Source organism: Actinomadura sp. 1N219, from assembly GCF_044326405.1.
Taxonomy (GTDB): Bacteria; Actinomycetota; Actinomycetes; order Streptosporangiales; family Streptosporangiaceae; genus Spirillospora.
The window spans coordinates 225,911-282,565 of sequence record NZ_JBIRAY010000004.1 but is presented as its reverse complement, the minus strand read 5'-3'; the positions used below and the strand labels follow the sequence as shown (position 1 = coordinate 282,565).

Here is a 56,655-nt window from a genome sequence, read left to right as displayed (position 1 = left end):
CAGAACCGCCCGTACGGCGCGCTGTACGCCCTGTTCTCCGGACACAAGGTCGGGCACACCGAGTTGGAGCTGCTGGAACTCCTCGCCGGGCACGCGGGCGTCGCGGTCGGCAACGCCGTCGCGTACGCGGAGGTCGTCCGGCAGCGGGCGCACGAGCGCGCCGTGATCGACTCCAGCGCGGACGGGATCGCCGTGCTCGACCAGGATCTCGTCGTCCGGCAGTGGAACCCCGCCGCGCACGCGCTCACCGGCGTCCCGCCGGAGGACGCGATCGGGCGGCCGCTGCCGTTCGGCATGCCCGCGCTCGGCGAGATGCTGACGTTCCGGCTGGAGTCCGGGACGTGGCTGAACGTGCTCGCCGCCGAGATCGAGGAGACCGGCGAGCTGGTCGTCGACTTCCGCGACGTGTCGGAGGCGAAGGCCCTCGAAGAGGCCAAGGACCTGTTCCTCGCCACCACCAGCCACGAGCTGCGCACCCCGATCACGGTCGTGCAGGGGTTCGCGTCCACGCTGGTCAACCGGTGGGACGAGCTGTCGGACGGCGACCGCCGCGCCGCCGTCGCCACCATCGCCGAACGCGCCCAGTCGCTCGGCCGGCTCGTCGAGCACCTGCTGCTCGGCTCCCGCGCGGGCGCCGACGAGCTGACCGTGACGATCGAGTCGTTCGACCTGACGCGGGTGCTGGAGGGCGTCGTCGCCGGGTTCCGGTCGCTGTCGCCGCTGCACCGGGTCGAGCTGGAGATCGAGCCCGGCCTGCCGTCCTGCCGCGGGGACGCGATGGCGACCGACATCATCCTCGGGCAGCTCCTGGAGAACGCGTTCAAGTACTCCCCGGACGGCGGGACGGTCAGCGTCCGGGCCGTCCGCGAGGGCACCGGCATCGTGGTGACCGTGGAGGACGAGGGCGTCGGCATCCGCGCCGGCGACCACGAGCGGATCTTCGAGCGGTTCGTCCAGGGGGACGCCGGGGACAGGCGGCGGTTCGGCGGCATCGGGCTCGGCCTGTACATCGTCAAACGCCTCACGGAGGAACAGGGCGGAACGATCTCCGCACATCCGGCCCGGCACCGTAAAAGTGAGGGATCTCACACAGGCCCGGCGCGGCGGGACGAGCCCCTCCGATCGGACGGTTCGGTACACCGTCCGAACGTTCTTCTGCACGACACAGAGGGCCACGGACCCGCAGGTGGCGCGCATGCCGGTGACGGAACGTGCATGCGGCTCGTCCTCCGGACCGCGCCCTGACCGCCCGCATCGCCCTGGCGTCAACGTCTCCCGTCAGTGACCGGACGGGCCGTCCTGTGACTACTCAGCGTAACCAAACCCGAACCGTCCCGCCACGATAAGACGGCCGTGACCAGGGCATTCATGTGGTCTCGACGGTCGTCGCGGCCGCTCCCCTGCGGGAAAGTGCGGCGTCCGCCGGGTGTGACGGACGAAACGAGCGCCGGAGGAGTAAATCCGCCGTTGGCTGGATAGATCCTTGGATGGTTGCCGTTCGTGACGGGATACCGATGCGGGGGTGATCACCGTGACCGGATGGCCGGTGACTCGTTGTGCAGGTGGCGAATGAACCGTTCGTGTTTCCGGTCCCGGCCATCAGGGCATTTCGGTCGTACTGGAAGAGCGGTGACGGGACTCATCCGAGCTCACGAAACCACGGGGAGGTGAGGGCGTCGAGCGTCGTACTGCTCCCACACGCACCGTCCAGCGTCGCGGTCGCCCGGAGGCGCCTCAGCTCGGAGCTGGTCGACTCGGGCGTCTACGAGTCCGTCGTGGACGACGCCAGCGTCATCGTCAGCGAGCTGCTCAGCAACGCCCTCCGCCACGCGCGCCCGCTGCCGTCCGGCCAGGTGCGGGTCTGCTGGCTGCGCCGCGGCGACGTCCTCGAACTGGAGGTCAGCGACGGCGGCGCCATGACCGAGCCGCGCCGCGGCCCCGGCACCCTGTCCTCGCTCGGCGGGCGCGGGCTCGGCATCGTCGAGGCCCTCTCCGAGGGCTGGGGCGTCCGCCACGAGGACGGCTCCACCACGGTCTGGGCCGTCCTGCGGGCCCCCAGGTCGCCCAGCGGGAAGAACGGGCAGGCCGCCCCCGCCGGAGCGCACACCGTCGTCCCCGACCTCGCCGACTTCCCCGACCTCACGGACGAACCGGACGATCTGCGTGACGGAACCCGAAACGGGACCGCCGCGAGCAGGGCATACCCGGCTTGACCGGGCCCCACCTAGAGAATCTCCCGCCGACCTTGTAGTGTCCTCCCCAAGCTCGGGCGTTGTCGTGCCCCCGTCGACACCGCCCGAGCTGTATTTTTTTGCCTTTTTCTCCTCCTTCGGGCCTGGCGGCCCTCCATCGTCGAAAAACGCGCGCGATCGCTGCATCGCTTCGTCTCGCCTTGGCGGCTCGCTGCGCGATCAGGTTTCTCGCAGGCTCGAAACCTGCCTTCGGACGCGATCGCAGGCGTTGAGGTTGTCGCGTGGTTGCGGTGGTGGCTGGGGTCAGTGTGTCCGGCCGGTTGCGCTTGGCGCTTATGTGGCTGGGGGGTCTCTGAGGATTGGGCAGGACATGCAGCGGGGGCCGCCTCGGCCTGTGCCCAGTTCGCTGCCGGTGATTCTTATGACCTCTATGCCGGACGCCTCCAGTTGGGCGTTCGTTTCGATGTTGCGTTCGTAGGCGACGCAGAGGCGTGGGGATACGGCGAGGGTGTTGTTGCCGTCGTCCCACTGTTCGCGTTCTGCGGTTACCGGGTCGAGGCCGGTGTCGATCACCTTCAGGCGGTCCAGGCCCATGGCTTCGGCGGCTGCCTCTAGGAAGGGGCGCGGGCCGCTTACGTGGAGGTCGCTGTTGTGGAGGGTGACCGTGTGGGCGGTGAGGGAGTGGGCGACCGGGGGATACATGACGACGGTGTCCACGTCGACCATCGTGCAGACGGTGTCCAGGTGCATGGTGGCGCGTTCCTGCGCAATGGGGACGGCCAGGACGGTGTGCGCCAGTCCTGCGCCGATGACCTGGCGGGCCAGTCGTTCTACGCCTGCGGGGGTTGTTCGTTCGCCGGTTCCTACGGCGATCACTCCTGGGGTCAGTAGGAGGACGTCGCCGCCTTCTAGGTGTTCCAAGGCCGGGGTGTACACGGGCTGGACGTCCGCGAAGCGCGGGTGGTGGGTGTAGACGAGGCCCGTCAGCGCGGACTCGCGGCGGCGGGCCTCCATCGCGAGGCTCGTCACCGCCACGCGGTCGCCGATCCAGGTGCTGTTGTCGCGGGTGAACAGCAGGCCGGGGAGCGGGTCGACGATGAAGTCCAGGCGGTTCATCAGCCGGTAGACGAGGCCGTGGCCCGCCTTCAGCTCCTCGTGCGCCAGGCCCGCGATCAGCGTGTGGGCGAGGTTCTCGGGGTCGAGGTCGCGCAGGTACTCCTCGACGACGCGGCGGAGCTGGTCGCCGAGGCGGAGGTCGACGATGGCGTCCGCGATGGCCTGCTCGCGGGCGGCCTCGTACTCCAGGGCGTCCTGCAGTAGCTCCGTGACGTAGAGGACCTCCACGCCGCGTGAGCGGAGGGCCTCGGCGAACGCGTCGTGTTCTTCTTGGGCCCGGCCGACCCAGGGGATCGCGTCGAACAGCAGCTTGTCGCTGTTGCGGGGGGTGAGCCGCTTCAGTTCCGCGCCGGGACGATGCAGGAGGACGGTCCGCAGCCGTCCGACCTCGCTGGTGACCCGATGCTCGTGCGCCGTCTTCGCTGCCGTCACACTCTGCAGTTTAGGCGGCAGGATCTTCTGTCCCTCCGCTGTGTCACCATGCGGAGGGTGATCGGCAGATCGGCGGCGCTGCCGCTGCACCTCACGTCGGCGACGCTATTGCGGGTGTCGGCCGAGGGGGTCGCGACGGCGCTGGTCCTGACCGTCCAGGCGCGGACGGGGGACGCCGCCAGTGCCGGGTATCTGCAGACGGCGATGACGCTGCCGTACGTGCTGAGCGGGCCGTTGCTCGGGATCGTCGTGGACAGGGTGGCGCGGCCGCGTGGTGTCGCCGTCGCGCTCGCGGCCGGGTATGCCGTCGCTACGGCGCTGCTGCTCGGGATGGCAGGGCGGTCGCCGCTCGTGCTCGCGCTGATCGTTGCGGCGGTGATCGGGTGCACTGAGCCGGTGGTGGTGGCGCTTACCAGTTTGCTGCCGCGGTTCGTGCCGCCGGGGCGGCTTTCGCGGGCTTACGGGCTTGAGGCGTCCAGTTACAACCTGGCGGGCATTGCGGGGCCGGGGCTGGCCGCCGGGCTCGCTGCCTTGGCGGGTGGGCAGTATGCCGGGGTCGCCATTGTTATCGCTGGTGTTCTGGGGTTGCTGACGCTTCCGCTCTTGCCCTTCACCGGGCCGCCTGCTGATGGGAAGGCGGAGGTGGGCGGGTGGTCCTCGATGGTCACCGGCGGGCTGGTGGTGCTGGCCAAGGGGCGGGTGCTGCGGGCGCTGACGGTGGCGACGACGCTCGCGTGGATGGGGTTCGGCGGGGTCGCGGTGACGGCGGTGCTGCTCGCCGAGCACATCGGCGCGGCTCCGAGCGCGGGCGGACGGCTGCTCGTCGCGATGGCGGTCGGCTCGCTGATCGGGTCGCTGGCGTCCAGCCGCTGGCTGACGCCCAGGCACGCGGAGCCGGTCATGCTCGCCGGGCTGGTCGCGTTCGGGGCCTCGCTCGCCGCCCTCGCCGTCGCGCCGTCGCTGGCGTGGGCGACGGCCGCCTTCGTCGCCGCGGGGATCAGCGAGGGGCCGGTGTTCGCGGCGACGCTGATGCTCCGGCAGCGGGAGGCGCCGCCCGGACGGCTCGGCCAGGTCAACACGACGGCGGGCAGCCTCAAGATCGCCGCCTCGGCGGTCGGGGCCGCGCTGACCGCCGCGTCCGCCGACGCGATCGGGCCGATCGGGCTGGTGCTCGCGATCGCCGCGTTCCAGTTCGCCGGGGCCGCCGCGGGGTTGCTTCTGCTGCGTCTTCCCGCAGGTGGAAAACCTGTCGACGTGGCGAAATCCGGCTCGTAGCCTTCGAACCATGTTCCTCGCAGCCGGCACCTCGACGCTCGCGGCCTTCGGCCTGCTGAGCGCGGTGCCGGCTGCCTTCTCGGCAGCCGTCGACGGCCTGCGACGCTGACCCCTCTCCGTCCCACCTTCCGGAGAACCAGCGGAGGGGGGTGGCCCAAGCGGGTTCTCACCGGATCCACCAGTGAGGACAGGACAATGGCCAAGCAGCTTTACGAGCGCGACAAGCCGCACGTGAACATCGGCACGATCGGGCACGTCGACCACGGCAAGACGACGCTGACCGCGGCGATCACGAAGGTGCTCGCCGAGCGCGGGATGGCGTCCGCCGTGCCGTTCGACCGGATCGACCGGGCCCCGGAGGAGCGCGACCGCGGCATCACCATCAACGTCGCGCACGTCCACTACGCCACCGCGACCAGGCACTACGCCCATGTCGACATGCCAGGGCACGCCGACTACGTGAAGAACATGATCACGGGGGCGGCGCAGGTGGACGGGGCCGTGCTCGTCGTGTCCGCGCAGGACGGGGCGATGCCGCAGACGCGGGAGCACATCGTGCTGGCCCGGCAGGTCGGGGTCCGGCACGTGGTCGTCGCGCTCAACAAGGCCGACCTGGTCGAGGACGCCGAGCTGCTCGACCTCGTCGAGCTGGAGGTCAGGGAGCTGCTGTCGGAGTACGGGTTCCCCGGGGACGAGATCCCCGTCGTCCGGGTGTCCGGGCTGCGGGCGCTGGAGGGCGACCCGTACTGGACGGCCCGGATTGTCGACCTCCTCGCCGCGATCGACGCGTACGTGCCGGTGCCGGAGAGGGTGCTCGACAGGCCGTTCCTGCTGCCGGTCGAGAGCGTCCTCACCATCACCGGGCGCGGCACCGTCGTGACCGGCGTGGTCGCGCAGGGGCTCCTGCGCGTCGGCGACGCCGTCGAGGTCGTCGGGCTCGGGGAGTCGTTCCGCACGGTCGCGACCGGGCTGGAGACGTTCGGCCAGTCGATGGACCACGCCGAGGCCGGCGACAACACCGCCATGCTGCTGCGCGGCGTCCGGCGGGACCAGGTCCGGCGCGGCCAGGTCGTCAGCGCGCCGGGCGCGATCCGGCCGCACCTGCGATTCCGGGCGAAGGTCCGGGTCCTGACGGCCGGCGAGGGCGGACGGAGCAGGCCGTTCTTCCACGGCTACCGGCCCCAGTTCCACTTCCGGACGACCGACGTGGTCGGCGGCGTCGACCTCGGCGGCGACGGCCGCATGGCGATGCCCGGCGACTCGGTCGAGATGGCCGTCGAGCTGGGCAGGCCCGTCGCGATGACCGAGGGCCTCGGGTTCGCCATCCGCGAGGGCAACCGGACGGTCGGCGCGGGCACGGTCACCGGATTGCTCGACTAGCGGGCGCCCAGGGGTCCGGCGAAACTTCTCGCCGGGCCCCTTGGGCGGGAATCGCTGGCGCGATGCGATCTTGTTGTGGTGGGATTCCGGAATCGTCCCCGGCTGACCCCCCACCTGGAGAACGTGTGCGATCCCCCCGCGCCCTGATTCCGCTTCTCTCGATCTGCGCCGCCGCCGCGGTCGTCGCCGCCGCCGCGACCGGCGCGAGCATCGAGGGCCTGCAGGGCGACGGCGCTCCCGCGCCCGCCGCCCATGCCGACGGCGCCGCGCCGCGTCCGGAACCCGTCACGATCAACGCGATGACCTGGAACGTCTGCGGGGGCGCTGAGCCGGGCTGCCCGCTCGGCGCCGATCCGGGAGCGCTGTCCAAGCAGGTCACGCAGCGGATGCGGGCCACCGAGGTCGGCGGACGGACGGTCGCGGCGAACGCCGTCCTGCTGCAGGAGGTCTGCGAAGGGCACGTGCGTGCCTTCAAGAAGGCCGCTTCTGGGTGGGGCTGGGCGTTCGCCGCGCCGTCCAAGGGGGCGTCCTGTGCGCAGGGGCAGGGCCGTCTGGGCGTCGCGATCGGGACTGAGGCTCCGCTTGCGGGGATGGAACGTACCGAACTTCCCTCGCCTGCCGGGCGGGCGCCGGTGGCCTTGTGCGGGGAGGTCCCGTCCTGGACGACCCGGGTCTGCGTGACGCAGCTCGACCCGTCCGGGGACGCCGCGTGGCGACGCAAGCAGGCCAGCGCGCTCGCCGCTCTCGCGGGCACGGGGCGCGTGCTCTTCGGCGGCGATCTCGGCGCCGCGCCGGAGAGCCCGGCGTTCGATCCGCTGTATCGGGCGTACGAGGAATGCGACCAGTCCGGGCCGTCCCGCGCGGGCGCAATGACGCGGCAAGACTGGACGGGCGCCGCAGTGGAGAAAGCCGACTACCTCTTCATCACCAGGTCCGCCGCCGTCTCCTGCAGCGTCCCCGCCGAGCGGGCGAAGGCGTCCGACCACCGCCCCATGTCAGCGGTGATCCGCTTCCCCTAGGCCGGTTTCCCGTAGGCCGGTCAGTGGACCTGGCGGTCCTGGCCCTCCCAGTAGGGGGCGCGGAGTTCGCGTTTGAGGATCTTGCCGGTGGGGTTGCGGGGGATGGCGTCGCGGCGTTCGACCGTCGTCGGGCACTTGAAGTGCGCGAGGCGGTCGCGGCAGTGGCCGATGATGTCCTTGTCGGTGACGTCCTCCGAGGTCAGGACGACGATCGCCTTGGGCGTCTCGCCCCACTTGGCGTCCGGGACGCCGATGACCGCGCAGTCGCTGATGTCGGGATGACCCATCAGGACGTTCTCGACCTCCGCGGGGTAGATGTTCTCGCCCCCGGAGATGATCATGTCCTTGACGCGGTCGTGGATGTAGAGGTAGCCGTCCTCGTCGAGGTAGCCGGCGTCGCCCGTCCGGAACCAGTTGTCCCCGGACAGCGCGGCGGCCGTCGCCTCGGGCATGCCCCAGTAGCCCTTCATGTTCTGCGGCGTCCGGCACAGGATCTCGCCGACCTGGCCCGTGGGCAGGTCCTCCTGCGTCGCCGGGTCGACGATCCTGAGGGTGCAGGTGGGGTTGGGCAGGCCCGCGCTGCGCAGCCGGTGCGCGGCCGGGCCGTCCGGGTCGTGGTCCTCGGCGGGGAGCGTCACGATCGCGCCGGTGACCTCCGTCAGCCCGTACACCTGCATGAAGTCGGTGTCCGGCAGCATCCGCATCGCGCCGCGCAGCACGTCCTCGCTGATCGGCGACGCGCCGTACAGCATGAGCCGGAGGCTGGACATGTCGCAGGCGGTGACGTCCGGGATCAGCGGCATGAACTGCAGCAGGACCGGGACGAGGAAGATGTGCGTGACCCGGTTCCGCTCGATGCCCCGCGCGATCAGCGTCGGGTCGGGCTCGCGGGCGATCACGCCGGGCACGCCGTTGTAGATCGCGGAGATGGTGAGCATGTTGCCCGCCACGTGGTACATCGGCATCGCGACCATGAGGACGGACGTGTCGTCGACGTTCCACGTGTCGTTGGTCGCGGTCAGTGCGGCGAAGTAGTTGTCGTGCGTCAGCATCACGCCCTTGGGCAGGCCCGTGGTGCCCGACGAGTACAGCTGGGCGAAAACGTCCTCGGTGTCGGTGACGTATTCCGATTCCGACGGTGGGGTTTCGGGCGCGCCGTCGATCCAGGCCGCGTAGTCGTCGTAGCGGTCGTCTGAGCCGTCGATGACGAACAGGTGGGTCGTGTGCTGGAGTTTTTCGGCGATCGCGTCCAGGACGGGCACGAAGTCCGCTCCGACGATGAAGACCTTCGCCTGCGCGTCGTTGACGATGTAGGCGACCTCGTCCGGCGCCAGCCGGTAGTTCACCGGGACCTGGACGGCGCCGATCCGCGGCGCGCCGAAGAGCTGCTCGGCGTATTCGAGCGAGTTCTTGTCGAGGATCGCGACCCGGTCGCCGGACCCGACGCCGGCGGCGGCGAGCGCGGCCGCGACGCGGTCGGCGCGCCGGTCGAAGTCGCCGTAGGTGATCTCGGTGTCGCCCGCGATGTAGGCGACACGGCCCGGATGCGAGCGTGCCCGCTCGCGCAGCGTCTCCGTCAGACCCGGCACGGTAGGTCCCTTCGCCGATGACCGCCTGGTTGTCCCGGCATCATGCGGTCACCGGCGTGGCCCCGGCAAGGGCCTGCTAACGACTTTTGGACATCTTGGACACGGCGGTGACGGCGAGCACCACCAGGACCGCGACGAAGCCGATGAAGAAGAAGAACTTCAGCATCGACAGGATCGCGCCGATGGCGGTCATCGCGAGCCATATCGCGAGGATGACGCCGATGACGGTCAGGATCGTCTTACCCATGACCCCAACCGTATGCGGTCGTCCCGCGAAGGTCATCACTCTTGGGGACGACCCTGGACCGCCTCAGCCCCCGCCGTACGGCGGAGCACCACCCTGAGACCCGCCCGGGGGCGCACCCTGACCTGGACCAGGACCAGGGCCGAAACCGGGACCGGGTGGAGCCTGGTACGGCGGCGGAGGCTGCATCGGCTGGCCCTGCATCGGCTGCCCGGGGACGCCAGGCTGGCCGAAGTGCTGTCCTGGCGCCTGGCCGAAGTGCTGTCCTGGCGCCTGGCCGAAGGGCTGGCCGGACGGGTGGCGCGGGGCGAGGCTGCTCGCGACCATCAGCACCCGCAGCCCGCCGATCGCCCCGGCCGCCAGCGGCGCCAGCAGGTCCCAGGCGTCGAAGTGCGGCTTCAGCACCTCGATGACGTAGTCGCCGGGGGCCCCTCCGTGGGTGAACGTGTAGAGGAGCAGACCGACCCGGATGCCGACGAAGAGGGCGACGATCGCGGCGATCGCGGCGGCGATCGGCGCGACCGGGCCGCGCGGGCGGGTGAGCATGAGCCCGACCGCCGTGAAGACGCCGACGATCACGCACTGCAGCGCGTAGTAGGCGGTGGAGTGCCGGAGGTGCGCCAGCACGTCCGTCTGGTAGACGGCGGCGAACGTCATGATCGTGCCGACGGCGGTCGCGACCGCGCCGCCGAGGAGGATCAGGGCGATGACCCCGCCGGCGGGGGTGGCGGTGCGGGTGGGAGCGGCCATCGGGCCATTAAAGCGACGATCCCCCCGTGATGCGACGTAGGCGACGCGTGTCGTGATCAGTTCCTTACAGGGTGATGACGTGCGAACCGGAACGGCCGCGGTGGCCGTAGCGTGAGGACGTGAACTCCGTGTCCCATGCCGGCCGCGTCCTGGTGGTCGACGACGACCCGACGGTGGCCGAGGTCGTCGCCCGCTACCTGGCCCGCGACGGGCACGACGTGGTCTGCGTCGCGGACGGCCCGGCGGCGCTGCGCAGGGCCAGGTCCCTGGACGATCCGCCGGACCTCGTCGTCCTCGACCTGATGCTGCCCGGGATGGACGGCCTGGAGGTGTGCCGGCGGCTCCGCGAGACGTCCACGGTCCCGATCGTGATGCTGACCGCGCTCGGCACGGAGACCGACCGGCTCGTCGGCCTGGAGACCGGCGCGGACGACTACGTGACGAAGCCGTTCAGCCCGCGCGAGCTGGCCCTGCGGGTCCGGTCGGTGCTGCGGCGGGCGCGCGGGTCGCTCGTCCCGGCGGGACCGTCCGGGCTGCTCGGGCCGCTGCGTGACGGCGACCTCATCCTGGACGTCAGCGCGCACGAGGCGGGGCTGGGCAGCGAGCACCTGTCGCTCACGTCCCGCGAGTTCGACCTGCTGGCGTTCCTGCTCCGCCATCCCCGGCAGGCGTTCACCCGCGAGCAGCTGCTCGAACAGGTCTGGGACTGGACGTTCGGGGACTCCTCCACCGTCACCGTGCACGTCCGGAGGCTCCGCGAGAAGATCGAGGACGACCCGACCGCGCCCCGCCGCATCGTCACCGTCTGGGGCGTCGGCTACCGCTACGAGCCCGCGGACCGCACCGAGCCCGCGGACGGCACCGAGCCCGCGGACCGCACCGGGGACGCCGGATGATCCCGTTCGAGGATCTCCTCCTGGTGGTCTTCTACGCGGCCCTCGCCGCGCTCGTCGTCGCGGCCGTCGCGCTCGGCGCCCTGTACGCGCTGCGCGGGCGGTCGGTCGCGACGCAACTGCTGGTGGTGGGCGCGGCGACCGTGCTGGCGACCGTCTCCGGCATCCTCGTGATCTCGTTCCTGATGCTGATCAACGACCATGACCGCTCGGTCGTCCTCGCGGTGGTGATGTCCGCCGGGCTGGTCGCGATGGGCGTGTCGGTCCTGCTCGGACGCCGCCTGGTCGCCGCGAACCGGACGCTGGTGGAGGCCGTCCGCGCCGATCGGTTCCGGCCGCCGCCCGCGCGCCTGCCCGCCGAGCTGGCCGAGCTGTCGCGCGAGCTGGAGGCCGCCTACGACCGTCTCGCCGCGTCCCACGAACGGGAGCAGGCCCTGGAGACCAGCCGCCGCGAGCTGGTCGCCTGGGTGAGCCACGACCTGCGCACGCCGCTCGCCGGGCTGCGCGCGATGGCCGAGGCGCTGGAGGACGAGGTCGTCGCCGACCAGGACACCGTCCAGCGGTACCACGGGCGCATCCGCGTCGAGGTGGAGCGGCTCACCGAGATGGTGGACGACCTGTTCGAGCTGTCCCGCATCCACGCCGGGGCGCTGCGCCTGTCCCGGCAGCGCGTCGGCCTCGCGGACCTGGTCGCCGAGGCGGTCGCGGGCGCGGAGGCGCTGGCCAGGGCGAAGGGCGTCCGGCTGCACGGCGACGTCCGGGAGGGCCTGCCCGTCCAGGTGGACGCGGGCGAGCTCGGCCGCGCGCTCCGCAACCTCGTCGTCAACGCGATCAGGCACACGCCGAGCGACGGCGTCGTCGAGGTCATCGGCGAGGTGCACGGCGACGTGGCCCGGGTGACGGTGGCGGACGCCTGCGGCGGCATCCCGGAGGACGACCTGCCGCGCGTGTTCGACGTCGCGTTCCGCGGCGAGGCGGCCCGGACGCCGGGCGGCGGCGCGGGGCTCGGGCTCGCGATCGCGCGCGGCATCGTCGAGGCCCACGCGGGCGAGATCGGCGTCGCCAACGAAGGGCCCGGCTGCCGCTTCGAGGTCCGCCTTCCCCTCACGGTCTGAGGTCGGCACCGGCTGAGTCAGGCGGCCGGGATCGGGATCTCCACCGCGGGCAGCTTCGGGGCGGGCCCGCGCCATTCGCCCGACAGCAGCACGCTGAGCGTGTACACGTGCCAGATCTGCTTCGACCACCGGCGGCCGGTCGTGTCGGCCAGCACGTCCGCCATCGCCTGCCGGTCGACGAGCTCGAACAGGGTCGCGGGGCCGTCCATGATCTGCTCGGTGAAGATCCGGCGGAACGCCTCGTCGCGGGACAGGCGCCAGTTGAAGGACGCCGTCCGGCCGCGCGGGGGGAGGGCCGCGCGCGTCCGCCAGGCGCGGCGGCCCGCGAGCAGGGGCCGCCGCTCCCGGTCGAAGCGCCACCGCCTGCCCTCCGGCGGGATCTGGACGAGCGCCGGCGCCAGCTCCCGCAGCAGTAAGAAGAACGGCTCCTCGCTGCGCCGCCACGACGCCGGCAGGGCCAGCACGTCCCGGATGACCCTGTTGTCGAAGAACGGGTGGTAGTACGGCGAGTTCATCAGCACCGCGCTGTGCGACCCGACGATCCAGCGTCCCGTCCGGTAGAAGAGGTACAGCTTGTCCAGGACGTCGAAGCCGTCCCGTTCCGCCCGGTCGGTCCAGCGGGCGTGCTCGGCGGCGGCGAGCGCGTTCGCCGCCGGCGTCATGATCGGCTCCGCCGCGCGGAAGATCAGCCGGACGCGGGCGAGCAGCCCGTCGTTGCTGATGTCGTCCTGGTCGTACAGGAAGCCGCCGCGGAACGTCTCCCCGCCCGACCCGGACGCCTGCGGGACGAGGCTGTACCGGCGGTACGAGTTCACCTGCTCGTAGGCCGAGTTCATCCCCTCGCACATCCGGACGACGTGATGCGCCCGCCTCAGCGGATGCTGGACGGCCACGGTGTCGCGGCTCGGCTCCGGGACCGTCAGGCTCACGCGGTGCTCGACGCCGAGCGCCGCCGCGACCCGGCCGCCGAGGAGCACGTCCGGCTCGTCCGCGAACCCGTGGGTGGACGCGCTGAACGGCACCCCCGCCGCCGACAGCGCCGCCGCCATCAGCCTGCTGTCCCGCCCGCCCGACAGCGACAGCGACACCGCCTCGCGATGCCGCGCCAGCGGCTCGGCCGCGGCCGCGAGCGACTCCGCGAGCGGCCGGACGGCCCGCGCGCGGCCCGCCGCCTCGCGGGGCGCCGGCTCCGTCCGCGGCGCCGGCAGCCGGCGGATCACGGTCGGCTCGCCCGGCGCGGCCTCGAACACGGTCGCCGCGGGAAGGGCCGTCACGCCGCGGAACGGGGTGTCGTCGTTGGTGAAGAACCCGTGCCGGACGAGCGGGTGCAGCGCCTCCACCGCGAGGTCGACGGACGGGTCGGCCAGCCCCGTCTCCAGCGCCCGCGCCACCAGATGGACGAGCAGCGCGCGGGACCCGGCGATCCGGACGCCCCGCGTCTCGGCGTGGTAGACGGGGCAGACCCGGGCGATCGCGGTCGCCGCGGTGACGCCCTCGTCGCCGGCCCGGAAGGCCGCGAAGACGCCGCCCAGCTCGGCGGTGACGTCCCCGAGGTCGTCCTTGGCGAGCAGGGCGTCCGCGTCGTGTCCGGGGTCGGTGAGGTAGCCGCAGTACCCGAGGACGCGGCCCGGCCTGCCGGTGAGGATGCCGGGCAGCAGCTCGTGCTCGGGCTCGTTGGACCAGCCGAGGAGCGCCGCGCCGCCGCCGGGCGCGGTCCAGGACGCGGACGTCACCACGTCCGCCGGGACGGGGAAGGCCTCGCCCACGGCGCGGTGCGCGGCCTCGAACAGCAGGGGCGCGAGCCGTTCACGGCCTCGGCGGGCGGACAGAGCGAGATAGACGCGCACGAGCACTCCCCACGCGGGCGGGACCCTACGACATCCGGTCCCCTCACCCGGCGGGACGACATCCGCATGACGGCCGCGCGGCCACTCGGTGAACAGATCCTGATTTCTGCTACACGGAGTGACTGTCGTGTTGCGCTACTGGTCGAGCGTCTCCGCCATCGCGCGGAACGTCGGGCAGGGCCACCGCGCCATGCAGGCGCGGCACCGCCGGATCGGGCTGCCGGGATCGCTGGTGATGCCGCCGGCCTCCTGCGGGCGGTGCAGGTCGAGCAGCCGGACGCCGAGGTCGGCGAACGCGATGACCTCCTCGCGGGCGCCGGACAGGAAGGCGATGTCCTCGCGGGACAGCCGCGTCTTGATGGGGACGAAGCCGCCCTTGTTCACCAGCCGGCTCAGATACTGGGTGGACGAACGCCACGAGCTGGATTTCGCCGAACGCGCCCGGATCGTCTCCAGGCGTTCGCGCAGCCGCGTCTCCCTCGGATCCGCCTTCATGTGCGGCGCACCCCCTCACGCATGTGCCCCTGCCGCTGTTGCACTCGTCCAGCCTCCCCTACTCCCGGGCTCCGCGAGACGGGAACCGCCGAGTTCCCCCAGAGCGGGGCTCCGGCCTGGACTGACGGTGAAATCGCAATATCACGGTGCGTAGTTCTCAAAGCGTACGGGACTGCCCGAGCGGCGACACGCCCGCCCCGCAGGGGACTTGGCGAACTGTCTGGTCCGCGGGCCGTTCCCGAGATAGTGTGCCGGACGTGGAGCTAAACGTCTCGACCGCGTCTCAGGAGGGTCACGCCGTCGTCACGGCGACCGGTGAACTCGACCTCTACACCGCGCCCAGGTTGCAGGCGGCCCTCGCGGGCCTCCTGCGCGAACAGGTCGACCGTATCGTGGTCGACCTGAGCGGCGTCGAGTTCTGCGACTCGACCGGCATGAACGTGCTGCTCGCTGCCATGAAACGGCTCAAGGAGCAGGGCGGCTCGCTCGAGCTCGCCGCCCCGCGCCCGGCCGTCCGGCGCATCTTGCAGGTCACCGGGCTCGACACGGTCTTCACCGTGACCGACGCCGCACCCGCCATGGACGCGGGCTGAAACCGTCCCGCATCCGACACCCCGCCTATCCCGCCTATTCACCCCGCCTACCGCTCGTTCGCCCGGCCTTACCCCCCCGCCCAGTCGTCCGGCGAGCGAGCGCCCGACCGCTGATCGTCCCTCCGGTTAACGCCGGGGGGCGTCCGCTGTGCCTGCCGGTAACGGGTTGAACCGTTCCCCGCCGCGACGCCCGCCGCACCGGCAACCCCGACTACGATCGCCGATATGCAGGACCTAGCGGTGATCATCCCGGCCAAGGACGAAGCCGACCGCATCGCGGCCACCGTCAAGGCCGCGCACGAACTCCCCGGCGCGGGCCTCGTCGTCGTGGTCGACGACGGCTCCTCCGACGGGACGGGCCGCGCCGCCCGCGAGGCCGGGGCGCGGGTCGTCCGGCACAGCCGCAACCGCGGCAAGGGCGCCGCGATGGAGAGCGGCGCCGATGCCGCCCGGCTGCTCGACGAGGGCCGCGACCAGCCCCGCCACCTGCTCTTCCTGGACGCCGACCTCGCCGATACCGCCCGCGAGGCCGCGCCCCTCGCCGAACCCGTCCTGGCCGGCGACGCCGACATGACCATCGCCGTGTTCACCACCACGGTGAAGCTCGGCGGGCACGGGTTCGTCGTCCGGCTGTCCCGCGACGGGATCCGCCGCGCCACCGGCTGGGAGGCCACCGCGCCCCTCAACGGGCAGCGCTGCCTGACCCGCGCCGCGTTCGACGCCGCGCTGCCGCTCGCCGCCGGGTTCGGCGTCGAGACCGCGCTCACCATCGACCTGCTCCGCCAGGGCTTCCGCGTCACCGAGGTCGAGGTCCCGCTCGCGCACCGCGCCACCGGCACCGACTGGCGGGCCCAGCTGCACCGCGCCCGGCAGTTCCGGGACGTGGCCAGGGCGCTCGCCGTCCGCGACCCGGCGGCCGCCACGGTGACCCGGCGGGTGACGCGGCGCCTGGACGGCCTGCGCGGCAGCCGCCCGTGACCCGACTCGGAACGGGCGGGCCGGGCCGAATCGGGCTGGGCCGGATCGGGCTCGGCGGCATCGGGCTCGGCGGCATCGGGCTCAGCCTGGCGTGCTTCCTCACGACCGCCCTGCTGGGCCCGTCGGTGTTCCAGCCCGCGCTGGGCGGCCCGCCCGCCGAGCCGCCCTACTCGCTGGACGTCCACCCGTCGCCGTACCTGGTCATCGGCCTCGTCGTCGCGGGCGTCGTCGCGGGCGCGGCCGGGCTCTCCCTGTGCTTCGTCGCCGTCCGGAGGGGCTGGCGGGTCGGGGCGCGGCCGCTGGTGATCGCCGGGCTGCTCGCCGCCGTCGCGTTCATGGCCATGCCGCCGGTCGGGTCCACCGACCACCTCAACTACGCCTCGTACGGGCGGATGGCGGCGACCGGCCACGACCCGTACGCCACCCGCGCCGTCGACCTGCCGAAGGACCCCGTCGCCGGGGCGCCGGAGGAATGGCGCACGACGCCGTCGGTGTACGGGCCGATCGCCACCGGCGAGCAGGCGTTCGCCGCGTGGGTCGGCAGCGGGTCCGTGCGGCTGACCGTGTTCGTCCTGTCGGTCGTGAACACGCTCGCGTTCGCGATCACCGCGCTGATCCTCTACCGGACGTCCAGGACCGAGGAACGGCGGCTCCGGACCGCGCTGCTGTGGACGTGCAACCCGCTGGTCCTGTTCCACCTGGTCTCGGGCGCGCACAACGACGTCCTCGCGATCGCGCCGATGGTCGCCGCGCTCGCCGTCTTCAGCGGGCGGGCGCGTCCCGGCTGGGTGCGGGCGCTCGGGGCGGGCATGCTCGCGGGCGCCGGCGCGGCGATCAAGGTGCCGGCGGCGCTCGTCGGCGCCGGTCCCGCCTGGGCGCTGCTCCGCGAGGCGTGGACGGAACGCCGCTGGCGCTCCATCGGCGGCCTCGCCGCGCTGTTCGGCGGAGCCGGGGCCGTCACCGCGATCTCCTACGCGCTCGCCGGGCCGCACGCCCTCGACCAGGTGCGGGAGGCGAGCGACATGGTCTCGTTCGCCACCCCCTGGCATCTCGTCGACGAGTTCCTCGGCCGCGGCTCGCAGCGCACCATCATCAAGACGGGCGCCCTGCTGGTCGGGCTCGCGCTGTTCGCGATGCTCGTCCGCGTCCTGCCCGCGGACGACACCAAGCTCGGGGAGCCGCTCTCGCGGGACGCCGAGAACCGCCGGGTCGCGGCCGCGTTCGTCCTCGCCTGGCTCCTCGCCGCCCCCTACGCGCTGCCCTGGTACGACGGGTTCGGCTGGGCGGTGCTGGCCCTGCTGCCCTGGACGCGGGTCGACTGGATCCTCCTCGCCCACACCACCGCGCTCAGCCTCGCCTACCTCCCGGCCCGCGCCCCGGCCCGCATCAAGCTCCCGGACGACCTGTCCTGGCTGTTCACCGTCGTTCGGCCGACCGTCGTTCCGTGGACGCTGCTGCTGATCCTGACGGCGCTGGTGGTTCAGAGTCTTCGTTCCACAAGTCGATCTCCAGCGACCGGACGCCCGCGGCGAGCATCAGCGGAGTCGACAGGCTGAACGCCACCGACAGGATCACCACGCCCGAGTCGTTCACCAGCATCCCGATCACGCCGACCGTCAGCGCGCACAGCAGCGCCGGACGCATCGTCACGCTGTGCTCGTACGCGCGCTGCAGCAGCGACACCCGCCACCGCGTCGGCCGCGCAAGGACGAAGAACAGGAACCCGATCGCGGCGGCGAGCGGCAGCGTGAACGGCCAGTACCCGAGGCTGTTCAGCATCGCGTTGAACTTCCGGACGACCACGCCCCACGCGTCGCCGTCCACGAGGTCCTGCCAGAACCGGCCGAGGTGCGTCGGGTTGGCGCTCCTGGAGTTCAGGTACGAGATGAACAGCACCAGCACGGCGCCGGCCAGGCAGAACAGCGCGAGCTTCAGCGGCGAGACGCGCCGTCCCGTCACCATCAGGCCGAGCACCGCGAACGCCGGGACCATCGCCAGCACGCCGCCGAAGTCGCTGCCCCACGCCGGGAGACCGTCCACCGCGACGGCGAACGCGCCGATCGCCGCGACGATCCCGAGCGCGAGCGTCTTGCGGCCCGCGCGCAGCGGGTACTCCGTCAGCCACGCCGCCGTCAGGATCGACGCGACGGCGAACAGCGAGAACGCCTGGTTGCCGAAGCCGTAGAACCGTCCGGCGACCAGCGCCGTGTACCCCATCAGCGTGTTCAGCTGGAGGCCCGACCCGGTCATCACGTCCAGCGCCAGGACGAGCGCCGTCACCAGCGTGATCACCAGTCCGGGCGCGAACGCGGACCGCCGCCACGGACCGGCCAGCGCCACCCCCGTGAGCAGCCCCGCGAAACCGAGGACGGTGCAGATCAGGATGGCCGTCGCGTTCTCGGCCCGCCACCACGGCAGCAGCCCCGCGAGGAACGACGCGCCGGTCGCCGCGCCGCCGAGCAGCGCGATCACGCGGGTGCCGCCGAGGATCCGCGCCCGGGAGCTGCGGTCGCCGCCGAGCCGCCGCAGCGCGAGCGCCGCGATCCCGTACAGGACGAGCTGCGTCGCGAACAGCACCCAGTAGAACGACGTCTGGACGCTGCGGATCGCCTGCGCGGCGACGTCCTCGTCCTCCAGCGCCTCGACCCGCTCCTGGATCGGCGCCGACGACGGCTGCGACCGCCACACCGACCCGACGGCCTCCTTCGGCTGCCGCAGCCCGAGCAGCTTCAACGCCGTCGCGGTCATGTCGGTGAGCGTGACGAGACCGTCCTGCCGGGTGGCGCTGGACGTCATGTACCCGGGCCCGTACTGCCCGCCGGTCCCCTTGGTCTGCGCGATGGCGACGCGGAGGTGCGGTTCGACGCTCACGTCGGACAGACCCGCCAGCAGCACGGTCGTCCCATCCGGGACTCCGGTCATGACCTGCTCGACTCGGCGGTCCGCGGCGGCAGCGGCGTCGGCGCGCTTGCGCTCCGACAGCGGCTCCTGCTCGCCCTCGATGTCGACGCCCGCGTCGATGTAGGCGCGGAACAGGTCGTCGACGTCCACGGCCGCGAGCGGGCAGCGCGCCCAGTCGGCGGCGGTCACGCGGTCGGGCGTCCCGACGTAGCGGTCCACCCGGCCGCCGCCGTCGCCGACCCCGAACACCGCGCCGGGCCCGACCGCCAGCGTGCAGCCGCCCGCCGCCTTGACGGCGTCGCCGAGCAGCCCGATCTGGGCGTGGTAGTTGGTGTCGGCGTTGTCGCTCTTGATCGCCGGCCAGCCGGGCGCGATGGCCCCGCCCACCGGCGGCGGGCCCGTGGGGGAGGGCTGGCCGGGCAGGATCGGCGCGGCAGGGAGCGCGCAGTTCCCGTGCGGCAGCCGGGACCGCTGCCCCGCCGACAGCGTCAGCCAGCCGTCCGTCGGGCACGTGTTGACCCTCGTCGTCCGGACGCTGAGCCCGGCGGCGGACCCCCCGGCGGTCAGCCCCCAGAGCGCGGGCGTCTTCTCCCGGTCGATGTCGCTCCACATCAGCCCCGGAACCCCGACCACCACGACCCGCCCGCCCGCCACCTCGGCACGCGCGGCGGACGGTCCGGAGAGCACGGGCGGCGCGAGGCTGATCGCGGTGAACGCCGTGACGAGGGTGGCGAGGAACATAGCGATCTTGGCTCCCCGCGAAGTCATGGCGCTCAGGCTACAAGAGCCCGATGACGGCCGGAGTGGCCATATCCTGCGGGCTGTGGACGGTCCCAAGGCGCAGATGGTCGGCGAAGCGGATGCCGAGGGCGGCCGCGCCCAGGAACCATCCGGCGACCGGACGGCCGAGCCCGCCCGCCCCGCCGGCGCCGCCGGGCGGCGCAGGACGGCGGGGGATCTGCTGATCGTCCTGGCGGGCGTGGTCGTCGCGGCCGTCGCGATGGCGCCGATCCTCACCCGCTGGCTCGGCAACGAGCCCGACCAGCGGCTCGTCGACCTGGAGGTCTACCGGGACGGCGGACGGGCCATCCTGCGCGGCGCCCCGCTGTACGACGTCCTCACGCAGCCGCCGCAGCTCCTGCCGTTCACGTATCCGCCGTTCTCGGCCGTCCTCGCCGTCCCGTTCACGGTCATGTCCTGGCGGGCCGCGCAGCTGGTGTGGACGGCCCTGATCTGCCTCGCGCTGGTGATCTGCGTCTGCTACGCGTTCCGCGACCTCCTCCGCCGCGCCGGACGCTGGGCGCCGCTCGCCGCAGGCGTCCTGGTCGGGGCGATGGCGTGGCTCGACCCCGTCCGGGACCAGTTCCGGTTCGGGCAGGTCGGGCTGTTCCTCCTCGCGATGTGCCTGGCCGACTGCTGCGCCCGCACGCCCCGCTGGCCGCGCGGGATGCTCGTCGGCCTCGCGCTGGCGATCAAGCTGGTGCCGGGCGTCTTCCTGATCTACTTCCTGATCACCGGACGGCGGGACGCCTTCGGGAACGCGCTGCTCACGGCCGCCGCCGCGACGCTCGGGGCGTTCGCGCTGCTGCCGTCCGACTCGTCCGACTACTGGTTCGGGGCGCTGCTGCAGGGCGGCGACCGGACGGGCGCGGTCGACGGCACGACCAACCAGGCCGTCCACGGGATCGTCGCGCGGATCCTGGACGAGGGGCCCGCCCGCACGCTCGTGTGGCTCCTCCTCGCGCTGATCGTGGCGTGGTACGGCTTCGCGTGGGCCCGCCGCGCGTCCGAGGCCGCCGATCTCCACTCCGGACCGGAGTCCTACAGCCTGGTGCTCGCGGCGGTCGCGATCGTGGGGCTGCTGTCGGTCGTCCTGTCCCCGGTGGGCTGGATCCACCATCTTGTGTGGATGATCGCGGTGTTCGGTGCTTTGGCCGGTGATGCCCGGGACACGCGAAGATGTCTTTTCGCGCTGGGTCTCTGGCTGCTGTTCCTGTTCCCGATCCCCTGGTGGGGACGGTCGCTGATCGGCCCGGAGCACTCCGCCGTCTCGGTTTTCGCGGGCCAGGTCGTGCGTGACGTGTTCGGCGTCGCGGCCCTCGCGTCGATCGTCGTCCTCGGAACCTGGCTGGTCGAACGGATCGAACCGCGGCTCCGGCGCGAAGATCCTTCGCAACCCGAGGCCGGGGTGGGTACGCTCAGCCCGTGATGCTTGTCGCGGTGGCCGTCGCGGGCCTGGTCGCCGGGGTTGCGGGGCTGTCCATCGCCGTGGTCGCCCACAACCGGGTGAACCAGGTCGTCGACGAGTGCGGGGAAATGCTCAGGCGCCAGCTCCAGGTCGCCAGTGGCTCGGCGGACGAGCGCGCGCTGCGCGACCTCGCCATCGTCCACTACGACGCCCTCAAGGAGATGTCCGGGCACCGGTCCTTCTCGCTCGCAGTGATCAACGCGGTCGGGGACGGGATCGTCATCAGCTCGATCAACGGGCGAACCGAGACGCGGACCTACGCCAAGGCCGTCCAGGGCGGGCACCCGGTCGAGATGCTCTCGCCCGAGGAGAACCAGGCCCTGCGCGCCGCCCGCCTGGGCAAGGGCCCCATCGTGTCGATGGACGACCCCCTGCCCGACTTCGGCAGCGGCAACGGCGACCGCAGCGCCCCCACCGCCCGCGCCTGACCGCGTGATCCGTGCCTGACAGCGCCGCCCGCTTCTGACAGCGGCTGACGGACGGCCTTGACCGGCCGCGCAGTAGACTCGGCATCCTCACCTCGCATACCGGCGAGGCGCAGCCCGCCCACCAGGAACGCACGCATCGGGAGTACCCGTGACCGCAGACGACAGGCCAGCGCGCTACGCCTACCTGGGTCCGCAGGGCACGTTCACCGAGGCCGCGCTCCTGACCATCCCGGGCGCGGCCGAAGCGGAGCACCTCCCGCTCGCGACCGTCCCGGCCGTGCTGGACGCCCTCCGCCGCGGCGACGCCGACACCGCCGTCGTCGCGCTGGAGAACTCCGTCGAGGGCTCCGTCCCGACCACGCTGGACGAGCTGGCCACCGGCGAGCCGCTCCAGATCGTCGGCGAGATCCATCTGCCGGTGTCGTTCGCGCTGCTCGTCCGGCCCGGCACGGAACTGGGCGACATCAAGACCGTCGCGTCCCACCCGATCGCGCAGCCGCAGTGCCGCCGCTGGCTGCTGGGCAACGTCCCGGACGCCGAATGGCGCGCAGCGACATCCAACGCCGAGGCCGCCCAGCACGTCGCCGACGGCCACTACGACGCCGCCCTCGCCGGCTCGTTCGCGGCGTCCCGCTACGGCCTGTCCATCCTCGCCGAAGACATCCACGACGTCGCCGACGCCGTGACCCGCTTCGTCGTCCTGCACCGTCCCTGCACGCCGCCCGTGCCCACCGGCACGGACAAGACGACCGTCGTCGCGTTCATCGGCGAGGACCACCCGGGCGCCCTGCTGGAGATCCTCACCGAGTTCTCCGTCCGCGGCATCAACCTGACCCTGATCCAGTCGCGCCCCACCGGCGCCGGCCTCGGCTCCTACCTGTTCTGGATGGACTTCGAGGGCCACGTCGCCGACGCCCGCGTCGGCGAGGCCCTGATGGGCCTGCGCCGCGTCTGCTCCGACGTCCGCTTCGTCGGCTCCTACGCCCGCGCCGACCAGATCCGCCCCGAGATCCGCCGCGGCACCCACGACGACGACTTCACCGAAGCCGCCGCCTGGGTCGAGTCGATCCGCACCGGCTGACCCCGACCGGCGCCGCGGCCCCGACCGCGACCGAACCGTGATCACTCCAGGCCAACCGCCTGTGGATCTTGGACGTCTCCATTGCACAGTTTCAGTGGAGAGGTCACCTGCCGTGCGTCGATATTCGGCTCTGCTCGCGACGGCTGCGCTCGCAGCTTCGGTTCTGCTCGTCCCGAACGCCGCTCACGCGGACGTGAAGGACGCCTTCCTGACGGTCGACTTCGACCAGTTGGCCAGGGACCGGGTGGCCAAGCTCAGCTTGAGGGCCAAGTCGGTCAGTGGGGTCACGAGCGTCCGGGGGTTCATGCGCTATCAGGAACTCACCGCTGAGCCCTACGCCTCCTTCGACCTCACGCGGACGGAGGGGACGGACAACGACGGCGTCTGGCAGGCCGAGTACCGTCCCGACATCAAGATCCGGCCCGGCTACACCTACGTCGACGTGGTGGTCACCACAGCGGATGGCCTGACGCGGACGCTGCGGCGCCTGATGGACGACTGCTACACGACCACGATCAGCGGTTTCACCAGCGCGCCGAGCGTCATCGACGCCGATCACCCGGACGTGACCATGAGCGGCCGGGTCCTCGTCCAGAAGGTTCGTGAGGACGCTCCCGAACCTCTGGCGGGCGGGACGGTCAGGACCGTGACGGACGTCGAGACGACGACGGGCGGCGACGGCTCGTTCACGGTGAAATCCAGCGGTGTGCCGTACGCGAGCATCACCGTTCCCCGGCAGGGGCAGCTCTGCCCGGCCTACCAGAGCGCCTCCCTCATCGTGAACAAGCAGGCCACGGAGATCACCGCGCAGATAAAGCCGGCGTCGACGGTGGCGCCGTACACGCGGATGGCCGTCGACGGCAAGGTCCTCCGGTACGGGGCCGCCGGGCTCGTACCCGCGGCCAACGCACAGGTCCAGGTCGAGGTGCCCAGCGCGTTGATGGACCTTGGAGGCGGCATCGGCACCTCGGTGCGGACCGCCGCGGACGGAACCTTCCACACCTACTTCACGGCAGCGCGGGAGGCGGGGAAGTCCGGCACGGTGACCGCACGGGTTCTGGACGAGGGATTCTACGTCGGCAGCCAGACCAGCCTCGGGTCGCTGAACATCCGGAACATCTCCGAGATCACCGGCTTCGACGCCTTCCCCGAACCCCACGCCTACGGCGACTCCCTCAGCGTGCACGGGACGCTTCTCGTCAAGCCGGACTTCACCAACGTCAGCGACTTGCCGGTGGTCCTCGAGTACTCGCCGGACGGCAAGACGTGGACGACCGTCCAGAGCCAGACGATGTCCCGTCCGGGGAACTTCTACTTCAACACCCCCACACCCGTGAACAAGGACGGGTACTGGCGCGCCCGGTACGCGGGCAGCGAGCTCAACACGCCGGCCGTCGCCCCGGCCGACTACATCGACGTGAAGTACCGGACGCAGTGGTACGACTTCAACGCCTCGCCCGAGCCGGTGCAGAAGGGCGGGACGATCACGGTCAAGGGGCTGCTCTACCGGTTCCGTGACGTGGCGGGACCGGGCCCGAACGCGCCGGTGTACGTCTACTTCAAGCGCGCGGGCTCGACGACGTGGACGCAGATGGCCGCGACGACGACCGACAGCAGCGGGTGGTTCCGCAAGACGTTCAAGGCGTCCGCGGACGGCTACTGGATGGCGTCCTACAAGGGCAGCAGCAGCTACTACCCGTCGGACACGCCGGCGGACTACGTCGACGTGCGCTGACGTACTCTGCGTAGGTGACCAAGGATTTCGATCTTTACGAGCGGGAACTGTGGGCCGGGCGCGCCACCGCGTACGAGCGGGGGTTCGCACGGCTCACCCGTTACATGGTCGGTCCGCTGCTGGACGCCGCGGGTGTCGCGGACGGGACGCGGTTCCTCGACGTCGGCACCGGGCCGGGGTTCGTGTCGCAGGGGGCGGCGGAGCGCGGGGCGGCGGTGTCGGCGATGGACGCCGACCCCGGCATGGCGGACACGGCACGCCGGAACGTTCCCGGGCTGGACGTGCACGTCGCCGCGCTGCCCGACGTGCCGTTCCCGGACGGGACGTTCGACGCCGTCGCCGGGAACTTCGTCATCAACCACGTCGGCTCGCCCGGCGTGGCGATCGGAGAGCTGCGGCGCGTTCTGCGGCCGGGCGGGCGGCTGGCGCTGACCTGCTGGCTGATGCCGGGCAGCGGGGCCCTCGGGGTCGTCCGGGAGGCGATCGAGGAGGCGGGCGTGCCGTGGCCGGAGGACGTCCCTGAGCCGCCGTTCATGCGGTACGGCGAGCCGGTCGCGTTCCAGCGGCTGGTGGCGGAGGCCGGGGTCGGCGAGGTCGCCGTCGAAGAGGTGACGTGGGAGCACGTCGTCGACCCCGAGGACTGGTGGGAGACGGGCGCGCTGTCCAAGGTCGGCAGCAACGGCTACATCGTCGGGCGGCAGGACGCCAAGACCGTCGCGCGGATCAAGGAGGCCTACGACGGGATCGTCCGGGCCTACGCGGTCGCGGACGGCCAGGTCGCGCTGCCCGCGCACGCGCTGCTGGCCAGCGGCGTCCGCTGACGCCCTCGCCGGGCGGGCGAGGTTTTCCACAACCGGCGATACTCGTGCGCGGCGGAGGGGTTCGGCCGGTAGCCTCGGGTCTGTGATCGACCTGCGAGCTCTTCGAGAGGATCCCGAGCGGCTGCGCGCCTCGCAGCGCGCCCGCGGTGAGGATGACGGCGTCGTCGACCTGCTGCTCGACCTGGACGGGAGGCGCCGGACGGCGCTGACGTCGTTCGAGCGGCTGCGGGCGGAGCAGAAGAGTTTCGGCAAGTCGGTGTCCAAGGCGCAGGGCGACGAGCGGCAGCAGCTGCTGACCCGCGCGAAGGAGCTGGCGCAGCAGGTCAAGGAGGCCGAGGCGGAGGCCGACCGGCTCGGCGAGGAGCTCGACGCGCTGCTGAAGGGCGTGCCGAACCTCATCGAGGACGGCGCCCCGCCCGGCGGCGAGCAGGACTTCGTCGTCCTGGAGCACGTCGGCGAGCCGGCGACGTTCGACTTCGAGCCGAAGGACCATCTGGAGCTGGGCGAGAGCCTCGGCGCCATCGACATGGAGCGCGGCGCGAAGGTGTCCGGCGCGCGGTTCTACTACCTGACGGGCGTCGGCGCGCGGCTGCAGTACGCGCTGCTGAACCTCGCCATGGAGCAGGCGGTCGCGTCCGGGTTCGTCCCGATGTACCCGCCGGTGCTGGTGAAGCCGGAGGCGATGGAGGGCACCGGGTTCCTCGGCGCGCACGCCGCCGAGGTGTACCAGCTTCCGCAGGACGAGCTGTACCTGGTCGGGACGTCCGAGGTGCCGCTCGCCGCGTACCACATGAACGAGATCATCGACGCGCTGCCGCGGCGGTACGCGGCGTGGTCGTCGTGCTTCCGTCGCGAGGCCGGCTCCTACGGGAAGGACACGCGCGGCATCATCCGCGTCCACCAGTTCGACAAGGTGGAGATGTTCTCCTACTGCGACCCCGCCGACGCGCACGCCGAGCACCTGCGGCTGCTGGAGTGGGAGAAGGAGATGCTCGCCAAGGTCGAGATCCCGTACCGGGTGATCGACGTGGCGGCGGGCGACCTCGGGTCCAGCGCGGCGCGCAAGTACGACTGCGAGGCGTGGGTGCCGTCGCAGGGCACGTACCGGGAGGTCACGTCCACGTCCAACTGCACCGAGTTCCAGGCCCGGCGCCTGTCGGTCCGGTTCAAGGACGACGGCGGCAAGAGCCGCCCGGTCGCGACGCTGAACGGGACGCTCGCGACGACCCGCTGGATGGTCGCGATCCTGGAGAACCACCAGCAGGCGGACGGCACGGTCCGCGTGCCGGAGGCGCTCCAGAAGTTCATCGGGCTGGACGTCCTGGAGCCCGTCAAACGGTAAGCCGCCGGGAATCCCGTCGGATATGTCGCCTAGGGTGGGTCTGACCTGCCCTGGAAGGTGCCATGACCCAAGCCTCGCCACGCATGATCGCCACCGATCTGGACGGGACGATCGTGCGCTCCGACGGGACGCTCTCCGACCGGACCATCGCCGCCCTGGCCCGCGTCGAACGGGCCGGGGCGGTGCTCGTGATGGTGACCGGCCGGCCGCCGCGCTGGATGACGGAGGTCGCCGCCGCCGTCCGCCACCACGGCGTCGCGATCTGCGCCAACGGCGCCGTCGTGTACGACCTGCACACCGACACCGTCCTGCGCACCTCGGAGATCGCCCCCGACGTGATCGCCGAGACGGTCGGACGGCTCCGCGCGCTCGTCCCCGAACTGCGGTTCGCCGTCGAGCACCCGACCGGGTTCGTCTTCGAGACCACCTACAACCTGGGCCGCTGGGACGCCGAGGCCCTCGGCGGACGCCCCGTCGACGCGGCCCGGCTCGCCGACCGCAGCGGCACCAAGCTGCTCGCGTACCACGCCGAGGCCGACGCCGACGAGCTCACCGAGAAGGCCGTGGCGGCCGTCGGCGACCTCGTGACCGTGACGAACTCGTCCGGGCGAGGGCTGCTGGAGATGAGCGCGCACGGCGTCACCAAGGCCAGCGCGCTGGCCGCGCTGTGCGCCGAGCACGAGATCGCGTCCGACGACGTCGTCGCCTTCGGCGACCAGCTGAACGACCTGCCGATGCTCACCTGGGCGGGCACCTCCTACGCGGTCGCGAACGCGCACCCACTGGTACTGGCCGCCGTCACGCACAAGACGTCCACCAACGACGAAGACGGCGTCGCAGAAGTCCTCGAACGCCTCTACCCCACTGACCCCGCCGACCCCGCCTAGGCGTGAGACGTCCCGGCGACGTCATGACATGAGAAACGGCCGCCGCCCCTAGGGCCCGCAAGTCAACTTGCGGGCCTGGCCTGGAGTCGGCCGATGTTCACCTGGGCGAGTGCTTCGTCCGCGGTCGCGAGGGCTCATCCGCTTGTGGCGGCGGCGGTCACGCACGAGACGTCCAGCGACGACGATGGCGGCGTCGCGGAGCCCGGCGCGGAGGCCCGGCGTGGGGGGCCGGCGCGGAGGCCCGGCGTGGGGGTTGCGGTGGGGTTGTGACATGGGGACGGCCGCCTCCGCGTGAGTTCGCAAGGCAGGCAGGCAGGCTTGCGAAGCGTGTCGTGGGAGGCGGCCGTTGTCGTTCGCGTTGCTACAGGTAGGGGCCGGAGGAGTGGGAGCCGGGCTGGTCGTCTTCGGCGCCGGGGGGCATCATTCCGGCGGGGAGGGCGCGGCGCATCTGCTCGAGCTGGGCGCGGGCCGCCATCTGCTGGGCGAACAGCGTCGTCTGGATGCCGTGGAACAGGCCCTCCAGCCAGCCGACGAGCTGCGCCTGCGCGATCCGCAGCTCCGACTCGCTCGGGACCGTGCCCTCCGTGAACGGCAGCGACAGCCGCTCCAGCTCCTCGACCAGCTCCGGCGCGAGACCGTCCTCCAGCTCCTTGATGGACGACTTGTGGATCTCCCGCAGCCGGGCCCGGCTCGCCTCGTCCAGCGGGGCGGCCTTGACCTCGTCCAGCAGCTGCCGGATCATCCCGCCGATCCGCATCACCTTCGCGGGCTGCTCGACCATGTCGGTGATCGACTTGCCCTCGGGCTCGCCCTCGCCGCCGCCCTCGACGGCGATGCCGTTCGGGCCGAGCACGAGCACCTGCGGTTCCTGTTCAGACTGCTTCTTGGAAGGCTCGCTCATAATCCCTTCATCCTCACACGGTCAGCAGGATCTTGCCGATATGACCGCTCTCTTCGAGCAGCCGGTGCGCGCTCGCCGCGTCCGCCATCGGGATCCGCCGGTCGACGACCGTCCGGACGGCGCCCGACTCCAGCAGCGGCCACACATGCTCCCGGACCCCGGCCACGATCTCCGCCTTCTCCTCCAGCGGACGGGACCGCAGCGTCGTCGCGTGCACCAGGGCGCGTTTGCGGAGCAGCTTGCCGATGTCCAGCTCAGCCTTCGCGCCGCCCTGGAGCCCGATGACCATGAGACGGCCGCCGGTGGCGAGCGCGTCCACGTTCCTGGCGAGGTACTTGGCGCCGATCAGGTCGAGGATCACGTCGTAGGGGCTGCTGTCGACGAAGTCGTCCTCGCGGTAGTTCACGGTCACGTCCGCGCCGAGCTCCCGGCAACGGGCGGCCTTCTCCGCGCTGCCGACCGTCGTCACCACCCGCGCGCCGCGCGCCTTGGCGAGCTGGATCGCGAGGGTCCCGATGCCGCTGCCGCCGCCGTGGACGAGGAGGGTCTCCCCGGCGCGCAGCCCGCCGAGCATGAAGACGTTCGACCACACCGTGCACGAGACTTCGGGGAGCCCGGCCGCGTCCACCAGGTCCACGCCGCGCGGCACGGGCAGGACCTGCGCCGCCGGAACCGCGACGCGTTCTGCGTACCCGCCGCCGGTGAGCAGCGCGCACACCTCGTCGCCGGGGGCCGGGCCGGTCACGTCCGCGCCGAGTTCGGCCACCGTTCCCGACACTTCCAGGCCCGGATACGGCGGGGCGCCCTCCGGCGGCGGGTAGAACCCCATACGCTGCATGACGTCGGCGCGGTTGACCGCGCTCGCCGCCACGTCGATCAGCACCTCGCCGGGCTTCGGCGCCGGATCCGGAACCCGCGTCCACTCCAGGACGCCGGGGTCGCCCGGCTCGCGGATGACGATCGCATGCATACCGGCAACGCTACCGGGGGTCGGCCGCGGAACGGTCCGTCACGGACGCCGCCGGACGCCGCCGGGTGGGCTGCCGCGGCCTCGCCCGCGACGCCGCAAACGTCGATCTCCACTGTGGATGCGTGCTATTGGCGCACGGGTATCCTGCGTGGGGGCCATTTTGCCCACCCGCACCGTGTTGATCATAAGAGGCGTGCCCGAGGGGGAAGAACGGTGGCAAGGAACGAGCACGACGGGCGTTCCCTTGAGGAGCGGCTGGCCTCTCTGGACGCGATGAGCGGGGATCAGACCGGGCAGGTACCCGTCCCACCGCCTCCCGGCGCCGAAGGCCCCGAAAGCGGCGGACAGGCCCCGCAGCAGGCCCCGCAGACTCCGCCGCAGGCGCCCGCCGAGCAGGAGAACGCGCCGCCGGACGAAGCCGCCCAGCCCCACCCCCTGCCGCAGCCTCCGACCGAGCAGAACGACCCCAACGCCAACCCCTGGCTCGCAGCGCCGCCGCCCATGTTCCAGCAGCCCCCCGAGAACTTCCCGTCCGAGAACTTCGGCCCGCCGCAGCCCCCGCCGTACGAAGGCGGGTCCGCGCCGCAGCCGTTCGACGGGGGGATGCTGCCGCCTCCGCCGTACTCCGCTCCGGGCGGCTACCAGGGTTACGACCAGCCCCAGCCCCCGCAGGGCGCCCCGCAGCCCCCGCAGGGCGCCCCGCAACCGCCGCAGGGCGCTCCGCAACCGCAGGCGCCGTACCCGCCGCCGCAGCAGCCGCAGCAGCCGCAGTACGACGCCAACGGCAACACCGCGCCTCCCCTCGAACAGTTGCCGCCCTACCCGTCCGACCAGTTCCCCCAGCAGCAGGACGCCGAGGCGACCGTCCAGCCGTACCAGCCGATCGATCCCGCGACCGGCCAGCCCTACCCGCAGGACACCGACGCCGCCGGCAGGCCGTACGTCCCGTTCGACCTCCAGACCGGCCAGCCCCTGTCCCCCGAAACCGGCCGGCCGTACCAGCAGGCCGACCCGAACACCGGCCAGCCGTACGCCCAGTACGACCCCAACACCGGGCAGCCCTACCAGCAGTTCGATCCGAACACTGGTCAGCCCTACCAGCAGTTTGACCCGGCTACGGGACAGCCGTACGCGCAGGATCCAAACGCGGGCGGACAGCAGTACGCACCGGTGGATCCCAACCAGGGCCAGACCTACCAGCAGGTCGACCCGAACACCGGTCAGCCGTATCAGCAGTTCGATCCGAACACCGGGCAGCCCTACCAGCAGTTTGACCCGGCTACAGGACAGCCGTACGCGCAGGACCCGAATGCTGGCGGACAGCAGTACCCGGCGGTCGACCCCAACACCGGGCAGCCTCTGCAGGGGTACGGCTATCCCGCGCAGCAGCAGGCGCCCCAGCAGATGCCGCAGCAGCAAATGCCGCAGCAGCCGCAGAACGCCGACAGCCTCAGTTCTGAGAACCTGCTCGGCGAGCGCCGCATCGCGCCTTCGTCCGGTTGGCGGCGTGCCGTTTACAAGGCGACCGCGGGCAACATCCATCCGGGGGAGTCGCAGGGCGACGTCCGCCGCAAGGACCTCATCGCCCGGGCGCGCACCATGGTGGCGGGCGGGCATCACCGGGTCGCCGTCATGTCGCTGAAGGGCGGCGTCGGCAAGACGACCACCACGACCGGGCTCGGCTCCATGCTGGGGTCGCTGCGCGGCGACACCGTGATCGCGGTGGACGCCAACCCGGACCGCGGGACGCTGTCGGACAAGGTCCGGCTGGAGACGGCCGCGACCGTCCGCGACCTGCTCAACAACCGGGACCGGATCCAGCGGTACGCCGACGTCCGGGCGTTCACCTCGCAGAACAACGCCCGGCTCGAAGTGCTGGCGTCCGACCGCGACCCGGCGGTCAGCGAGGCGTTCAGCGCGGACGACTACGCCGCCGTGGCCGTCGTCCTGGAGCAGTACTACTCGATCTGCATCACCGACTGCGGGACGGGGCTGCTGCACTCCGCGATGGCGGGCGTGCTCAGCCTCGCGGACCAGCTCGTCCTCGTCAGCTCCCCGTCGGTGGACGGCGCCCGTTCCGCGAGCGCAACGCTGGACTGGCTGGAGGCGCACGACCACGGCCATCTCGTCCGCAACGGCGTGGTCGTGCTGTCGATGGTCCGCAACCGGACCCGCAGCCAGGTCGACCTGGACAAGCTCCAGGCGCATTTCGAGAGCCGCTGCCGCGCCGTCGTCCGCATCCCGTACGACGACCACCTGGAGGAGGGGGCCGAGGTGGAACTGGAGCAGCTCGCCCCCGCGACACGCGAGGCGTACCTGACGCTTGCCGCAGTGGTCGGTGACGGGTTCGCGTACCAGCGTCCCGTCCAGCCCTGACGCGGCGGTCGGCGGCGGTGCTGGTGTGCGAGGTCTGCGGGACGCCTCTGAACGACCGGCGTGACGTGTCTTCTGACGAGGTCTGGAACTGCGTGGAATGCGACGCCGTGTACGACGACGTCCGGCGGATGGACGGTGTGCTGCTGCGCCGCCGCCCTTTCCCGCCCGCCGATCAGCGGTGGGCGGGCGCGTCCGGCGAGGCGGGCGTGGAGCACGCCGTGACGTACGAGGCCACGCTCTGCGGGATCGACCGCGACGCCGTCATCGTCATGCGCCACTTCTGGTCGGCCGCCAAGCCCGGCGCGTGCGCGGAATGCCGGACGGTGGCGGACGGGCGCGTCGCCCGCTGGCCCGCCGAGACCGGACGCTAGGGTCCCGACCTGTGGACGGCGTGTACGTGGGAAAGGCGGGCCCGGACGCCGCCGCCGACAGCGGCTGGCTGCTCGGCCATTTCAAGCCGCCGGGCGACCTGCGCCACAGCGCCGAGGTCGAGATCAAATGGGGCGTCCACCCGAAGGGCGAGCGGCGCGCCCGGTGGACGAACGGCGAGAAGCGCACCGCCCTTCTGGTGCTGGTCAGCGGCCGGTTCCGGCTGGAGTTCCCCGAGGGGGACGTGGTCCTGGCCGAGCGGGGCGACTACGTGGTGTGGGGACGCGGCGTTGACCATTCGTGGTGCGCGGAGGAGGAGTCGGTCGTCATGACCATCCGCTGGCCGTCGATCCCCGGCTACGCCGTCCGCCCCGCAGACGTCCGCCCCGCAGACGTCCGCCCCGCAGACGTCCGCCCCGCAGACGACCGCGCCGCGGACAACGGCGTTGCGGACGACGGCGGCGCGGAACCGTGAGTGGGCGGGACGCGTCCCAGCGACCATGTTCGGTGGAAGGCGGCCTGCGGTCGCCGCCGCGGTGATGGCGTTGTGCGCCGGCTGCTCGTCGTCCGGCGGTGAGGTGATCTGCGGGCCATGCCGTCCGCCCGTGATGGTCACCGTCACGGGCGTGGACCGGGTGACCGTCGAGGGGGTGCGCATGCGCATCTGCGTCGGTGCGCAACCTTGCACTGACTTCCGCGTGACGCGCCTTCCGGAATCGGAGTCCCTGTCGTGCGGATCGGTGGCGTGTTCGCTCGCCGAGCCCGGCAGGTTGCAGGTCACGCTCCCGCAGAAGCCCGCGCGGACGGTCGCGGACCTGCCCGTGCGGGTCACGGCGTCGTCCAGGCAGGGGCAGCGGGAGGGCGCGGCGACCATGCGGTTCGTCGCCGGGAAGGGGCCCTGCGGGTGCGACTACTCGTACGCCGACGTCGCGCTGGGGTGAACCCGCTTTATGCGGTCGAGGTCAGTGTCCGGCGCCCGCTATCGTGGGCGTTGGTCATCTGGAGAGTTCGCATAGTGGACTAGTGCAGGCGCCTTGAAAGCGCCCAGGGCTGGGGACAGTCCTCGTGGGTTCGAATCCCACACTCTCCGCTCTTGGAAGCCCGGAATGGTGATGGACGCCCGAAAGCGTCCGGCTCGGGCGTATATGATCCGTTACCCTCGTCGGCATGTCAGAGACTCCCCAAGACCCGGCAGGAACCACCCACCAGTTTCAGAGCTTCGCCAACCAGGCGCCGCCGCAGAAGTCCGGCCCGAACGTCGGGCTCATCGTCGGCATCGCCGCCGTCGTGGCGGTCGTCGCGATCATCGCGGTCGTGCTCCTGATGATGGCCTGACACCCGCCCCAGCAACCCGCCCCAGCAACCCGTGTCCGCCACGCGGGCCCGGGCTCAGCGGCCTGACTTCGAGAAGTGCTGGTAGTCCTTGGCGCCGCTCCATTCGCCGCCCCAGCCCCAGCCGATCGAGTCGAACGCCTTGACGACCTTGTCCCCGGCGTGGATGACGCCGGGGTCGTCGTTCCGGCGGTTCTTGTACTTCTCGCAGTCGGGGTGGGCGATGTGCCCGTCCGCGTAGACGTACGGGTTCTCGCACGGGTTGATGTCGATCGCGAGGCCGTACGCGTGCTGGGAGAACGAACTCGACCCGGTCGCCGGACGGCAGTTGAACGCCGAGGTGTTGTTGGCCTCGATCGACTGGAAGTCGCTGCCCTTGAACTTGTCGACCGGCTCCATGCGCTCGATCGGGTAGCGCATGTCGTACAGCTTCTCGAACACCGTGACCAGGTCCTTGGCCTCCCCGGCGTTGACGACGAGCCGTCCGCCCGCGTGCGGTTTGTCGTCCATGCCCCAGTAGGTCATCTCGATCATCCGCAGGCCGGACGGCGCCACGGGGCAGCCCTTCCGCCACGAGTGCTTCAGGTCCCCGGCGGTGACCTTCCCGATCTTCGCCTGGAATCCGGCGGGCGACGCGGGCGCGGATGGTGCCGAGCCGGTCGCGGTGGGCCGCGTCGTCGGCGGGGACGTCTCGTCCGAGTCGTCGGAGCCGCGGCCACAACCGGCCGCGGCGGACGCCGCCGTGAACAGCGCGGCGAGCGAAGCCGCGGCGCGAAGGGGCCCTCTACCTGGCATCTTTCCAGCATGGCACGTTCGGGTCGCCTGCGCGTGCCACCCGGATTCGCTACGGTGCGTTTGACGGCGCGCCCGCCGGAAAGGGGCCGGGACGGACGGGCCGTGAACCTCATCCGTCCGCCGGGCATGTCGCCCGGCGGTGTCCGGCCCCAGGGGAGCCGGGATGGCGGAACCTCAGGAGAGGGACCTCCCAAGCCTCGAAGACGAGATCTTCGGCGTGGCGCACGACGTGGAGGTCGACAAGGCGGCGGGCGCGAAGCTGCGTCCGGACAGGGCCCAGCTCTTCGCGGAGCGCGCCCGCGCCTTCCTCGGCCGCGACGTCAAGGCGCTGGCGGCGGGGTTCGGCATGTTCCTGCTGATCGACGCCGTGATGATGTACGCGCCGCTGATGACGAGCCGCAGGCCGAGCCTGCTGCCGCAGTTCATCACGCTGCTGGTGCTCGCGTTCGGGCTCGGCGGCCTGCTGGTGTGGAAGGTCGGCGGACGGTGGCGGATGTTCGGCCACGGCATGATGCTCGCCTGGGTGTTCCTGACCTTGGTCTCGGTCGGCTTTCTCACCGGCGTCACCGTCCCGCTGTAGGCGCGCCGCAGCGGTCAAGGGCGCGCCGCAGCGGTCAAGGGCGCGCCGCGGGGGTCCTTCAGGCGTGCCGCGGGGGTCAGGTGGTGGGGCCGAGGCGCTTGAGGACCAGGGCGAAGGCGCGTCCGACGGCCTCGAGGTCCTGGGGCTCGACAACGTCGATGAAGTACGTCCGGACGGTCTCGACGTGGTCGCGGGCGGCGCGCTCCAGTGCGGCGAAGCCCTCCTCGGTCAGCTGTGCGTAGACGCCGCGTTTGTCGTTGGGGCAGCTGTCCCGCTTGACCAGGCCCTTCGACTCCAGGCGGGAACAGGTGTGCGACAGCCTGCTGCGGGACTGGCTGGCGTTCTCGGCCAGCTCCGCCATGCGCAGTTGCCGCTCCGGCGCCTCGGACAGCCGGACGAGGATCTCGTACTCCGACACCGACAGCCCGTGCCGCGACTTCAGATCGCGATCCATGATCTCGGTGAGCCGGACGCTGCCGTCCACGTATGCCCGCCAATCGCGCTGCTGGGCGGCGTCGAGCCAGCGAGGTTCGGTCATACCCGCAAGTATAGAACACAGGTTGAAGGTTCAACTAATGTGCACTATCTTCACGTTAGCAGGAGGCCTCCGGCGTCCGCCGGGGGAATAGTTGAAGCATCAACTAGGTTGCAGCGGGTGTGCGCCGCCCGACCGCGGACGGGCACCCCAACGATCGGAGGACCCCATGCCCGCCGTGATGGCCGACCCGCTGACCCTGCCCCGCCTGCCGGTCCTGCCGGAGGCCGAGACCGGCTGGCGCCGCGTCGCGAAGACCGTGACCGCGGCGCGCCATCTGGAGGGCGAGGGCTTCCAGGTCAGGCGCCCGTTCCCGGGCATCGACCTGTCCCTGGCCGACCCGTTCCTGCTCCTCGACCACATGGGCGCCGTCGAGTACGCGCCAGGCGAGGCGAAGGGCACGCCGTGGCATCCGCATCGCGGATTCGAGACCGTCACCTACATCATCGACGGCGCGTTCCAGCACCAGGACACCACCGGCGGCGGTGGCCTCATCGCGGACGGCGCCACCCAGTGGATGACGGCCGCGTCCGGGATCCAGCACATCGAGCAGCCGCCGCCGGAGCTTGTCGCCAAGGGCGGGCTCTTCCACGGCATCCAGCTCTGGGTCAACCTGCCGCGCGCCCAGAAGTGGGTCCCGCCGCGCTACCAGGACATCGAGGCGCGGGACGTCAAGCTGCTGGCCGCCGATGACGGCTCGTCCCTCGTCCGCGTCATCGCCGGGTCGGTCGCCGGATACGACGGCCCCGGCGTCACCTACACGCCGATCAACTACCTGCACGCGACCGTCGCGCCGGGCGCGCGGCTGGCGCTTCCCTGGCCCCGCGAGTTCAACGCGCTGGCGTACGTCCTGTCCGGGCGCGGGACGGCCGGAGTCGAGGAGGCTCCGCTGGACGAGGGGCAGCTCGCGGTCTTCGCGGGCTCGCACAACCAGGGCACGGGGGACGGGCTCGTCGTCCGCGCCGCCGACGTCCAGCCCGCGGGCAGCGCGAACGGGTGGGAGATCCTCATCCTCGGCGGCCTGCCGATCCGGGAGCCGATCGCGCGGTACGGGCCGTTCGTGATGAACACCCGCGAGGAGATCGTCCAGGCGTTCGACGACTTCCAGGCCGGACGGATGGGCACCATCCCGGCCGAGAAGGTCCCGCACCAGTCGTCCGCCGACGAACCGCTGGCCTGACCTGCGGCGACGTGGGCCGGGGCGCGGCCGCTGCGAATCCGTCGCGGGAGTTCCCGGGGTTCGGGTGACGGGGGAGGACGCATGCGCTAGTGTGTTCGAATAGTCGAACAGAGGTTCGACGTTTTGTTCGTACACGCTCGCCGGGGAGGCGTCATGGCGGCGACTGTTGCCACCAGGCAGGACGTCCAGGCGCACTGCGGACGGCGGCGGGAGCGCGCGACACGCCGTAGCGGTTTCTACGCAAATCTACGGCCGCAGCTATATCGCCTCATAGAGTCCGAGAGCGTGGACCCCGTGCGCAATCCCTACGCCCCCGGTGCCGGTCAGCGTCCCCCGGAGCTGGCCGGCCGCGACCGTGAGCTGAAGCAGTTCGAGGTGGTGCTCGAACGGGTCGCCCGCGGCCGGCCCGAACGCAGCATGATCGTCACCGGGCTGCGCGGGGTCGGCAAGACCGTGCTGCTCAACGCGTTCCGGTCGATGGCGATCCAGCGGCTGTGGGGGACGGGGAAGATCGAGGCCCGGCCCGACCAGTCGATCCGGCGGCCGGTCGCGTCCGCGCTGCACCGGGCCGTCCGGGAACTGGCGCCCCGGCACCGCGCCCCCGACCGCATCGAGGACTTCCTCGGCGTGCTCAAGGCGTTCGCGCAGTCGGAGCCCGAGCCGTCGGGCAAGAGCAAGGCGCGGGCGCACCGCTGGCAGCCCGGCATCGACGTGCCCGCCACGCGCGGACGCGCCGACTCCGGCGACCTGGAGATCGACCTCACCGAGCTGTTCGTGGACGCCGCGTCCGTCGCGACCGACGTCGGCGCCGGGATCGCGCTGTTCGTGGACGAGATGCAGGACATCCCCGCCGACGACGTGTCCGCCCTGTGCGCCGCGTGCCACGAGTTGTCGCAGGTCGGCGGCCCGCTGATCGTGGTCGGCGCCGGTCTGCCGCATCTGCCGGCCGTGCTGTCCGCCAGCAAGTCCTACTCCGAGCGGCTGTTCCGCTACGCCCGCATCGACCGGCTCGACCGCGAGTCCGCCGACTACGCCCTGCTGGCCCCCGCCGAGCGGGAGGCGGTCACGTTCACCGAGGACGCGCTCGACGCGCTGTACGGCGCGGCCGACGGCTACCCCTACTTCGTCCAGGCGTACGCCAAGGTCGTCTGGGACGTCGCGCCCGACACCCCGATCACCGCCGACGACATCAAGGTCGCCGCGCCGGAGGCGGAGAGCGAGCTCGCGGTCGGCTTCTTCGGCAGCCGCTACGAGCGCGCCACCCCGGCCGAACGCGACTACATGCGCGCCATGGCCATGCTCGGCGACGACCCGGTGCCCACGGCCTCGGTCGCGGACGAGCTCGGCCGCAAGCCGTCCAGCCTGTCGCCCGCCCGCGACGGCCTCATCAAGAAGGGCCTCATCTACAGCGCCGAACGCGGCATGATCGCGTTCACCGTGCCGCACTTCGGCCAGTTCATCCGTTCCCAACCAGCCTGACCCGACCGGACGCTTCGTCTCCATATCCTTCTCTAGCCTTTTCGCTAGAGAAGGATAGAAAGACGCATGGAGTCGTGTCGTCCGGTGAATATTCAGCTTTCTAGCGGCGGCCGTATAAAGCCGTAGATTCTGCTCGCATGCCCTCTCGCTCTTTCTATGAATGTCTAAGGTTTTTCGTAGAAAGCTCTAGAGGAGCGAAGAGCGGGCGCGCCGGCGCATGCGCGGGGCCGGCTGGGTAAGACCGTGCGTGCCACGTGTCCGAACAAGACGGATATTGGGGGAACCATGGGACACGACGACCGGTTCCGCGGCCAGGACCCGGACAACGAGTTCGCCCGCGACGACGAGTCGTCGTCCATGCAGCAGGACCAGGGCGGACGGCCACCCGTCCAGGACGACGGATACCTCTACGGCCAGGACGAGTCCCCGACCCACATGGGCGGCGCCATGCGCTTCCGCCTCCCCGACGAGGACGGCGTCGCCCGTCAAGAAGACGAGTTCGGAACCTACGAGGACGCGCCCCCCGACGACGAAACCGAAGGCAGCTGGTGACCCCGCGACCCCCCGGCCACGCCCGCATCCGACACCAAGCCCGCATCTGACACCAAGCCCGCATCTGACACCAGGCCCGCATCCAAGGCCGAGCCCGTGTCCGGGTCCAGGGCAGCGTCCGGAGCCGGGCCCGCGTCCGAGGCTGCGGCCGGGGGCGGGGCTGGGGCGGGGGTTGGTGTGACCAGGGCCGAGCGGACGGTTCTGTCGCGGTCGGCGGTCGATACGGCGAACACGATCTCGACGTCCTGGTCGTCCACCCGGGCCGGGAAGACCACGAACCGCCAGCAGCCCTCGCGCCACACGTCCAGCGGCACGGCGCTCGCGACGACGTTCTCGTGCTCGATCCACGCGGGGCTGTCGTAGAGCGTCGCGTAGGTCTCCTCGATCGGGCTGCGCCGCCGCTCGCACGGCATCGCCGGACGCGCCGTGCAGTGCGGCAGCCCGCGCCGCTCCACCAGCGCCGACAGTTCCGGGGACAGCGCGGCGAACAGTGCCAGTTCCACCGCGAGCACGAGCCCGACCTGCGCCTGGACGTCCAGCAGCACGTCCAGTCCGGCGAGCGGGGCGCCGAGCGACGCGACCGCGGCCCCGGTGAACAGCACCGCCCGCAGCACGCTCCGCCGCTCCACCTTCCGGGCGCTCAGCCCGCCGAAGCAGCCGCAACCGGCGTCCGGGCGGCGGACCCGCAGCTCGCCGACCACCCAGGTCGCCGCGGCGAACGCCACCGTCGTCGCCAGCCGCACCCCCAGATGCGACGTCACCAGCAGCGCCAGCCCGAGGACGCCCTCGCCGAGCCCGAGCCCGACCGCCATCCCCCGGTTGCCGCGCAGCGCCGTCAGCCGCGCGAGCCCCGCCGGAACCGGCACGCCGTGCACATGGTGGGACGCGTCCGCCGCCGTCTCCCGGACCGTCAGCTTCGCCAGGCACGCCGCCAGCAGCACGGCCGCCAGCAGCAGGACCTGCGAGTTCTGGAACGCGGTCACCATGACGCCGTCCTCTCCGCCGTCGTGGACGGCGCGCCCGGGCGGACGGCCGCGTTGAAGCAGCCCGTCTCCAGGTCGCCGCCGAGCCCCGCGAACGCGGCGGGCGTCAGCTCCACGATCCGCCCGCGCGGCGACGCGCCGCAGTCCACGCAGCGGTCGCAGAAGCGGGCCGCCATGCAGCCGCACTCGACGACCGGCACCGGCGCGGCCCGCCCGCCGCACTCGTTGTGGACGACGACGTCGCTGCCGAGCGACAGGTACGGGAAGGCGACGCAGCCGGACGGGGCGGCCGCGCATCCCCCGGCGTCCCCCTCGGAATCGACCGCCGGGTAGGCCGCCCCGTCCGCCGCGCCCGCCCCGTCCATCGGCGGGTCGTCCAGGCCCCCGAACCACGTCGCCGTGCCGCGTAGCACGTCGGGCACCGGCGCGGCGACCTCCGGCGCGGCGAGGTCGTCCGCCCGGTAACCCGGCTGCGACGTGCCAGGACGCACCGCCCGCGGCCCGTCCGGGGACCGCACGCAGATCACGTCGATCAGGTATCCGGGCTCAAGCCGCGGATGCCGCACCAGGACCCGTTCGAGGGCGCGCGGCGGGATCACCACGCGGGTGCGTCCGCGATGCGGGCCCATGTCCACGTCCACGGCGTCGCGCCCGCACGCGAGGATCGTGCCGGCGACCCGGCCGATGTCGACCCAGATCCGGTCGGCGATGGAGGCGCCCCGGGACGTCCCGTCCCGGCCGGTCCCGTCGGCGACGAGCCCGGCGTCCTTCGGCCGGACGACCACGCTGCGGCCCGGACGGAGCGCGGCGAGGCCCCCGCGCCCGCCGTGCCAGACCGGCGTGGCCTCGCTCATCGCGAACCGCATCTCCGTGCCCCGGGCTTCGCCCCCGTCCGTGCCCAGCACCAGCAGGTGCGGGCTGGCGTCGAGGACGATGCCGGACGCCGCGTCCAGCGGACGCTCAGCGCGTTCTGGCAGACCGGCGTCCGCGGGCGTTCCGAGGACGGAGGCGCGCAGCCGGCGGCGGCTCGCTCCACGGCGTTGGGCTGGCGGCATCGCGGCGCTCCGGCATCGAATCATCACACTGGGCCACTGGTGTTAGGACAGTGAGTCAAGGGTCACGCGCGGTGACTCGCGCTGTCGACGGATTTGTCGCGATAAGTCAGCCGGTGGAGGACGTTTGATCTACCTGGGATAAAGATTATCCACTGGTTGACCCGGATAAGTAATTTGTGTAGGCCCGAAATTACGATCGGCGTGCGATCGTCGACCGTACCGAGAGTTCGCCGTGGCGGCGGCTCCGCAACCCCTGGTCCGGTGGTGACGTGAACGGGACGCGGCACGAGGAGTTCCGCGAGTACGTGGCGGAACGCGGGAACGTGCTGCTCCGCGCCGCCACCCAGCTGACCAGCGACCGCGCCGAGGCCGAGGACCTCCTCCAGGCCGCGCTCGCCAAGACCTACCTCGCCTGGGACCGCATCGAGGACCCCGCCGCCGTCGACGGCTACGTCCGCCGCGCCATGGTCAACACGCAGATCTCCTGGTGGCGGCGCCGGAAACTGGACGTGTACCCGACCGACCAGATCCCCGACCGCCCCGTCGACGACCACACCGACCGCAGCGAGATGCGCGACGTGCTCGGCCGCGCCCTCCGCCGCCTCCCCGAACGGCAGCGCCTCGCCGTCATGCTCCGCTACTACGAGGACATGTCCGAACGCGAGATCGCCGCAGCCCTCGGCATCAGCGTCGGCACGGTCAAGTCCACCGTCTCCCGCGCCATGGCCAAACTCCGCGACGACGACGCCCTCGACGACCAGCGCTAGCCCCGAGCGAGACGTCCGGCGCGGTCTGCTGACTCGATTCTGACGGCGAGTCATTGGTAGCGTGATCACGGAGAGAAGCGGCATCTCACCCCGCGGTCACCTTAATGGTGATTTCGGTACATCATGTGGTGCGGATGGGGTTCGCGGGTGTATGCAAGGTGGGCTGAATGTCCGGACGATCCCGATGGGTACGGACGCCTCATGCCGGTTCCGGGAGCGTGAATGCCCAGGTTGTCCCCCTCCGTGCACACGGCTGACCGAACACTGGTGAAGGGACTGAACGACGGCGACGAGGCCGCGCTCGCCGCGCTCTACGACGAATACGGTGAGCGCGTTTATGACTACGCGCTGTCAATGTCCGGTGATGAGAAAGTCGCGGCGGACATCGTCCACGACACGTTCATCGACGCCGGGCGCCGCGCGCCGCGGATGCGCGACCACCTGCAGCTGAGCTCCTGGCTGTACGGGGCGGCCCGGCGCCGCTGCATCCGGCGCGGCCGGGCCAAGAACCTCTACTGGGACCGGGACGCCGACTTCTCCGATATCCCGTTCCTCGACCGCGCCGAGCCGGACGACCCCGTCCCCGACTGGCCGCCGCTGGACGAGCTGCACGGGCTCCTGCGCTCCTGCCTCGCCCGGCTGGCGCCCGTCGAGCAGGAGGTCATGCTGCTGGCGTTCCGGCACGGGCTGCGTCCCACCCGGCTGGGCGCGACGCTCGGCATGTCGCCGCGCCGCGCCGCGCTGCGGGTGCGCAGGTCGCGGACGGACCTCGAGGCCGCGCTGCAGAAGGAGATCCACCGCGCCAACCGCGCCTGCGCCGCCGCCGCTTCCGCCGCCTCCGACGGCGCGACGTCCGGCGACGCTGCGGCTGACGCTCCGGAGGAGGCGCGTCCCACGGCGGTCGCCGTTCTCGCGGCCCGTCCCCCGGCCGGCAAGGACGAGCCGTCCGACCCGCCGGAGCCTGCGGAGCGGGAGCCGGAGTCGCCCAGCCTGCAGTCGCGCGCGAAGGCTCTTTGGCAGTTGCTTCATGGGAGCGCCGAAGCCGCCCCCGTCGACCCGGCCACGGAACGGCACGCCGCGGACTGCCCCGCCTGCCGCCGCCGCGGCCGGGTGGCCGCGACCGCGCTGCTCAAGCGGGCGCCCGCCCCCGTGCTGCCCGCGGCGCTCCGCCACCGCGTCATGCACACCGCGACCGACCCGGAGCTCGCCGGCTACCGGGCCGACATCGCCGCGCGGGGCGGCGCGCTCACGCCGTCCGGCCTGCCGAGCCAGCCGGACGTGCCCTCGCCGTTCACGCGCCGGTGGCTGTACACCGGCGGCGGAATGGTGAGCGCGCTGGCCGCCGCGTTCGCCGCCATGTTCGTGATGGGCCCCGGGATCAGCGGCGACACGCTCAGCTGGCCGCCGTTCGACACGCATCCGCAGCCGTCGATCACGCATGAGTCGCCGACAGACTCGCGCCACGGCAGGCCGCCGGCCGAGGGTCCGGGCGGCGGTCCGGGCGGTCCCGGCAACATGCCCGTCGGCCCGCAGACGGAGGAGCAGGCCCCGGAGGGCCCGGCGAGCCCGTCGCCGCCTTCGTCCGACGCGCCCGACCAGCACGGCGTCCTCGTCGTCGCCCCGGCGAAGGTCGAGCTCTACGGCACGAAGACCGCGCAGGTCAGCCTCGCGGCCAAGAGCGGGCCCGTGTCGTGGACGGCGGTGACGTCGTCCAGCCAGCTCGTCCTGTCCGAGACGCGGGGCGGCATGCCCGAGGACGGCACCGCCCGCCTGACGCTGACGCTGCGCACGGCGATCATCGGGCTGCCCGGCAAGGGCACGCTCACCTTCACCGACGCCAACGGCGTGCCGCACACGGTCACGGTCGTCTGGGGCGCCACGCTCCTCTGACGGCTAGCCGGCCCCCCGGTCGGGCGCCGGGCCGAGCTGGTCCCGGACCGATTCGAGGTGCTCGCCGAGCGCCGCCTGGACGCGGGCCTCCATCGCCCGCGCGATGAACGGGTCGACGACCATCTTCACCAGCGGCCGCATCCGGCGCACCACGGCGGCGACCTCGGTGACCTGCTCGCCGTCCGGGACGGGACGCTCCTCCAGCCGGTCGAACACGTGCTCCCGGACGAGCCCGACGAACCGGTCCGCGATCACGTCGCAGTCGTCGCGGATCTGCGCGGCGATGTCGAGCACCGCGTCGAGCGGGACGCCCGCCGCGACCAGCTCGGCGCCGACGTGCAGCAGCCGCGGGCTCGGCACCCGGTACTTGGCGCCGTCCGGCTCGATCAGCCCGATCTCGATCGTCCGGTCGCGCAGGCGGGCGGCCTCGTCCTCGTCCAGGCCGGCGCCAAAGATCTCGACGAGCTCGTCGTAGCCGACCGTGCCGGGGATCTCGTCCGACCACGGGTCGGTGAGCACCTTCTCCAGCCCGAGGACCTCGCCGACGTCCTTGCCGGTCTCCCACGCCGTCAACAGGTCCTTGATGACGGCGAAGGTGTAGCCGCGGCCGAGGAGCTGGCCGATCAGGCGGAGCCGCGCGAGGTGCGCGTCGTCGTACAGACCGACCCGGCCTTCGAGGCGGGGCGGCGGCAGCAGCCCCCGGTCCTGGTAGGCGCGGATGTTGCGCACGGTGCTCCCGGCCAGCCGCGCCAGGTCGTCGATTCGGTACTCGGCCATGTCCCGTCCGCCGGATTCATCCATCTTGACCGCCGTGATCCTACTCCGGCACCATTGTTACATTGATCGATGGCACATAGGGGCGGGTCACATGGCGGACGACATCGAGGAGACGCTCCTCGGCGGCCCCCTGCGCTACACGCGCAAAGAGGTCGAGGCGCTCGCGGGCGTCTCCGACGACTACGCGCGCCGCATCTGGCAGGCGCTCGGCTTCCCGACCCCGCCCGACGACGAGGTCGCTTTCACCGACGGCGACGTCGCCGCGCTCCGCGAGATCAAGGACCTGCTCGGCAGCGACCTGGTGGACGAGGACATGGTCCTCCAGCTCGCCCGCGCCGTCGGCCAGACGATGGGACGACTCGCCAGCTGGCTCGGCGACGTCTGGTTGCAGCGCCTCGGCGAGCTCCCGTCCGACGAGCCGATGACGCCCGACCTCGTCGCCGCCGCCCTCGCCGCCACCGAGGAACTCCGCCCGGCGTTCGAGCGCCTCCTGCTGCACGGCTGGCGCCGCCAGCTCACCGCCGCCGGGATGCGCGCCGCCGCGACGACGGCCAGCGCCCAGTCCGACCCCGCCGCCGGCCTCGCGCACCTCGCGGCCGGTTTCGCCGACGTCGTCTCCTTCACCCGCCTGAGCCGCCGCCTGGACGGCGACGCCCTGGCCGCCTTCATCGAGCACTTCGAGTCCACGACCGCCGAGATCATCGCCGAGCATGGCGGCCGCGTCGTCAAGACCCTCGGGGACGAGGTGCTGTTCGTCGCGTCCGACCCCCGCTCCGCCGCCGAGATCGGCCTGCGCATCGCGGACCGCTTCAACGAAGACCCAGACTTCCCAAAGGTCCGCGTGGGCCTCGCCTACGGCGAAGTCATCCAGCGCCTAGGCGACGTCTTCGGCACCCCGGTAAACCTGGCCGCCCGCCTGACGTCCACCGCTTACCCCGGCACCGTCCTCATAGACACAGCCCTGGTCTCCGCACTGCCGTCCGGCGCTTACGACACCACACCCCTCCGCCCCCGCCCCCTCCAGGGCCTGGGCCGCGTCCGCCCAACCGTCCTGCGCCGGGCTTGACCCGGCTACTGCGGAGTGAATTCCGCGATGGCGCGTCCGCCGTTCCATAGTTCGGTGACGTGGTAGGCGAAACGGTCGTAGAGCCCGTCGTCCTGCTGGCGCTGTATGTGGAGCATCGGGGAGTCGTGCCCCACCAGGTGCGCGAGGTGCGGAGTCACGAGCATCTCGTCATCGAAGACGAAGACGCTCATGGCGATGTGGTCGTCGCCGTAGCGGGCCTCGATGCCCGGCACGTCCGCGACCTTGGAAAGCTCGTCGAGGGTGATCTTGATCCGCGTGCTCACGGTGAGCGGCACTGATTCGAGTTGCTCGCGGTGCCGCGTGACGTCGCTTTCCGGGTCTCCGACCAGGAACCTCACGCGGCAGCCGCCTTCGGCCTTACGGCGGAGGACGGTCCGGAGGTTGGGGATCTCCAGCCACAGGAAGTAGTTCGTGTAGCCGGCGAAGGTCAGTTCCTTGCTCGCCTCGCCGATGAGGCGACGCCAGACGGACTTGGGGCAGGCCGAGCGGTAGGGATATACCGCCGCGATCTCGCGGTCCGGTCCGGTTTTCACGTTCTTGCGGATGGCGTCAGGCCACAACATGCCCTCATCAACTCCCAAGGCGTCCGAAGCTGCCCAGCGGTGACGCGGGTGCGGTGTGCGATCTTCTTCGGCTACCCACCGGGCCACGGTCTTCACGTCCACTTGACAAGCTTCGGCGAGTTCCTGCTCTGTCAGTCTCGCACTGGTCATGGCCTGTCGTAGCGCATCGTTCGGCACACCTGCACCCCCTCGCGGGACGGATAGGACGTTCTCAACGCTAACTCGGAAACGTCCTAGACGTCCTGGGAACGGTGTTCAAGCGTCCGGCAGTTCGGACGCATCCTCGATGCCTCACGACAAGACGGGCCCGGACGCAGCGATTGCCCCGCTGGCCGAGCCCTTGACCGGAAGGTGGTTCCGGCCCATGGCACATCGTAGGGGCGAGCCGTTGGACGAACCGGCGGCGGAGTGGGCCGTGCTGATGCTGCGGCAGTTGGCGCGGTGGTCGTGATGGGTTGCGGACCGGTAGGCACGGACGTGGTGCCCGATGCCGGGCTGGACCTGACGTGCCTGGCGGCGCGGACAGTGCCGGGACAGGTTCGGACGCTGGTGGAGTTGCGCCTGGCTTCGTGGGGGCTGGACGCACTGCGCGACGACGTGACGCTGATCGCCAGCGAGCTGGCGACGAACGCGGTGCGGCACACGCTTGAGCAGGAGATGCGGGTGCGGCTCACGCGCGAGGCGGGCGGGGTGCTGCTGGCCGTCTGGGACTCCTCGGACGTCCTGCCGGTGCGCAAACGGACACTGGAGACGATCGCCGGAGATGTGTCCCCGGACGCTTCGGCGTTGGAGATGGGACGCGACGACGGAACGGGCGGTCGAGGGCTTCCCGTCGTGGAGCTGTTGTCGTCCGAGTGCGGGGTGACCCCGACCGACCCGGCTGGGAAGTGGGTCTGGTCGCGCGTGACCGCATGACGTGTGCGTGTGAGCCGAGCAGCGAGCACGGAAAGGTGCCGGAATGGGTGTGCGTCAGGCGGTCGGGCGGTGGCAGGCCGTCCTGCGGTGGCGGACGCTCCTCGGGGACGAGGCGGCGGTGCGGAACCTGGAGCTCCTTGTCGTCGCGCTCAAGCCGAAAGGCTGGCGGTGCGTGGAGCTGTACGAGAAAGAAGAGAACGGATTTCCGGTGCCGCTGCTGTGGGTCTACGCGAGCGGGTCGGCAGAGGACGTCGGGGCCGTGGTGACCGTCCGGGCGACGCCGGGCGGCACTTGGGCCTACTTCGAGGCGGGGAAAGGACGCGGCGGATTCCTGTCCCCATGCGGCGACGCAAAGCAGGCGGCCGAGCGGGTCGACCGGCTGTTGAAGTACCGCATGTTCCCCAACGCCGAGTGGACCTGGCCTCGGTGAGCTCTCCGTAAGAAGAAAGAAGGTGGTCTATCGACCCTAGGTAGGTCGTGACGTGTAGTGGGCCCCGGCGCGGGTGGACGACCTTTGTCCGGGCCCTCCCCCTCAGCAACGGGAGGATGAAAATGGGACAGCACGGTGGCAAGGGAAACAGCGACGGCAAGGGGAGCGACGGCAACAGCCCCCAGGGCGGCGGTCACGGCGGCAAGGGTGACGGCACCAAGGGCAACTCCGGCGACGGCAAGCGGTAGGAGCGAGTGACGTGAATGAGGGCCCTGGCCTGGTCAAGGGTGAGGACGCGCACGGCCTGAACCGCATCCTGGCGCGCCAGGGCGACCTCACTCAAACCGAGTGGGCGCAGGCGTTCATCGCAGTACCACGTGAGCGGTTCGTCCCTGAACGCGCATGGGTCAACCCCGACTACGACGCCCCGCCTTACCCCATCGACAAGAAGGCTCGTCTCGACGAGTGGAAAATGGCCGTCTACTCCGACGCCTCAATCATCACCCAATGCGATGACGGCAAGGGCGACCCCGCCAGCGGGAAGGGCTGGTTCACCTCGTCTGTATCGGCTCCCGGCGTAGTCGCACAGTTCGGGGAACTCCTGGCTCCCAGTCCCGGTGACCGCGTCCTGGAAGTCGGGACCGGGTCGGGCTGGACGGCATGTCTGCTGTCACACATCGTCGGCGAACACGGGCGGGTCGTGTCCATCGAGGTGGACCCCGACCTCGCCCAGTCCGCTGAAGAGAGAATCAACCGGCTCGGCTTCACCGGCGTCCGGGTGCTCAACCTGGACGCCCTCGACTTCAACTCCCCCGACCTGTTCGACAGGCTTCACGTGACGGCAGGGGTCGCACAGATCCCGTGGTCCTGGCTGGCCGCGCTACGCCCCGGCGGACTTGCCGTCATGCCGTGGTGCCCTCCGTGGGGGCACGGGCACAAGCTCTCCCTCGTCCAGACCGGAGACGAGGCCGTTGGCCGGATCAGCTCATCGGCCGGCTACATGATGCTCAGGTCCCAAAGACCTGAGTCGGGGACCCTGGCCTCGTTCGTCCACCACGAGAACGAGGCAAAGCAGTACGCCACTCGAATCAACCCGAGGGCCATCGGCAGGTCCGAGGACGCTCCAGGTTGGGAGACCTACGGGGGCGGAGTCGTCATCACCGCCTTGGCACCGGCCGTCCGCTACGACCTGTGCGAGGCCGAGGACAACAGTGGCGAAGCCACTCTGTGGCTCCGGGAGACCTACCCCGGTTCCCGCGAATACGGTTCGTGGGCAACCGTCGAGTACGTTCCCGACGCCAACGAGTACGAGGTCACGACCTACGGCGACCGAGATCTATGGGACGAAGTCTCCAGTGCCTGGTTGCTGTGGAACCACCTTGGCCGGCCAGACCGCAACCGCTTCGGTGTGACGGTTTCGCAGGGGGGCCAGGACGTCTGGCTCGACAAGCCGTCGCACATCATCGCTTGAGTCCCTCCTAGACCCTCCGGCCCTGGTTTCAACCCCCGAGGAGGCCAGGGCCGGGGGCTTCATGTGCCCCAGCTCCGAGCGGACCTGGCCTCGACGACGTCGCTCTGACAGGTCCGCCTCAGCCGATCGGCTGCTGGTTGCGCATACGAGTGAGTCGTAGGTCTTGGTCCAGACACGGCGCCATGTTCCCGACCCAGGCCCCTCCGGCGTGCCTTGACGAATGGTCCTGATGGCGGGCGGGGCGAGGACCGGCAGATCGCCCCGCTGGTCGTCGGTTTCGTCGAAGCATCTGGACCGGGGGGCTGGCGAGTGATCTTGACCGGCTTGTGTTGGCCTGGTGTCTCCTGACCGTGGGGCGGGGGCGGGGTTGGTGGGTTTCGGACGGGTGGGGTGGGGTGATCTTTTGGCGGGATTCGCTAACGTTGCAGGTCAGAGGGTAGTTTTGCAGTGCAAAATCATATGTTGCAAAACTGGCGCGCGGCTTGACTGAGCCCATAACCTCCGGGCTACCGGCACGGAAATCCGGTTACTGGCTCTCTGGGCTTGGTGAGGTCCGAATGCACGATCTGCTGGCCGCCTCACTCCCGCGAGTGGCCCTGGGGCGCCGCCGTCCACCACCCTCCGGGACGGGCGCCGCGCACAGCGTGAACGTCCCCCTTCCGACGCCGCGCCCAGACCGCCGGAGCCGCCCGGTTCCGGAATCGTCACGAGGAGTACCCCCATGATCGGTAGATTCACGCGCGCCGCCGTGACCGTCACGGCGCTCGGCGCGCTGGCCGCGACCGCCGCGTGCGGCGTCGACTCCGGCGACTCGTCCGGCGACGGCGACGGCACGTCCGGCGGCAAGGCCAAGGCGCTGAAGGTCGGCTGGTCGACCATCTACCTGACGCCGTCGTGGATGCAGCAGACCGACAAGATGATCAAGGACGACGTCGCGAAGCTGAAGGGCGAGGGCAAGGTCGCCGACTACAAGGTGTTCAACGCCAACGGCGACACCTCGCAGCAGATCGCCCAGATCCGCGCGATGATCCAGCAGAAGTACGACGTGATCCTGGTGGACGCCGGGTCGTCCACGGCGCTGAACCCGGTGGTGGAGCAGGCCGCAGGCGCCGGGATCACGGTCGTCAACTTCGACAGCCTGGTCACCTCCCAGAAGGTCGTGCGCGTCGGCACCGACCAGAAGGAGTGGGGCCGGATGATGGGCCAGTGGCTCGGCGACAAGCTGGGCGGCAAGGGCAAGATCATCGCGTTCAACGGGCCGGCGGGCGTCGCGGTCAGCGAGGAGCGGTGGCAGGGCGCCGAGGAGGCGCTGAAGAAGTACCCGGGGATCAAGGTCGCCGCGAACGTCCACAGCGAGTACAACCTGGCGCCGGCGGCGCAGGCGTTCGCGTCGGCGTACTCGGCGAACCCGGATATCGATGGTGTGTTCTCGCAGGGTGGGGCGCTTTCGGCTGCGGCGTTGCAGACGCTGGTGAAGCAGAAGAAGAAGCTCGTCCCGATCACCGGTGAGAACTACAACGGGTTCCTGAAGCTGTGGCAGCAGCACACGAAGGACGGGTTCTCGTCGTTGTCGACGGCGCAGCCCAACTACCTGGGTGTGATCGCGCTGCGGGCGGCGGTGGCCAAGGCGGGCGGCGCGACGGTGCCGAACCAGATCATGGTGCCGCTGCCCAAGATCACCGATGAGAACCTGGCGCAGTACGTCAAGGCGGACCAGCCGGACGACTCCTACCCGATCCAGGAGCTGCCGCAGCCCGAGATCGACAAGCTGATCGGGAAGTGACGATGGCGCTTCTGGCCGTCGAGCAGGTCTCGAAGTCGTTCGCGGGCAACCGGGTCCTCGATCGGGTGAGCTTCGACGTCCGGCCGGGCGAGGTGCTCGCGCTGGTGGGCGAGAACGGTGCGGGGAAGAGCACGGTCCTGTCGCTGGTCACCGGGCTGCTGGCACCCGACTCGGGGCGGATCGCGTACGACGGTGAGCCGCTGCGTTCCTGGTCGCCGCACCGGGCCCGCGAGGTCGGGATCGGCTCGGTGCACCAGGAGCTCAGCCTCAACCCGCATCAGACCGTCGCGGAGAACGTGTTCCTCGGGCAGTGGCCGTCGCGGCGCGGGTTGATCCTGCGCCGCGACCTCGCCCGCCGGGCGCGGCCGCTGCTGGACCGGGTCGGGCTGGACGTCGACCCGCTCACCCGGGCCGGGCGGCTGCCGCTCGGGCAGCAGCAGCTCGTCGAGCTGGCCAAGGCGCTCGCCTCGGGGCCGCGGCTGCTGATCCTGGACGAGGCCACCTCCGCGCTGGACGACGACCAGGTCAGCAGCGTCTTCGCGGTCGTGGACGAGCTGCGCGCGGCCGGCTCGTCCGTGATCATCGTCAGCCATCGGATGGGCGAGTTGTTCGCCGTCGCCGACCGGCTGACCGTGCTGAAGGACGGCGAGGTGATGGCGACCCGCGAGCGCGCGGAGACCGACCATGACGACATCGTCCGGCTGATGATCGGGCGGGAGCTGTCCGACCTGTTCCCGCCGAAGGCCGGGTTGAGCGGCGCGGACGAGGTTCCCGAGGGGGACGAGATCGCGGCCATACCGTCCGAGAAGGAGATCGCCTCCGAGAAGGAGGTCGCCGCGGACAAGGAGGTCGCCTCCGAGAAGGACGAGGCTTCCGTTGTCGGCGGGGAGACGGTGTTGCGGGTGCGCGGGCTTACCGTCCCGGACGCCTGCGAAGGCGTCGACCTCGATCTGGAGCCCGGACGGATCATCGGCCTCGGCGGGCTGCAAGGGCAGGGGCAGCGGGCCGTGCTGCGGGCGCTGTTCGGGCTCGTCCGGCACACCGGCCGGATCGAGCTGGACGGACGTCCCGCCCGCCTCGCCTCCCCGCGCGAGGCCATCCGGCACCGGATCGCGTACGTCCCGGAAGACCGCAAGGTCGAGGGGCTGCACGTGGCGCAGACCGTCCGCGCCAACCTGGCCCTCACCAACCTCGACGTGGTGACGCCCGGCAGGCGGCTGCTGACCGTCGACCGGGGCGCGGAGGCGCGGCTCGTCGAGGACCTCGTCGAGCGGATGCGGATCAGGGTGACGGGCCCGGAGCAGGAGGCCCGCAGGCTGTCGGGCGGCAACCAGCAGAAGGTCGCGCTGGCCCGCTGGCTGCCGACCCGGCCGCGGATCCTGCTGCTGGCGGAACCGACCCGCGGCATCGACGTCGGCACCAAACGCGAGATCTACCATCTGCTCCGCCGGCTCGCCGACAGCGGCGTGGCGGTGCTGATCACTTCTGGGGACACGATGGAACTGGTCGGCCTGTGCGACGAGGTCGCCGTGATGTACGAGGGCGCCGTCGTCGAGCGGCTGGCGGGGGACGACCTCACCGAAGAGCGACTGGTCCGCGCCTCCGTCACCGGGACGGTGGCGAATGACTGAGCAGTCCGTGGCCACACGGCGTGCGGCGCCTGGACGCGGCGCCGGGAACGGGCGGTTCGGCGGGTTCCTGCGCCGCAACCTCGACGTCACCGGCCTGTGCGCGCTGCTGGTCATCCTGCTGGCCGTGTACAGCCAGTACGACTCCGAGCTGTTCACCCCGTCCTCGATCACGATCCTGTCGGCGCAGTTCTTGCCGCTGATCCTGGCGGCGATGGGGCAGAGCACGGTGATGCTGGCGGGCGGGATCGACCTGTCGCTGGGTGCCGTGCTGGCGCTCGCGATGGCGGTGTTCGCCGTCCGGGCGGAGGACGGCGTCGTGGTCGCCGCCGTCCTGGCACTGGCGGCGGCGGTGGCGACGGGCGCGGCGAACGGAGTGCTCGTCGCGTACGCGGGGCTGCCGCCGATCATCGTGACGCTGGCGGCGTCGTTCCTGTGGGGCGGCGTCACGCTGGTGGTGCTGCCGCAGCCGGGTGGGAGCGTTCCGGCCGGGCTGGTCGAGGCGTACAACAACGGCTGGAACGGGATCGCACTGCCGTTCGTGGTGGTCGGGGTCGTCCTGCTGCTGTGGAAAACGGTGCGGACGACGCGGTTCGGCCTGTCGCTGTACGCCGTGGGCGGCAACGAGCACGGCGCGTACGCCAGCGGAATCGGCACCCGGACGGTGAAGATCGGCGCCTATGCGCTGGCGGGGGTGTTCGTCGGGCTCGCCGGAATCGGCCTCGCGATCCAGACGGGGTCCGGCGATGCGACGATCGGGACGCCTTACACGTTGAACTCCATAGCCGCCTCGGTGCTCGCCGGGGTCAGCTTCTTCGGCGGCGTGGGGCAGATGCGCGCCACCGTGCTGGCCGCGCTGCTCATCGGGCTGCTGACGAACCTGCTGCTGTTCACCGGACTGTCGCCGTTCTACCAACTGATCATGCAGGGGGCGGTGCTCATCGTGGCGATCGCCGTGAAGACGTTCGCGACCCGCGAGAGGACGGAATGATGACCGCGCTACCGCGCACCGCCGCCTCGTTGCCGAAGACACTGCGGGAGAACCGTGCCGCGTGGGCGTTCGGGGTGCTGGTCGTGACGTGGCTGGCCGCGATCCTGTTCGCGAAGGGCTTCGACAGCGTCGCCAGCTTCCGGTACCTGGTGCAGACGGCCGCGTTCCTCGGCATCGTCGGCGTCGGCCAGACCCTCGTGGTCATGATGAGCGGCATCGACCTGTCGGTGTCGGGAGTCGTCGCGCTGTCGGCGGTGGTGTGCGCGCAGGTCGCGTCCGGGTCGGGCGGGACGGCGGGCATCGCCGTGGCGCTCGTCGCGAGCATCCTGGTCGGGCTCGCCAACGCGGCCGGGGTGACCTGGCTGCGGGTGCCGCCGATGGTGATGACGCTGGCCACCGGCACGATCGTCGCCGGGGCGCTGCTCGTCTACACCGACGGGTCGCCGAAGTCGGCGAAGGTGGCGCTGCTGGGGTCGCTCGCCAACGACCGCGTTCTCGGGGTGCCGCTCGCGTTCGTCCTGTGGATCGGGATCACCGCGGTCGCCGCCTGGCTGCTGCACGCCTCCCGGGTCGGACGGTACGTGTTCGCGCTCGGGAACGGGGAGCGGGCCTCGCGGGCGTCCGGAGTGCCGCTCGCGCGGACCGCGTTCATCGCCTACGGGACGTGCTCGCTGCTCGCCGGGGTGGCCGGGCTGGTGCTGCTCGGGTTCACCTCCACCAGCTCGCTGACCATGGGCAACCCGTACCAGCTGCTGTCGATCGCGTCGGTCGTGCTCGGCGGGACGTCCATCCTGGGCGGACGCGGGCACGTGCTCGGCACGGTCGCCGGGGCGCTGCTGCTGACGCTGCTCACCGCGCTGCTGGCGTCGTGGAACATGTCGGAAGGCGTGCGGCAGATCGTCCTGGGCCTGCTCATCATCGGGCTGCTGCTCGCCTACGCGAGGGAACGGCGGTCGTAATGACGGCATCGGGGGAGCTGCTCAAGGATCTGGTCGGCATCGCCAGCGTCAACCCGCGCGGCGGGCCCGTCGGGCCCGGGCTGGGGGAGGCGGCGGTCGCCGGGTACGTCCGCAACTGGCTGGCGGCGCGGGGCGTGCGGGCCGAGCTGCGGGAGGTCCTGCCGGGACGTCCCAACGTCGTCGCGACCGTGCCCGGACGCGACCCGCGCTTCGTCCTGCTGGAGTCGCATCTCGACACGGTGGAGACCGGCGGGATGTCCGTCGACCCGTTCGCCGGGACGATCCGGGACGGCCGCCTGTACGGGCGCGGCGCGTGCGACGCGAAGGGACCGCTGGCCGCGTTCATGCTGGCCACGGCCGAACTCGCCGCCGCGTCGGCGGCCGGGGACCCGCCGCCGTTCGGGGTGGTCCTCGCCGGGGTGATGGACGAGGAGCACGCCTACCAGGGCGTCCTCGGCCTGATCTCCGACCTGGACGGCCCCGGCGGCGAGCAGGTGGCGGGCGCGGTCGTGGGGGAGCCGACCGGCCTGGCCGCCGCCGTCGCGCACAAGGGCTGCGTGCGCTACACCGTCCGGACGCTGGGGACGGCCGGGCACAGCTCGCGTCCGGACGAGGCCGTCAACGCGGTCACCCTCATGTCCCGCGTCATCGACCACCTCGATCGCGCCTCGCCGGGCGTCCCGCCGCACGCTCTCCTTGGGGCGGCCACCCGAACCGTCACGCGCGTGCGCGGCGGCCTGGGGCCGAACACCGTCCCGGGCCGCTGCGAGATCGACGTCGACCGCCGCACCCTCCCCGGCGAGGACCCCATCGACGTGTGGCGCAAGGACAGGGAGGAACTGACCGCCCTCATCCCCGGCCGCATCGAGGTGGACGAGCCGTTCACCCTCGACTACGCGCTCGACACCCCAGCCGCCAGCCCGGTTCCGGCCGCGCTGTGCGGGGCGCTCGCGGCGGCGGGACTGGACGCGTCCGTCCACGGGATGCCGTTCGGCACCGACGCCAGCAAGCTGGCACGTGCCGGGATCCCGTCGGTCGTGTTCGGCCCCGGCTCGGTGACGGACGCGCACTCGGCCGACGAGTCGGTGGCCCTCGCCGACGTCGACCTGGCCGCCCGCCTCATCGTTCAGACCGTCCGCTCGATCAGCAGCGACGGCTCGGTGAGCAGCGACGGGGGGCCCGGGTGAGGCTGACGCAGCACATCGACCTGGTCGGCAGCGGCGCGGCCGGGTTCGACCTCACCGGTCCGCTGGACTGCCACGTCTACCTGGTGCGGGGGTCCCTCGGCGCGGCGCTGATCGACGCGGGCGCCGGGCCGTCCGCCGGGCTGCTCGCGCGGCGGATGACGACGGCGGCCGGGCCGGAAGGCGAGCGGCACCTGCTGCTGACGCACGGGCACGCCGACCACGCGGGCGGCGCCGCGGAACTGGCCGAGCGGGTGCCGGAACTCGCCGTCCGGGCCGGGTCCCCGGCGGACGAGTGGATCGCGTCCGGCGCGGAGGATCTGCTCAGCGTCGATCGCGGGAAGGCGTCCGGCGTGTATCCGGCGGACTACGCCTTCGCGGCATGCCGGGCGGTGCGCCCCATCGCGGACGGGGAACGGATCGACCTCGGCGGCGGGGTCGTCCTCACGGCCCTCGCCACGCCAGGCCATGCCGACGGCCACACCTGCTACCTCCTGGACGCGCCAGAAGGGCGGGCGCTGTTCTCCGGCGACTGCGTGTTCACCGGCGGACGCATCTCCCTGCAGAACCTGCACGACACGCGGGTCCCCGAGTACGCCGCCAGCTTGGAACGCCTCGCCGCGCTGGAGATCGACATGCTGCTCCCCGGCCACCACGAGATCTCGCTGGCCCGCGGCGGACGGCACCTCGCGTCCGCCCGCGACGCCCTCACCCGCGGACTGCTTCCGGAGAGCACGACATGAGCCACGACATGGGCATCGAAGGCCCGCGGGCCGCTTCCCCGCAGGCGCAGACGCCCGCGCAGCCGCCCGCGCAGCCGACCGCGCAGCCGACCGCGCAGCCGACCGCGCGGAACCAGTCGTCGTCGCTGCGGCGCGCGCTCGCCGTGCTCGACCACGTCCGCGACCACGCCGACGCCCGCGGCGTGTCCCTCACCCGGATCGCCGAGGACCTCGGCATCAGCAAGAGCACCGTGCTGCGGCTCGCCGCGCCGCTCATCGACGGCGACCTGCTCACCCGCGACCGCGAGACGGGCTGGTTCCGGCTCGGGCACGGCGCGCTGCGGCTCGGCCAGGCGTACCTGTCGTCGCTGGACATGCGCTCCGTCGCCGCCGACCCGCTGCGCCGGCTGCAGCACGTCGTCGGCGAGACCTGCCACCTCGTCGTGTACGACGCGCCGGACGTCGTCTACATCGACAAGGTGGAGAACGAGCACAACGTCCGGATGGCGTCCAGGGTCGGGATGCGGATGCCCGCCTACCGCACCGCCGTCGGGAAGGCCATCCTCGCCTGGCTCGGGGAGGACGACGTCCAGGACGTCGTCGACGCGGGCCTCACGCCGCGCACCGAGCGGACGATCACCGACCCGGCCCGGCTGGCCGCCGAGCTGGAACGGGTCCGGCTGTCCGGGTACGCCGTGGACGACCGGGAGAACGAGCCCGAGGTCCGCTGCGTCGCCGCGCCGATCTTCGACCACACCGACCGGGCGGTGGGGGCGCTGAGCGTGTCCGGGCTGACGTCCCGGATGACGCCAGCGCGGGTCAGGGAGGTGGGCCCGATGGTGGAGCGGACGGGCCTGGACATCTCCCGCGTGCTCGGCTCGTCCCGCCCCCGCCCCCGCCGCCGCGCGAGCCGCCTGGAGATCCGCTCCGAACTTCGCTCCGAGAGCCGGTCGGAGAGTCGTTCCGAGAGTCGTTTGGAGAGCCGTTCCGACAGCAGAGCTGAAAGCCGAGCCGATCGCG

Annotated in this window: 54 protein-coding genes, 1 tRNA gene and 1 pseudogene (2 of these 56 only partly in view); 41 read left to right on the top strand and 15 right to left on the bottom strand. The window is 71.6% G+C overall.

Going from position 1 to position 56,655, the window contains the following annotated elements:
* Together ACH35V_RS16120 and ACH35V_RS16115 are read left to right on the top strand one after the other, a co-directional pair.
* A protein-coding gene (locus ACH35V_RS16120; RefSeq protein WP_395973098.1) for a PAS domain S-box protein crosses the window boundary here: on the top strand, positions 1–1,245 show its 3' portion. Its footprint begins 780 nt before the window's first position; 1,245 of the gene's 2,025 nt are visible here — the last part of the coding sequence; the start codon falls outside the window, past its left edge; its stop codon occupies positions 1,243–1,245.
* A gap of 422 nt (positions 1,246–1,667) precedes the next feature.
* Positions 1,668–2,213, top strand: coding sequence for an ATP-binding protein (locus ACH35V_RS16115; protein WP_395973097.1), 546 nt, complete (start codon positions 1,668–1,670; stop codon positions 2,211–2,213).
* 312 nt (positions 2,214–2,525) lie between these two features.
* On the opposite strand, the gene ACH35V_RS16110 is transcribed toward ACH35V_RS16115, so the two are convergent.
* Positions 2,526–3,740: an arginine deiminase gene (locus ACH35V_RS16110; RefSeq protein WP_395973096.1), complete on the bottom strand. Its 1,215-nt coding sequence runs from the start codon at positions 3,738–3,740 to the stop codon at positions 2,526–2,528.
* A gap of 57 nt (positions 3,741–3,797) precedes the next feature.
* Here ACH35V_RS16110 and ACH35V_RS16105 point away from each other — a divergent pair, with 57 nt between their 5' ends.
* From ACH35V_RS16105 to ACH35V_RS16095, 3 genes are all read left to right on the top strand, one after another.
* A complete protein-coding gene (locus ACH35V_RS16105; RefSeq protein WP_395973095.1) occupies positions 3,798–5,015 on the top strand; it encodes an MFS transporter in 1,218 nt (405 codons plus the stop codon).
* A 195-nt stretch (positions 5,016–5,210) separates the two neighbouring features.
* On the top strand, positions 5,211–6,395 hold the full coding sequence (gene tuf, locus ACH35V_RS16100) for an elongation factor Tu (RefSeq protein WP_395973094.1): 1,185 nt from the start codon (positions 5,211–5,213) through the stop codon (positions 6,393–6,395).
* 125 nt (positions 6,396–6,520) lie between these two features.
* Positions 6,521–7,414, top strand: coding sequence for an endonuclease/exonuclease/phosphatase family protein (locus ACH35V_RS16095; protein ID WP_395973093.1), 894 nt, complete (start codon positions 6,521–6,523; stop codon positions 7,412–7,414).
* 20 nt (positions 7,415–7,434) lie between these two features.
* On the opposite strand, the gene ACH35V_RS16090 is transcribed toward ACH35V_RS16095, so the two are convergent.
* The 3 genes from ACH35V_RS16090 to ACH35V_RS16080 all read right to left on the bottom strand — a co-directional run bounded on the left by ACH35V_RS16090 (position 7,435) and on the right by ACH35V_RS16080 (position 9,997).
* Positions 7,435–9,003 carry a long-chain-fatty-acid--CoA ligase gene (locus ACH35V_RS16090; RefSeq protein ID WP_395973092.1) on the bottom strand — a complete coding sequence of 523 codons (1,569 nt, stop codon included), beginning with the start codon at positions 9,001–9,003 and terminating at the stop codon, positions 7,435–7,437.
* A 76-nt stretch (positions 9,004–9,079) separates the two neighbouring features.
* Entirely contained in the window at positions 9,080–9,250 is a 171-nt protein-coding gene (locus tag ACH35V_RS16085) for a hypothetical protein (protein WP_165964166.1), read from the bottom strand.
* 63 nt (positions 9,251–9,313) lie between these two features.
* A complete protein-coding gene (locus ACH35V_RS16080; RefSeq protein ID WP_395973091.1) occupies positions 9,314–9,997 on the bottom strand; it encodes a hypothetical protein in 684 nt (227 codons plus the stop codon).
* A gap of 128 nt (positions 9,998–10,125) precedes the next feature.
* Between ACH35V_RS16080 and ACH35V_RS16075 the strand changes: the two genes are divergently transcribed.
* Both ACH35V_RS16075 and ACH35V_RS16070 read left to right on the top strand, forming a co-directional pair.
* Positions 10,126–10,893 (top strand): response regulator, encoded by a 768-nt coding sequence (locus tag ACH35V_RS16075; RefSeq protein ID WP_395973425.1) that lies wholly within the window; start codon positions 10,126–10,128, stop codon positions 10,891–10,893.
* The gene (locus ACH35V_RS16070) at positions 10,890–12,005 is read left to right on the top strand and encodes a sensor histidine kinase (RefSeq protein ID WP_395973089.1); all 1,116 of its coding nucleotides are present in this window, start codon (positions 10,890–10,892) and stop codon (positions 12,003–12,005) included. Before ACH35V_RS16075 ends, ACH35V_RS16070 begins: the two co-directional genes overlap by 4 nt.
* Positions 12,006–12,022: 17 nt before the next feature.
* Here ACH35V_RS16070 and ACH35V_RS16065 read toward each other — a convergent pair whose 3' ends face one another.
* Complete coding sequence (locus ACH35V_RS16065; protein WP_395973087.1) at positions 12,023–13,852, bottom strand: asparagine synthase-related protein; 1,830 nt, start codon at positions 13,850–13,852, stop codon at positions 12,023–12,025.
* A 135-nt stretch (positions 13,853–13,987) separates the two neighbouring features.
* The gene (locus ACH35V_RS16060) at positions 13,988–14,347 is read right to left on the bottom strand and encodes a hypothetical protein (RefSeq protein ID WP_395973086.1); all 360 of its coding nucleotides are present in this window, start codon (positions 14,345–14,347) and stop codon (positions 13,988–13,990) included.
* A 257-nt stretch (positions 14,348–14,604) separates the two neighbouring features.
* Between ACH35V_RS16060 and ACH35V_RS16055 the strand changes: the two genes are divergently transcribed.
* The 3 genes and pseudogenes from ACH35V_RS16055 to mptB form a co-directional block, all read left to right on the top strand.
* Positions 14,605–14,940, top strand: a complete 336-nt coding sequence (locus tag ACH35V_RS16055) for an STAS domain-containing protein (RefSeq protein ID WP_395973085.1) — start codon at positions 14,605–14,607, stop codon at positions 14,938–14,940.
* Between the two features lie 225 nt (positions 14,941–15,165).
* Positions 15,166–15,918, top strand: a complete 753-nt coding sequence (locus tag ACH35V_RS16050; protein ID WP_395973084.1) for a glycosyltransferase family 2 protein — start codon at positions 15,166–15,168, stop codon at positions 15,916–15,918.
* A gap of 335 nt (positions 15,919–16,253) precedes the next feature.
* Positions 16,254–16,667 (top strand): annotated as a pseudogene (mptB, locus tag ACH35V_RS16045) (polyprenol phosphomannose-dependent alpha 1,6 mannosyltransferase MptB); the annotation flags it as partial.
* Positions 16,668–17,334: 667 nt separating this feature from the next.
* Here the strand turns inward: mptB and ACH35V_RS16040 are convergent.
* Positions 17,335–19,587, bottom strand: a complete 2,253-nt coding sequence (locus ACH35V_RS16040; protein WP_395973082.1) for a hypothetical protein — start codon at positions 19,585–19,587, stop codon at positions 17,335–17,337.
* A gap of 55 nt (positions 19,588–19,642) precedes the next feature.
* Between ACH35V_RS16040 and ACH35V_RS16035 the strand changes: the two genes are divergently transcribed.
* From ACH35V_RS16035 to ACH35V_RS16005, 7 genes are all read left to right on the top strand, one after another.
* Positions 19,643–21,028, top strand: a complete 1,386-nt coding sequence (locus tag ACH35V_RS16035) for a glycosyltransferase 87 family protein (protein ID WP_395973080.1) — start codon at positions 19,643–19,645, stop codon at positions 21,026–21,028.
* Positions 21,028–21,495, top strand: coding sequence for a DUF4446 family protein (locus tag ACH35V_RS16030; RefSeq protein WP_131965901.1), 468 nt, complete (start codon positions 21,028–21,030; stop codon positions 21,493–21,495). Before ACH35V_RS16035 ends, ACH35V_RS16030 begins: the two co-directional genes overlap by 1 nt.
* Positions 21,496–21,643: 148 nt before the next feature.
* The gene (gene pheA / locus ACH35V_RS16025) at positions 21,644–22,576 is read left to right on the top strand and encodes a prephenate dehydratase (RefSeq protein ID WP_395973079.1); all 933 of its coding nucleotides are present in this window, start codon (positions 21,644–21,646) and stop codon (positions 22,574–22,576) included.
* A gap of 112 nt (positions 22,577–22,688) precedes the next feature.
* The gene (locus ACH35V_RS16020; protein ID WP_395973077.1) at positions 22,689–24,311 is read left to right on the top strand and encodes a hypothetical protein; all 1,623 of its coding nucleotides are present in this window, start codon (positions 22,689–22,691) and stop codon (positions 24,309–24,311) included.
* A 14-nt stretch (positions 24,312–24,325) separates the two neighbouring features.
* Positions 24,326–25,132, top strand: a complete 807-nt coding sequence (locus tag ACH35V_RS16015; protein ID WP_395973076.1) for a class I SAM-dependent methyltransferase — start codon at positions 24,326–24,328, stop codon at positions 25,130–25,132.
* A gap of 82 nt (positions 25,133–25,214) precedes the next feature.
* A complete protein-coding gene (serS, locus tag ACH35V_RS16010) occupies positions 25,215–26,474 on the top strand; it encodes a serine--tRNA ligase (RefSeq protein ID WP_395973075.1) in 1,260 nt (419 codons plus the stop codon).
* Positions 26,475–26,557: 83 nt separating this feature from the next.
* The gene (locus tag ACH35V_RS16005) at positions 26,558–27,361 is read left to right on the top strand and encodes a Cof-type HAD-IIB family hydrolase (protein ID WP_395973073.1); all 804 of its coding nucleotides are present in this window, start codon (positions 26,558–26,560) and stop codon (positions 27,359–27,361) included.
* A gap of 361 nt (positions 27,362–27,722) precedes the next feature.
* Here the strand turns inward: ACH35V_RS16005 and ACH35V_RS16000 are convergent, their stop codons facing one another.
* Positions 27,723–28,262: a bacterial proteasome activator family protein gene (locus ACH35V_RS16000; RefSeq protein ID WP_395973072.1), complete on the bottom strand. Its 540-nt coding sequence runs from the start codon at positions 28,260–28,262 to the stop codon at positions 27,723–27,725.
* A gap of 13 nt (positions 28,263–28,275) precedes the next feature.
* Positions 28,276–29,232 carry an NAD(P)H-quinone oxidoreductase gene (locus tag ACH35V_RS15995; protein ID WP_395973070.1) on the bottom strand — a complete coding sequence of 319 codons (957 nt, stop codon included), beginning with the start codon at positions 29,230–29,232 and terminating at the stop codon, positions 28,276–28,278.
* Positions 29,233–29,445: 213 nt separating this feature from the next.
* Between ACH35V_RS15995 and ACH35V_RS15990 the strand changes: the two genes are divergently transcribed.
* The 6 genes from ACH35V_RS15990 to ACH35V_RS15965 all read left to right on the top strand — a co-directional run bounded on the left by ACH35V_RS15990 (position 29,446) and on the right by ACH35V_RS15965 (position 33,312).
* A complete protein-coding gene (locus tag ACH35V_RS15990; RefSeq protein ID WP_395973068.1) occupies positions 29,446–31,608 on the top strand; it encodes an AAA family ATPase in 2,163 nt (720 codons plus the stop codon).
* Between the two features lie 65 nt (positions 31,609–31,673).
* Positions 31,674–31,979: a hypothetical protein gene (locus tag ACH35V_RS15985; protein ID WP_395973067.1), complete on the top strand. Its 306-nt coding sequence runs from the start codon at positions 31,674–31,676 to the stop codon at positions 31,977–31,979.
* 11 nt (positions 31,980–31,990) lie between these two features.
* The gene (locus tag ACH35V_RS15980; protein WP_395973065.1) at positions 31,991–32,452 is read left to right on the top strand and encodes a signal peptidase I; all 462 of its coding nucleotides are present in this window, start codon (positions 31,991–31,993) and stop codon (positions 32,450–32,452) included.
* Between the two features lie 130 nt (positions 32,453–32,582).
* Entirely contained in the window at positions 32,583–32,918 is a 336-nt protein-coding gene (locus ACH35V_RS15975; protein ID WP_395973063.1) for a hypothetical protein, read from the top strand.
* A 60-nt stretch (positions 32,919–32,978) separates the two neighbouring features.
* A tRNA-Ser gene (locus tag ACH35V_RS15970) sits at positions 32,979–33,067 on the top strand.
* Positions 33,068–33,144: 77 nt separating this feature from the next.
* Positions 33,145–33,312: a hypothetical protein gene (locus ACH35V_RS15965; protein WP_395973062.1), complete on the top strand. Its 168-nt coding sequence runs from the start codon at positions 33,145–33,147 to the stop codon at positions 33,310–33,312.
* 54 nt (positions 33,313–33,366) lie between these two features.
* Here the strand turns inward: ACH35V_RS15965 and ACH35V_RS15960 are convergent, their stop codons facing one another.
* Positions 33,367–34,104 carry a M15 family metallopeptidase gene (locus tag ACH35V_RS15960; protein ID WP_395973061.1) on the bottom strand — a complete coding sequence of 246 codons (738 nt, stop codon included), beginning with the start codon at positions 34,102–34,104 and terminating at the stop codon, positions 33,367–33,369.
* A 163-nt stretch (positions 34,105–34,267) separates the two neighbouring features.
* Between ACH35V_RS15960 and ACH35V_RS15955 the strand changes: the two genes are divergently transcribed.
* The gene (locus tag ACH35V_RS15955) at positions 34,268–34,684 is read left to right on the top strand and encodes a hypothetical protein (protein ID WP_395973060.1); all 417 of its coding nucleotides are present in this window, start codon (positions 34,268–34,270) and stop codon (positions 34,682–34,684) included.
* Positions 34,685–34,760: 76 nt separating this feature from the next.
* On the opposite strand, the gene ACH35V_RS15950 is transcribed toward ACH35V_RS15955, so the two are convergent.
* On the bottom strand, positions 34,761–35,222 hold the full coding sequence (locus tag ACH35V_RS15950; RefSeq protein WP_395973059.1) for a MarR family winged helix-turn-helix transcriptional regulator: 462 nt from the start codon (positions 35,220–35,222) through the stop codon (positions 34,761–34,763).
* 166 nt (positions 35,223–35,388) lie between these two features.
* On the opposite strand from ACH35V_RS15950, the gene ACH35V_RS15945 reads away from it, so the two are divergent.
* From ACH35V_RS15945 to ACH35V_RS15935, 3 genes are all read left to right on the top strand, one after another.
* Positions 35,389–36,399 carry a pirin family protein gene (locus ACH35V_RS15945; protein WP_395973057.1) on the top strand — a complete coding sequence of 337 codons (1,011 nt, stop codon included), beginning with the start codon at positions 35,389–35,391 and terminating at the stop codon, positions 36,397–36,399.
* 285 nt (positions 36,400–36,684) lie between these two features.
* Positions 36,685–37,878: an ATP-binding protein gene (locus tag ACH35V_RS15940; protein WP_395973056.1), complete on the top strand. Its 1,194-nt coding sequence runs from the start codon at positions 36,685–36,687 to the stop codon at positions 37,876–37,878.
* 285 nt (positions 37,879–38,163) lie between these two features.
* On the top strand, positions 38,164–38,430 hold the full coding sequence (locus ACH35V_RS15935) for a hypothetical protein (RefSeq protein WP_395973055.1): 267 nt from the start codon (positions 38,164–38,166) through the stop codon (positions 38,428–38,430).
* Here the strand turns inward: ACH35V_RS15935 and ACH35V_RS15930 are convergent.
* Together ACH35V_RS15930 and ACH35V_RS15925 are read right to left on the bottom strand one after the other, a co-directional pair.
* A complete protein-coding gene (locus ACH35V_RS15930; protein WP_395973054.1) occupies positions 38,385–39,416 on the bottom strand; it encodes a MauE/DoxX family redox-associated membrane protein in 1,032 nt (343 codons plus the stop codon). The genes ACH35V_RS15935 and ACH35V_RS15930 overlap by 46 nt on opposite strands.
* Entirely contained in the window at positions 39,410–40,468 is a 1,059-nt protein-coding gene (locus ACH35V_RS15925) for a hypothetical protein (protein WP_395973053.1), read from the bottom strand. Before ACH35V_RS15925 ends, ACH35V_RS15930 begins: the two co-directional genes overlap by 7 nt.
* A gap of 269 nt (positions 40,469–40,737) precedes the next feature.
* Here ACH35V_RS15925 and ACH35V_RS15920 point away from each other — a divergent pair, with 269 nt between their 5' ends.
* Both ACH35V_RS15920 and ACH35V_RS15915 read left to right on the top strand, forming a co-directional pair.
* Positions 40,738–41,235, top strand: a complete 498-nt coding sequence (locus ACH35V_RS15920; RefSeq protein WP_395973051.1) for a SigE family RNA polymerase sigma factor — start codon at positions 40,738–40,740, stop codon at positions 41,233–41,235.
* Between the two features lie 267 nt (positions 41,236–41,502).
* Positions 41,503–43,125: an RNA polymerase sigma factor gene (locus tag ACH35V_RS15915; RefSeq protein WP_395973050.1), complete on the top strand. Its 1,623-nt coding sequence runs from the start codon at positions 41,503–41,505 to the stop codon at positions 43,123–43,125.
* Between the two features lie 3 nt (positions 43,126–43,128).
* Here the strand turns inward: ACH35V_RS15915 and ACH35V_RS15910 are convergent, their stop codons facing one another.
* The gene (locus tag ACH35V_RS15910) at positions 43,129–43,902 is read right to left on the bottom strand and encodes a MerR family transcriptional regulator (protein ID WP_395973048.1); all 774 of its coding nucleotides are present in this window, start codon (positions 43,900–43,902) and stop codon (positions 43,129–43,131) included.
* 91 nt (positions 43,903–43,993) lie between these two features.
* Here ACH35V_RS15910 and ACH35V_RS15905 point away from each other — a divergent pair, with 91 nt between their 5' ends.
* Positions 43,994–44,968: an adenylate/guanylate cyclase domain-containing protein gene (locus ACH35V_RS15905; protein WP_395973047.1), complete on the top strand. Its 975-nt coding sequence runs from the start codon at positions 43,994–43,996 to the stop codon at positions 44,966–44,968.
* Positions 44,969–44,973: 5 nt separating this feature from the next.
* Here ACH35V_RS15905 and ACH35V_RS15900 read toward each other — a convergent pair whose 3' ends face one another.
* Positions 44,974–45,654 carry an XRE family transcriptional regulator gene (locus ACH35V_RS15900; protein WP_395973045.1) on the bottom strand — a complete coding sequence of 227 codons (681 nt, stop codon included), beginning with the start codon at positions 45,652–45,654 and terminating at the stop codon, positions 44,974–44,976.
* 348 nt (positions 45,655–46,002) lie between these two features.
* Between ACH35V_RS15900 and ACH35V_RS15895 the strand changes: the two genes are divergently transcribed.
* The 11 genes from ACH35V_RS15895 to ACH35V_RS15845 form a co-directional block, all read left to right on the top strand.
* Positions 46,003–46,467, top strand: coding sequence for an ATP-binding protein (locus ACH35V_RS15895; protein WP_395973043.1), 465 nt, complete (start codon positions 46,003–46,005; stop codon positions 46,465–46,467).
* A 43-nt stretch (positions 46,468–46,510) separates the two neighbouring features.
* Positions 46,511–46,897: a hypothetical protein gene (locus ACH35V_RS15890; protein WP_395973042.1), complete on the top strand. Its 387-nt coding sequence runs from the start codon at positions 46,511–46,513 to the stop codon at positions 46,895–46,897.
* Between the two features lie 122 nt (positions 46,898–47,019).
* On the top strand, positions 47,020–47,145 hold the full coding sequence (locus ACH35V_RS15885) for a hypothetical protein (protein ID WP_395973041.1): 126 nt from the start codon (positions 47,020–47,022) through the stop codon (positions 47,143–47,145).
* An 11-nt stretch (positions 47,146–47,156) separates the two neighbouring features.
* On the top strand, positions 47,157–48,368 hold the full coding sequence (locus ACH35V_RS15880) for a methyltransferase domain-containing protein (protein ID WP_395973040.1): 1,212 nt from the start codon (positions 47,157–47,159) through the stop codon (positions 48,366–48,368).
* A 721-nt stretch (positions 48,369–49,089) separates the two neighbouring features.
* Positions 49,090–50,151 carry an ABC transporter substrate-binding protein gene (locus tag ACH35V_RS15875; protein ID WP_395973039.1) on the top strand — a complete coding sequence of 354 codons (1,062 nt, stop codon included), beginning with the start codon at positions 49,090–49,092 and terminating at the stop codon, positions 50,149–50,151.
* 2 nt (positions 50,152–50,153) lie between these two features.
* Positions 50,154–51,782 carry a sugar ABC transporter ATP-binding protein gene (locus ACH35V_RS15870; RefSeq protein WP_395973038.1) on the top strand — a complete coding sequence of 543 codons (1,629 nt, stop codon included), beginning with the start codon at positions 50,154–50,156 and terminating at the stop codon, positions 51,780–51,782.
* Positions 51,783–51,789: 7 nt separating this feature from the next.
* Positions 51,790–52,770 (top strand): ABC transporter permease, encoded by a 981-nt coding sequence (locus ACH35V_RS15865; protein ID WP_395973036.1) that lies wholly within the window; start codon positions 51,790–51,792, stop codon positions 52,768–52,770.
* Positions 52,770–53,729: an ABC transporter permease gene (locus ACH35V_RS15860; RefSeq protein WP_395973035.1), complete on the top strand. Its 960-nt coding sequence runs from the start codon at positions 52,770–52,772 to the stop codon at positions 53,727–53,729. The genes ACH35V_RS15865 and ACH35V_RS15860 overlap by 1 nt, the downstream gene beginning before the upstream one ends.
* Positions 53,729–54,916, top strand: a complete 1,188-nt coding sequence (locus ACH35V_RS15855) for a M20/M25/M40 family metallo-hydrolase (RefSeq protein WP_395973033.1) — start codon at positions 53,729–53,731, stop codon at positions 54,914–54,916. Before ACH35V_RS15860 ends, ACH35V_RS15855 begins: the two co-directional genes overlap by 1 nt.
* Positions 54,913–55,656, top strand: coding sequence for an MBL fold metallo-hydrolase (locus ACH35V_RS15850; RefSeq protein WP_395973031.1), 744 nt, complete (start codon positions 54,913–54,915; stop codon positions 55,654–55,656). Before ACH35V_RS15855 ends, ACH35V_RS15850 begins: the two co-directional genes overlap by 4 nt.
* Positions 55,653–56,655, top strand: the 5' portion of a protein-coding gene (locus tag ACH35V_RS15845; RefSeq protein ID WP_395973030.1) for an IclR family transcriptional regulator C-terminal domain-containing protein. Its footprint extends 35 nt past the window's final position; the window shows 1,003 of its 1,038 coding nt (coding positions 1–1,003); the start codon lies at positions 55,653–55,655; its stop codon lies beyond the right edge, outside the window. The genes ACH35V_RS15850 and ACH35V_RS15845 overlap by 4 nt, the downstream gene beginning before the upstream one ends.

Bases quoted from the DNA above. Each gene is read 5' to 3' on its own strand.
- tuf (WP_395973094.1), top strand. From the start codon at position 5,211: ATGGCCAAGCAGCTTTACGAGCGCGACAAGCCGCACGTGAACATCGGC.
- ACH35V_RS16085 (WP_165964166.1), bottom strand. From the start codon at position 9,250: ATGGGTAAGACGATCCTGACCGTCATCGGCGTCATCCTCGCGATATGG.
- ACH35V_RS16080 (WP_395973091.1), bottom strand. From the start codon at position 9,997: ATGGCCGCTCCCACCCGCACCGCCACCCCCGCCGGCGGGGTCATCGCC.
- ACH35V_RS16070 (WP_395973089.1), top strand. From the start codon at position 10,890: ATGATCCCGTTCGAGGATCTCCTCCTGGTGGTCTTCTACGCGGCCCTC.
- ACH35V_RS16060 (WP_395973086.1), bottom strand. From the start codon at position 14,347: ATGAAGGCGGATCCGAGGGAGACGCGGCTGCGCGAACGCCTGGAGACG.
- ACH35V_RS16050 (WP_395973084.1), top strand. From the start codon at position 15,166: ATGCAGGACCTAGCGGTGATCATCCCGGCCAAGGACGAAGCCGACCGC.
- ACH35V_RS16040 (WP_395973082.1), bottom strand. From the start codon at position 19,587: ATGACTTCGCGGGGAGCCAAGATCGCTATGTTCCTCGCCACCCTCGTC.
- ACH35V_RS16030 (WP_131965901.1), top strand. From the start codon at position 21,028: ATGCTTGTCGCGGTGGCCGTCGCGGGCCTGGTCGCCGGGGTTGCGGGG.
- ACH35V_RS16005 (WP_395973073.1), top strand. From the start codon at position 26,558: ATGATCGCCACCGATCTGGACGGGACGATCGTGCGCTCCGACGGGACG.
- ACH35V_RS16000 (WP_395973072.1), bottom strand. From the start codon at position 28,262: ATGAGCGAGCCTTCCAAGAAGCAGTCTGAACAGGAACCGCAGGTGCTC.
- ACH35V_RS15995 (WP_395973070.1), bottom strand. From the start codon at position 29,232: ATGCATGCGATCGTCATCCGCGAGCCGGGCGACCCCGGCGTCCTGGAG.
- ACH35V_RS15965 (WP_395973062.1), top strand. From the start codon at position 33,145: ATGTCAGAGACTCCCCAAGACCCGGCAGGAACCACCCACCAGTTTCAG.
- ACH35V_RS15960 (WP_395973061.1), bottom strand. From the start codon at position 34,104: ATGCCAGGTAGAGGGCCCCTTCGCGCCGCGGCTTCGCTCGCCGCGCTG.
- ACH35V_RS15955 (WP_395973060.1), top strand. From the start codon at position 34,268: ATGGCGGAACCTCAGGAGAGGGACCTCCCAAGCCTCGAAGACGAGATC.
- ACH35V_RS15950 (WP_395973059.1), bottom strand. From the start codon at position 35,222: ATGACCGAACCTCGCTGGCTCGACGCCGCCCAGCAGCGCGATTGGCGG.
- ACH35V_RS15945 (WP_395973057.1), top strand. From the start codon at position 35,389: ATGCCCGCCGTGATGGCCGACCCGCTGACCCTGCCCCGCCTGCCGGTC.
- ACH35V_RS15935 (WP_395973055.1), top strand. From the start codon at position 38,164: ATGGGACACGACGACCGGTTCCGCGGCCAGGACCCGGACAACGAGTTC.
- ACH35V_RS15930 (WP_395973054.1), bottom strand. From the start codon at position 39,416: ATGGTGACCGCGTTCCAGAACTCGCAGGTCCTGCTGCTGGCGGCCGTG.
- ACH35V_RS15925 (WP_395973053.1), bottom strand. From the start codon at position 40,468: ATGCCGCCAGCCCAACGCCGTGGAGCGAGCCGCCGCCGGCTGCGCGCC.
- ACH35V_RS15910 (WP_395973048.1), bottom strand. From the start codon at position 43,902: ATGGCCGAGTACCGAATCGACGACCTGGCGCGGCTGGCCGGGAGCACC.
- ACH35V_RS15905 (WP_395973047.1), top strand. From the start codon at position 43,994: ATGGCGGACGACATCGAGGAGACGCTCCTCGGCGGCCCCCTGCGCTAC.
- ACH35V_RS15895 (WP_395973043.1), top strand. From the start codon at position 46,003: ATGGGTTGCGGACCGGTAGGCACGGACGTGGTGCCCGATGCCGGGCTG.
- ACH35V_RS15890 (WP_395973042.1), top strand. From the start codon at position 46,511: ATGGGTGTGCGTCAGGCGGTCGGGCGGTGGCAGGCCGTCCTGCGGTGG.
- ACH35V_RS15885 (WP_395973041.1), top strand. From the start codon at position 47,020: ATGGGACAGCACGGTGGCAAGGGAAACAGCGACGGCAAGGGGAGCGAC.
- ACH35V_RS15875 (WP_395973039.1), top strand. From the start codon at position 49,090: ATGATCGGTAGATTCACGCGCGCCGCCGTGACCGTCACGGCGCTCGGC.
- ACH35V_RS15870 (WP_395973038.1), top strand. From the start codon at position 50,154: ATGGCGCTTCTGGCCGTCGAGCAGGTCTCGAAGTCGTTCGCGGGCAAC.
- ACH35V_RS15860 (WP_395973035.1), top strand. From the start codon at position 52,770: ATGACCGCGCTACCGCGCACCGCCGCCTCGTTGCCGAAGACACTGCGG.
- ACH35V_RS15855 (WP_395973033.1), top strand. From the start codon at position 53,729: ATGACGGCATCGGGGGAGCTGCTCAAGGATCTGGTCGGCATCGCCAGC.